Here is a 57,671-nt window from a genome sequence, read left to right on the forward strand (position 1 = left end):
TTTATGGGGTTTCGGGTCGCTAAATTTTTTTATCGGCCTGTATTTTGCGTTTTCGGGTCGCTAATTTTATTTATCGGCCTGTATTTTGCGTTTCTGGACCGATAATTTTTTTTATCGGTCCGTATTTCTCGTTTCTGGACCGGTAATTTTTTTTATAGATCCATATTTTGCGTTTCTGGACCGGTAATTTTTTTTATCGGTCCGTATTTCTCGTTTCTGGACCGGTAATTTTTTTTATCGGTCCAGAAAGTACATATCTTTCAATAAATGAAAAAAATCCAACTGCCTCTGCAGTTGGATTTTTCATATTATCTATTTATAGATCTTGATATTCTAGATACTGTATGTCGCTGACCTCTTATGGCTTTACTCAGTGCATATATATTTTCAACTGGTGCTAAGCCGCCATAACCTGCATCACCAATATGTTGTATATCCACACCAAGTGTTTTATTTTTAATTGCGATTTCTCTTATTGTAGCTTCATCTGACCCTTCTTGTGATGTTCCGATCGCGCTCATTACGAGGGCACCACTACGATGTGCTACTTGAACTGCCTCACGCACTTCGTCTTCACTTACACCCCAGACAGTTCCTACAGCAGGTACTAATATGATATCTGCACCAGCTTCTACAAATTGTTTAATTGCCTCTAAATTAACGACTGGCTCATCTACACCTGAACCATGCATTTTTCCTGCAATAATTAATCCATCAAAATGTGTTTTCCCAATTTTAACCGCTTCTAAAATATGTTCGTTTGTTACACCAGTTGCTGGATTACCAGTTAAACATACAAAATCAAAGCCTAATTTTTTAGCTTGTTCAAAAGTTTCTTTTGTCGCTTTTCTACCAGAAGAAATATCTAGTTTCACTTCGGCCATTTTTGCTTTATCGTCAACTGGTTCCAAGTTAACCCCGATTGGTCTACCTACAAGATGTTTCAAATCTTGAACAGCATTTCCAGTCCCTTTATATTCTTCATTATATAACCCTTGTATATCTGGTTCTATAACATCTAAAGCATTCAACAGTATCATATCTGCTCCGAAAGCAGATGCCATTTCCGCATTTGTAATATCTTGTACTAAAGCTGGCATATGTACAACAACATTTTCACTCAATACTGTTCTGCCTTCACTCGCTTTAATACTTTGCTTTAATTCTTCTGTAGAAAATCCCGAAATATCTGAAGCATTTGCACTAATTAATCGTTTAACCAAATTCTTCACCCCTTTTATTTATATACAAGGTAAAGATATAGATATATCAAATCAAAGTCAAATAAACGATAATTTTTTAATGTGCCAGCATTTCTTCTTTTATTTCATCTTTAGAAAGTTTTGAAGGGAAATATGTTGGCCAGTTGTCTAACTCTTTAAGTACTTTATCTTTGTCTTCTCCAGCAAATATATGGAAATGAGCCGCTTTTTTAGGATAAATATTATGATCGCTAAATTGTACATATTTTGGTAAATCCTCGCTTGATTCGCCTTTTAATTTAAAGCTATATCTCACGCCTCTATTACCTTTTTCATACTTAAGAATGTCATGTCCATCATATTCGTATTCTCCAGTTGTTGTGTGGCCATTTTTAGTGAAACTGATCTTGTTGTCTGCTATTTTTATGTTTTCTATATCTGTTTTATAACCTTTATCGTAGTATTCTTTAAATTCTTTTGCTGACATGTCACCATCTTCAGCTTTATGTTCAAATACTTCGTCAAGGGTGCCGTCTTTTAAATATGGATAAACGGATTGCCAGTCTCCTTCATAATCTGAAAGTTCACGGTCTTTAACTTGCTTGTCTTTAAAATATCCTTGTTCAATTGCTTTATCATGTGCTGAATCTTTTTTATCATCGTTAGTTTTAATTTTATCGTTTAATGATTTTTCGATGCTTTTAATATTTTCTTTCATCAGTTTCTGATAAGAAAGGTCTTTTTCATTTAATTGTTCTTTCGTTAATGATTCCATATTGCTAAATGAAAGTGGCTTAGCATCTGTTTCTTTTCTAATCGTGTCAGTTATTTTAGATGAAATATTGTTTTCATAAAGAATATATTTTGCATCTGTGTCTTTAATTTCTTTTACGATTTTAGTTAATTCTTTTTGAGAAGGATCTTCTGCATTCATACTTTGGACACCTTTTTGAACAAATCCATAACGATTCGCTAAATATCCAATAGACTCATGTGAAATAAATACTGTATGACCTTGGTGACCTTTCGTAATATCTTTCATTTCTTTATCAATATCAGTTAAATCTTTATTTAATTTCTTAAAGTTTTTCTCATAATATTTTTTATTATCAGGGTCTTTTTTAACTAATTCATCTTTAATACCTTTAATCATTTCTTGGTTAAGTTTAGGGTCTAACCAAACGTGTGGGTCATATCCACCGTGATGATGTCCTTCATGTTCGTGAACATGGTCATGTTCTTCTTCATCACCATGTTCATGTTGATCAGTTAATAATGCTGATTGATCGATACTATTTTGAAGAGATAGTTTTTTATCATCTTTTTTAATAGTTGATGCTATTTTCTTAGCTACAGCATCTAAATCGTCACCAGTATATACAAATAAATCCGCTTTACTAGCATTTAAAATATCTTTTTGAGTTGGTTCATAACTATGTAAATCTGTACCTGCTGGATAAATTGATTCAACTTCTACGTGTTTGCCACCAATCTGTTCTATGAAAGATTTTAGTGGGTAAACTGTCGTTTTAACCTTTAATTTATCTGAATCATTATCTTTGTTGCCAGTTTGGCTACACGCGGCCAATACCATTGTAAGAACAAAGACAATTGATAGTATTCCTGTCCATTTTTTCATCTTGTACACTCCTTTTATAAATAGTAACGGTTACGATTTAAAATTATATACTCTAATTTATTAAAAGACAAGACTTATTTTTAATTAGCCTATATTATTCTATAACGCGTTTATTTTGTTAACATGAAACCGCTTTAGTATAATAAATTAGAAGAACTTATTAAAAAAGGACGTGGTTGAATGGTACAAAATAGAAAAATCATCATGGATTGTGATCCAGGTCACGACGATGCGATTGCATTAATAATAGCTGGTGCCAAGTCAAGCTCATTAGATATATTAGCTGTTACAACAGTTGCAGGAAATCAATCAGTTGATAAAAATACAAGAAATGCATTAAATGTGTTAGATATTATGAATCGAGGGGATATACCTGTTTCAACAGGAGCTGATAGACCTTTAATCAAGGAAGCAGCATTTGCAGAAAGTATTCATGGAGAAAGTGGTTTAGATGGTCCTCAATTACCGAAAGTGCCAAATTTAAAAGAAACAAACGAACATGGCGTAAACGTTATAATTGATCAAGTATTGCAAAGTAATGAACCTATTACTTTAGTAGCAACAGGTCCACTAACAAATATTGCAATGGCACTGATTCAAGAACCTAAAATAGCAGACAATATACAAGAAATTGTTATTATGGGTGGTGGTACATTCGGAAATTGGACACCAACTGCAGAATTTAATATTTGGGTAGATGCAGAATCCGCTAAAAAAGTATTTAAAAGTGGCATTCCAGTTGTAGTCTTTGGTTTAGATGTAACGCACCAGTTATTAGCAGACGATGCTGTAATCAATCGCTTTAACAAAATAGATAATAAAGTATCAGATTTTGTCGTGGAATTATTGAAATTCTTCAAATCAACATATAAAGAACAATTCGATATGGATGGCGGTCCTATTCATGACGCTTGTACAATATTATATTTATTAAATCCAGAAATATTTACATTACAAAACACATATATCCAAATCGAAACAGATAGTGCGTTAACATATGGAACAATGTCAGTTGATTTGAATAATACGTATCAAAAAGAACCTAATGCAAAATTCGCTACAGAAGTAGATGTTGATTTAGCATGGGACATTATGGAACAAGCATTACGAAGCTATCAATAATCATATATATAAAAAGCAGTAGAAGATGCAAAGACAATAAACTTGTCCAACATTCTTCCACTGCTTTTATTATTGTTCTTTTAATTCTCCATCGACCATTTTAAAGACTTTATCACAATATGTTGTTAATCTTTGGTCATGTGTCACAATAATACATAATTTATTAAGTTCTTTAGTTTCTTTTTTTAATATTTCCATTACTTCTATTGCATTTTCCGTATCTAATGAAGCTGTTGGTTCATCTGCGAGTATAATTGAAGGATTGGTATATAACGCTTTTGCAATGGCTACTCTTTGTTTTTGTCCACCTGATATTTCATTTGGTAATTGCGTTAATATGTTATCTAGTCCAAGTTGTTTTAATAGCCTTGAATGCTCTTCTTTATTCATCACATCTTTTTTTACTTTTTTAAGTAACTCAAATTGTTGTTGTACAGTTAGAAAAGGGATTAAATTGCTAGTTTGTAATATAAAACCGATTTCTTTTAATCTCAGTTTAGAAAGTTGCTTTTCATTAAATTGATTAATTTCTTGTCCATTTAAAGATATCATACCTTCTGATGGTAATTGTAATGCGCCAGCCATCGTTAAAAGTGTACTCTTTCCAGAACCTGATGGACCAATAATAGCTACGAGCTCGCCTTTTTCTAAATTAAAATTTGTCGCTTTTACAGCTTCAATTGTTCTATTACCGTCTTTAAATGATTTACTTACATTTTCAAATGTTAACATGACAAGCTCCTCCTAACCTATTACCTTCAGTGGTTCTACTTTTCTAATACTTAATACCGAGAATAAACTTCCTAAAATTGCTACTAATATTAATACAATTCCGTATATAGACATCGTTAAATAATCAAATTTAATCGGCACTGCTTCAGGTAAAAAGGCACCCGTTAACACTGTTAAGCCAAAGCCTATCAATGTACCTATTAAAGCAATAATAATTGTTTGACTCATAACCGATCTTGCTAAAAAGCCATTCGTTAATCCTTGTGCTTTTAATACGCCAAATAAGTTTCTCTTTTGTAATGTAATTATGTACAAGAAAATACCTATAACCATTGCGGATATAGCAAATAGAAAGACAATCATAAATGTTAACGTTAAATTCTGAGCTTGATAACCAGGTAATTTAGTAACAAAATCTTCTATTTCAATCACTTCTAAATCTTTATTTAATTGAGCATCTTTCCAATTTTTATCTTTAACTACAAGTGCATTGATTTTATCCCCTTTAAGCATGGGATTTAATTTGCTAATTGTTTCATCATTCGTAAACAATACAGGTGATGCATTAAATTTAGAACTTTCTGAGAATCCTACTATTTTTAATTTCTCATCACTATTCGAAAGTGATAATTCATCTCTTATTTTGAAACCTTTTGTCTTCAAAGTATGATCTGCTACTACTTCATTATTTTTCTTGAAAAGTTTTCCATCTTCTAGCTTAGGCATAAGGAAACCTTTAGCATCAATTCCAAATACAGTAGCATTTTCTTTTAATTTCCCATCAGTTGCGATAACAGCTGTTTGTTTTAAACCTTCACTTTTATCAAATTTTCCATTGATATCGTCAGTATTAACAGAAGATTGCGCAACCGTTTGATTGGCATCTTTATTTAAGACAATTGCATCTGCCTTCCAAATATCAATCGCTTCCCTATTCATATTCATCAAGCCATTTGCCAGCCCAGATAATAAGAACAGCAGGTAGCTAATCATAATCAGAACGCCAATAATAAGCCCGAACTTTATCTTATTTCTTCTCATTTCATTCCAAGCTAAGAACATATATCCATTCCTTTCTATAAGACAATAACCAACTGATTTTAGTCTTGATAATTATAGCACTATAAAAAAATTAAATAAAACACCCTCAATCCGAAAAAATCCAGATTGAGGGTGCTAGTACGTATAATTAAGATATTGTAGTTTGCTGTTTTGCGACCCGAATCGCACGATATCTTTGGAGTCTTCGTGCGTTTTGACCCGATTTAACCTGAATCGCACGATATCTCTGAAGTCTTCGTGCGTTTTTGCCCGATTTCACCCGAATCGCACGATATCTCGAAAGTCTTCGTGCGTTTTTGCCCGATTTGTGCCGAATCGCACGATATCTTTGGAGTCTTCGTGCGTTTTTGCCGGATTTGCCTCGAATCGCACGATATCTCTGGAGTCTTCGTGCGTTTTTGACGAATTTGACCCGAATCGCACGATATCTCTGAAGTCTTCGTGCGTTTTAACCCGATTTCACCTGAATCGCACGATATCTCGAAAGTCTTCGTGCGTTTTGACCGGATTTGATTTGCCAATATGATCCTAGTTCAAACTATCTGACTAACCGCTTCATACAACATTATTCCTTTTGCTCATTTTTAGCATCTTCACATATCCAAACAATCCTATTCCCCATAATAAGAACAATGGGTCCCAGACGAATGCTTGTCCAAATGCTGTGTAATAGTTATGAATTTCTATTATTTTAAACATTTTTAGCCAACCTATTAATGTATTTAAACCGCCATACAATATAAGTACAACACTACCGACTAAAGATACGTAATATATTCTTTTATCGAAATGATTTGTTAAGGTCAATGGCATGATCGTTGCTAAAAATTTAACTACCGCAACGATTAATAAGGCTATATTTATCCAAATTCCGTAATTTGCACTTAATGTAAATACCCAAGTACCTACTGTTGTTAACCCTGCTTCTCCACCAAATCCCCAATATAACGAGAACAGTGAATGTACAATTCCTGCTATGACAAATAATGATATATACTTTTTCATCTTATCACCTATTTTAATCATTTATATTCTTTGAAGTATGTTTTTATATTTCAATAATTTGTATAGTATGCTTCATCTCTGTTTCCAAATCTTGTGTTCTCCACTCTCTTTGATATCCTAAACATGGACATATATACTGAACGCCACTTTCTTCTATTATACTTCGAAAATGAACGTGCCCCATAATACTAAACTTGATTGGATATGTTTCATAAAATTGGTCAAAATCAGAAGTGCCTATAAACGCATTAAAATAATCAAATATTCTGTGTGGCATTGGTACTGCAAATCTTTTGTGTGTAACGATATGCGTCATCAAAATAATATTTTTATCTTTTACTTGTTCTAAATCATTTTTAACAGAGGTTGCTGCTAACTTAGACATTTCTAGATCAGACTTTCCCCAATCTATATGTTCTTTATCTAACCACGTTGAGCCATAATATTTTCTTCGTTCTAATCTTTCTAGACTAAACTTTTCATGGTCTGCAAAGCTATAATCATACCAACCACTATGACCTACAATTGCCCAATCATCATTGATAATATATGGATTACCAATAATACTCTCAGGTTGCGACTTATAATGTTCAAAAATTTCATAAGAAGATTTATCATCTTTTTCGCTTTTCCAATAATCATGATTACCAGGGATAAACAAGACATCTATATTTGAATGGTGTTTTACATTTTGAACAAATTGAACCGTTTGTAAATAATGATTTGAAACATCTCCCGCAATGAGTAACATATCCAAATTCAGACGTTTAATTTCGTTCGTTAAAATGTATTCAAAATCTTGCGGATAATAATCTTTACTTCTATCTATATGCAAATCTGAAATAGCACCAATTCTCATATGCATTACCTAGCTTTCTATAATGTAACCGTATAATATCAATTTTATATTAACATATTCTATGCATATATCCCTTATAATAGAATTGACAAATTTAATGGAGGTACTACTTTGGATATTCAACAATTTGAAAATTATTTAAAAATAGATACTAATAAGTTTAATAAAATAAATCTCGAAAGTTTAAACCATTATATTAAAAGATTTATGTACACCGTTCCCTTTGAAAATATAAGCGTACAGAATGAAACACCTATTTCTGTAGATACTAATGATTTATTCAACAAAATTGTCCATCAACACCGTGGTGGCTTTTGTTATGAAATGAACACCCTATTTCAACATTATTTAACAGAAAAAGGCTTTGAATTAGATCGAATATCAGGTACAGTCCATACACCAGACAATAGTTGGAGTAGAGATGGTTCACATATGACTACACTCGTTCATTTAGATAAATCTTATATAGCCGATGTCGGGTTTGGAGATTTACCAACCGAAGCTATCCCTATTTCAAGTCAAGATGACGTGCATATTATTAATGACACTAATGGAAATTATTGTGCCATTTCAGATGATTCTGGCGTTATACATCTTCAAAAACAAATAGCTCAGAACCATTGGCGTACTTCATACAAGACAAATGATATACCTAGAGAATGGGACTTTTTCATTGAGCATTTAGACTTTAACGAACATAATCCAAATTCTATATTTGTTCAAAAGTTAATTATTACAATCCCTAAACAATATGGTAGAGTAAGTATGTCTAACGAACATTTAACAATCACAACCCAAAATGATAAACAAAAAGAAGCTGTTACACACGATAATTATAAAATTCTATTAAAAAAATATTTTGGAATAGATGAGAAGATCACTATATTAGAAAGTTGAGGAACAAATTTGATATCTAATAATGAATTACAAGACTTAGATTTATTTGATGTATTGAGTGAACGCCATGGCATAGTCCGTACACATATCGAAAAAATGTGGAATGACACACACGACATACACATCTCTAGTTCAGAATGGTACATTATGGCTAAAATATATAAACATAAACGAAACATAGCTTACATCACTCAACATGTAACAATATCAAGACAAGCCGTACACAAATTCGTAAAACAATTAAACCAAAAAGGACTCATCGATATTCAAGACGTAGACGGTAATAAAAAAGAAAAATCCATCCAACTAACAGCGCTCGGCGAATCATGCTTCTTAGAAAGTAAACAACACAAAAAAATAATAGAAGAGCAGCTCAACACAGCAATTGGCAAAGAAAATGTAGATAAATTAAGAGACATATTGAAGATGGATTGGGATATAGAGAATTCTTAAGCCTAGTATTTGCAGAAGCTAAAAAGACGGCAGCTTATATAAATGACTATATTATTGTTTCAAATGTCTACTTAGTTACCTAAAAGTGCCTACTTCTTAATATTTTTATTTGGTGCTACGATAATTATGAACTTACTAATTCACAAGGTGATTATTAAATTGGAGGGAATTAATTTATGAAAGCATGGTTAATAGAATCAGCCGGAGACATAGATAAAATGTTTTGGGGTGATATCCCAGATGTTCATGCTGAAAATGGACAAATCGTAATTAAAGTAATGAGTACAGCACTTAATCCTGTTGATTATCAGGTAATTGAGTCTTCTGGAAACAAAAATTGGTCTTACCCTCACTACGCTGGCGTTGACGTAGCTGGAGTAGTTACTGAAGTTGGCGATAACGTTACAAATTTTAAAATTGGTGATGCTATTGCTTGTCACATGGATTTAAATAAAAAAGGAAGCTTCACAGAATACACAGCTGTGGACGCTAATACTGCAGCTAAAATACCTGAAAATGTTTCTTTTGATCAAGCAGCTGCAATATTGTGTGCGGGTTTAACTGCATACCAAACTATTTATCAAAAATTAAATACTTTTCAAAAGAAAAATATATTGATTCATGGTGGAGCTGGCGGAGTTGGCAGTTTCGCTATTCAACTGGCGAAAGAATTAGGTTTAAAAGTCATAACTACTGCTTCACAGAATAATCATGCTTGGTTAAAAGAACTAGGTGCAGATGTAGTAATTGATTATAAAACTGAAAGTGTTACAGAACGCATTAAAGAAGAAACAGATGGAAATGGTGTAGATTTAATATTTAATACTATAAGTAAAGATGAAGCGACAAAAGATTTAGATAGATTAGCTTTTTCAGGACAACTAGCATATATCGCAGGTGCACCTGACTTAACTAATGTCAAACCATTTTCTCTTTCGCCTTCTATACATGAAGTTGCATTAGGAGCAGCTTATTCAGCAGGTACGTTAAAAGCTAAACAAAACTTATCTTTCATGACTAATGAAATGTTACAAAAAGTTGCACAAGGTTCTCTTGATCCAATGGTTAGTAAAATACTTTCAAAAGAAGATTTACCTGCTGGTTTAAAAGAATTAAAAAAACGTCATGTTAGAGGGAAAATAATCGTTAATATGCAATCATAAAAGTTTACTTTAATAAATAATTTTAACAGGCTGGGACAAATTAATTGTCTCAGCCTGTTATGATATTGGCAGTTAATGACTAGATTGGTAATGAACTTATATTAAACATTTTATTTTCGTAAACTTGGTTGACAATATACGCGTTATTCTGCTAAAGTAAGTAAGTTGTTATTTTTGAAAACAAGTGTTACAGAAATATATACAAATACTAATATCACTATGCTTTTGCTAGTTGCATATGCTCTCAGCAAAATATTAATACACAACAATTGTGTATTCACTAGTAAAAGGAGATTAAAGATTTTATTATGATAGCAGAAGTACAAGTCAAAAATCCAAAAACGATGGCCCTAATATTAATGTTAGGTGCTTTTATTGGTTTATTTGGAGAAACAGCTTTAAATATGGGTTTAACGAACGTAATGCAAGATTTTGATATAAATGCACCAACTGCTCAATGGTTAACGACTGGTTATTTATTAGTCCTTGCTATACTCGTACCAATCTCAGCCTACTTAACACGTTGGTTTACAACGAGACAACTTGTATTAGGTGGATTTATTATTTCATTTATTGGTACTTTATTTGCAGCATTTTCACCAGTATTTGCCGTATTAATGCTTGGTCGTGTGATACAAGCTGTAGGAACGGGTATTATCTTACCTGTTATGATGACAGTTATGCTTAACATTTTTCCAATAAACAAACGTGGTGTTGTTATGGGAATTATGGGATTAGTCATTACTTTAGCACCAGCTATTGGTCCAACTTTATCAGGCATAATTATTACAACATTAAGTTGGCATTTCATTTTTTGGTTTAGCGCAATATTTTATGTTATTTTAGCAATCATTGCATTCATTAACATAAGCAATGTATCTGAAATCACGAAACCAAAAATTGACTTTATCTCAATTGCTTTATCAACAATCAGTTTCGCAGGTTTAATATATGCTTTAAGTACAATGGCAGAAATATCTATCACTTCTCCAATTGTATGGTTACCATTACTTATAGCTATAATAGCTTTAATTCTGTTCAGTACACGACAAACGAAAATGAAAGAACCGATGATAAATTTAACAGTATTTAAACACCCGATGTTTACGTTAGGTATTATTATGATTTTCTTATTAATGCTCGTTATTTTATCAACAGCCATTTTATTACCTATTTATTTAAAAGGAAGTTTACTATTATCAGCAGCATTAGCAGGTCTAGTGTTATTACCAGGTAATGCTACAAACTTCGCATTATCACCAGTAATAGGATCACTATTCGATAAATACGGTGCAAAATACTTTGGTATAGCTGGATTTTTAGCAATACTAATTGCAAGTGTAGGATTTACAATCGTCATTTCAGCAACAACACCCGTTTGGATCATTCTATGTTTGTTCATCGTATTATTTATAGGCGTAACATTGGTTATGATGCCAGCACAAACAAACGGCTTAAATCAACTTCCACCTCAGTTATATGCAGATGGATCAGCAGCAATGAACACATTAATGCAAGTAGCAGGTTCAGCCGGTACAGCATTAGCAATTACACTATACACAATCGGCCAACAACAAGTCACTGGAGGATCTAGTGATTTAGGCGAACGAGAAATCATCGCACACGGAGTAAAATTTGTATTTTACTTTATAAGTGTCGTAGGTGCATTAGGACTTATCACATCATTATTTGTGAAAAAGCCAGATTTCAGTAAATAAATGTTAAGAGCTGGGACAAATAAATTGTCCCAGCTCTTTTTTGTATGGAGGAAGTGGGGCTGGTGGTTGGGTCCGGGTGCGGGCTTGGTTGCGGGGCTTGGGTGCGGGGTTTGGTAGGTCGTGTGCTAACTGGCAGAATTCTGGATTATGCTCCTTAGAAAGCTCTAACTAGCAGAATTCTGAATTGTGCTCCTTAGATTGCGCTAACTGGCAGAATTCTGAATTGTGCTCCTTAGAATGTTCTTACTGGCAAAATTCTGAATTGTGCTCCTTAGATACTAACTCTTACGGACATTTCTCAGAATTATGTCCCTTACACTACCTCTTACGGACATTTCTCGGAATTTTGTCCCTTACACTACCTCTTACGGACATTTCTCAGAATTATGTCCCTTAGCACCACTCTTACGGACATTTCTCGGAATTATGTCCCTTACAACACCTCTTACGGACATTTCTCAGAATTATGTCCCTAACACTCCTTCAAACTTAGCGCCACCACACACTAAAAAACACCAATCTGTTAATCGTAATTAACGGATTGGTGTTCTATTTCTAAGTATGACCTTCTATATCTTAGTCTACTTTTACTTTATTGTCTTGTAGTTCTTGCTCGTTCCACCATAATGCATCTTCTGGATTTTTCACGACTTTTTCAAATTCTTTTTCAGATGATACTGTCGGATATGATCCTTTTAATGCTTTTCCTGATGTTGTCTCAAATAGTACTAGTATTGTTATAAATCCTATAATACTTACAGCTGTTAAATAATATGCTGGTGCTAATGGATTTTGTGTTGCATGTACTAACCATGTTGAAACTAACGGTGTTGTACCACCAAATATTGAAACAGACACATTAAATGTAACGGCTAATGTACGGTAACGAACGTCTGTATAGAATATGCTTGGTAATAAACTTGGCATTGCGCCTTCATATGTTGATAAGAAGAATCCAAGTATGAATATACCTAATGATACGAACATTAATTGGTTAAGTCCCATTAAATAGAATGCTAATAATGAAAATGCTGTTAAACCAAATGTTCCTAGTAGTACAACTTTTTTGTTGCCTACTTTGTCACTTAAGCGTCCGAAGAAGAATGCTAGTGGTACCATTACGACCATTACACTTGTAATTAATACTGTACTTACTGTAGAAGAAATACCAATTACTTCATCTAAATATGATGGCATATATGACAGTAGCATATAATTTGTAATATTAAAGAATGCTACTGTGATAAAGCATACGAAAATGTCTTTTTTATGATTTTGAATAATTGAACCGAATGATTCTGGTTTTTCTTCATTATCTGATATTTCATTTTCAAAAATTGGTGTTTCGTCTAAGTTTCTTCTTAAGTATAAACCTACTAAACCAAGTGGTGCTCCTAAAATAAATGGAATTCTCCAACCCCATGCTTGCATTTGTGCATCTGATAATCCAATAAATAAACCACTAGCTAATAATGATGCGAGTATGTATCCTGCTAGAGTACCTATTTCTAAGCCACTACCTAAGACGCTTCTTCTGTTATCTGGAGAAGATTCAGCAATATATACCATTGCTCCAGCGTACTCTCCACCTGTTGAGAAGCCTTGAATAATTCTAGCGATTAATAATAGTACTGGCGCCCAAATACCAATTTGATCGTATGTTGGTAATAGACCAATTAATAAAGTTGAAGCTGCCATTAAAACAATCGTTGTGGTGAGGACTGTTTTTCTACCGAGTTTGTCCCCTATTCGACCAAATATAATACCACCGAGTGGTCTCATTAGAAATGCAATCGCAAATGTAGCGAAAGTAAATACTAATTTCAATTCATCATTTTCAACAGATGTGAAGAAATTTTTACTGATGATAATTGCTAAATAAGAATAAAGACCAAAGTCAAACCATTCCATAGCATTACCAATACCTGTTGCATAAACACTTTTCTTAGTTTGTTTCATATCTACAACATTGATTTTATTTTTGTTGAATTTCATGTTTTAGTAAACTCCCTTTCAATATAGTTATGTATATTAACAGATTGAAAAATTAAAACAACTGTAATAATACACATTTGTATAAGATCATCACTTGTGAAAAGTACCACAAACATACAAGCTTATTAGCCTCATAAGTGGTCAACCAATTTTGTAAAATTTCTCTTTTTTCTTGAATTTTTCGAAAAAATTCTTCTCAACACACAGTGCAAGAAAATAGTCAGACACTTAAAATTGGATTATAATGGTAATAACAATTTATCTATAAATGGAGGTTAAATTCATGAAACATTATGATACTTTAATCATTGGTTTTGGGAAAGCTGGTAAAACACTGGCTAAATTTTTAGCGGGACAAGGTCAACAAATTGCAGTTGTTGAACAAGATTCTAATATGTACGGAGGTACTTGTATTAACGTAGGTTGTATACCTAGTAAAACTTTATTACATGAAGGTACTGAGCATCATTCATTTTCAGAAGCGATGAATCGTAAAAAAGATGTTGTATCTGCTTTAAACAAGAAGAATTTCAATAATCTTGATTCAGATGGCAACATTGATGTATATACGTATAAAGCTCAATTCAAAGACAATGAAACAGTTATTCTTATAGATAAAAATGATAAAACTGTTGAAACTATTCAAGCGACTAATATTATAATTAATACTGGTAATCGTTCAAATATACCAGACATTAAAGGAATTAAATCTACTGAAAATATTTATGATTCTAAAGGCATAATGTCACTAGATAACTTACCAGAAGAACTTGTAATAGTTGGAGCTGGGTATATTGCCTTAGAGTTCGCGACTATTTTTACAAATCTAGGTAGTAAAGTAAAAGTGATTAATAACAATAAACACGTATTAGTTACTGAAGATAAAGATGTAGCATCTAAAATATATGAAGAGTTTATAAATAGTGGCATTGAATTTATAGACGAAGCTGAAGTTACAGAATTTTCAACTGAAGATAATCGTCCAGTTGTACACACATCCCAAGGTAAAGTTGTAGGAGATGCAGTATTACTTGCTACTGGTCGTGTTCCAAATACAGATCTTGCTTTAGAAAACACTGATATAGAGCTTGGAGATCATGGTGAAATTAAAGTAAATAAATACTTACAAACTACAGTAGACCATATATATGCAGTTGGTGATGTTAAAGGCGACGCACAGTTCACTTATATTTCTCTAGATGATTACCGAATTGTAAAAGATCATTTAACAGGTGACAAACAACGTACTACTGAAAATAGAGGACACGTTCCATACACAGTATTTTTAGACCCACCACTTTCACGTATTGGATATACAGCAAGTAAAGCTAAAAAAGAAGGCTATAATATTAAAGAAGGACAACTTGAAGTTAAAAACATTCCACGCCATAAAGTGAATAATGACGATAGAGGATTATTTAAAGTAGTAGTAGACGCAGATACTAATCTGATATTAGGTGCTAGTTTATATGGTAAAGAATCAGAAGAAATTATTAATTTGATTAAACTTGCGATGGACCAAGAAGTACCATATACAACATTAAGAGATAATATATACACACACCCTACAATGGTAGAATCATTTAACGATTTATTTAATATATAGAATATTGGAAAGAAGCTGAGACAATTAATTTGTCTCAGCTTCTTATTTGTTGGAAGTCTATTTTGCTAGTCGGGCGAGTGTTGCAATGTTCGGACGCTCTATGTTGCTAGTCGACCCCGTCTTGCAATATTCAGACGTTCTATGTTGCTAGTCTGACCTGTCTTTCAATGTTCAGTTGCTCTATGTTGCTAGTCGACCCTGTCTTGCAATGTTCAGACGCTCTATGTTGCTAGTCGACCCTGTCTTGCAATGTTCAGACGCCCTATGTTGCTTGTCGACCCTGTCTTGCAATGTTCAGCCTCTCTATTTATCATGTTGGCCCAGTCTTGATAAATTCACGGGCCCTATTTATCATGTCTGCCCCGTCTTGCAATATTCACCCATCCTATTTATCATGTTGTGCCAATCTTGATAAATTCGGACACTCTATTTCTCCCTTTTTTCATCTACTAATCGTTTCATTATGGATAATGGTCCGGTTGAAGCAATTGTTGAAATATATTGTACAAATTCATCTATCGAGACTTGTTCATGGTCTGAGACCCAATATTTTATCATCGACATCATAGACCCGATTACATAACTTAAATAATAATTGACTGGTATACCAAAGACATCTTCTTTATTTCCTATTAAATGCATTAGGTTACTTCTCACTATGTCCGCTATTTGTTCTTCAATCTTACTTTTTCTCTCTAAATTAAATATAATTTGATAAAATTCTAGATATTCACTTATATGCCTAACGACATTTTTTATAATTTTTTCTGAAAAGTCTTCGATAAAGGTTTCAGCATTTTGATTATTTATATCTAATTTTCTAAAATCTGCAAAGCTTTTTATTTTTTCAATTTGTTCGTCTTCCATTTCTTCAAGCAGCGCATATTTATCTTCATAATTTAAGTAAAATGTCCCTCTATTTACATCAGCTAAATCTGAAATTTGTTGTATTGTAATATTTTCGATATTTTTTTCTTTTAATAACTGTATAAAAGCATTTTTAATAGCTTTTTTACTTTTTCTAACTCGACGATCTTCTGCCATAATTTTAAAATCTCCTTTTTTAATGAACATATATTAAAGTTTTGTTCATTAATAGACGTATTGTTCTTAATTGACCATTGTGTATATGTTGAATTCCATTATAATAAACAATGTTATTAATAATCAACACCATGTTCATTAAAAGGAGATAAATTATGAATATTTTTAAAAAGAAATTATTTTGGCTAACACCTATTATTGCAATCACGATTCTTTTACTTTTAGCAATCGCATTTATTCCAGCATACAATCCAGAACCTAAATCCGTACCAATTGCGATTGTAAATCAAGATAAAGGTACAACCATGCAAGATAAGAAATTGAATATCGGAGAATCTTTTTCTGAAAAAATTAAAGACAATAAAGATCTTTCTGAAAAAGTGGAATGGATAGCAGTCGATAATAAAAAAGATTTAGAACAAGGTTTTAAAGACAATAAATATTACGGCGCATTAATTTTAGATAAGAATTTTTCAAAAGATTCAATGAGTAAAGTACAAAAAACTGTTCAAGATGCAAAAATGAAAGAAATGACAGACAAAATTAAAAGTGGTGAAATCCCACCAGAACAAGCTAAAAAAATGCAAAATCAAAGCAAAGTTGAGCCTGTAAAAGTTAAGCAAGGGCAAGTTGAAATCATTGTGAACGAAGGTGCAAGTATGCAAGGATCACAATTAGCTACAACTATGCTTACAACAATTGGTGACCAACTTAACACACAAATCTCTGAACAAAGCATACAAACTTTAGAAAAAATGAAAGTAGACGTTGCACCTTCTGACATTCAAGGGATAACAAATCCTGTAAAAGTTGATAAAAATAATATAAACAAAGTAAAATCACATCAAGGAAATGGAAATATGCCATTCCTCATGTTCACACCAGTTTGGCTAGCATCATTAGTTGGATCTGTGTTACTATTCTTCTCATTTAGAACGAGTAATAGTATTACAGTGAAAAATCGCATAATTGCTTCATTAGGACAATTAGGCGTTGCCATTGCCACAGCATTAGTTGGTGGATTCGGATATATTTATTTCTTAAACGGTATACTAGACGTAACGATTGATCATCCTAATCGAATCGCACTATATATATCCATAGCAATATTGTCATTCATTAGTTTAATACTTGGATTTATGACATGGCTAGGTATAAAAGTAGTACCATTATTTATGGTGTTGTTATTCTTTAGTATGCAACTCATAATGCTACCTAAACAAATGTTACCTCAATTCTATCAAGATTATATGATAGGTTGGAATCCATTTAGACATTACGCAGACACTTTAAGAGAACTATTGTATTTAAATCATAGTATAGAACTTAATAGCACAATGTGGATGTACATCGGATTTATTATCTTCGGAGGCATATCCACAATCTCAGCAGCAATCATAAGAAAGCACAATCCAAAAAGAACGGAAGTACCATCTTAATAAAAATAAAAAGACCACTCCCAATCCGATAAACTTACTTTCGGATGAGAGGGTCTTTTTTTATTTTGTATAGTTTATTAAAGGGGGGAGGTCTTAGGGTTAGTCTTACAATTTCCTAACTATAATATTTCGCGTGCTGCTAATACCGCTTCTTGAGTGAGTTCATGGCTATTTACCCACGTTTCACTTACTGTTGCGTTACGTTCTTTAAATATTTGTATTACGCGTTCGCTTTGTTCTTTTGTTACGATTGGGTCTCTTTCACCCATTGATAAAAAGACATTAAAGTCTGACAGGTCTTTATTGTTATTTTGTAAATCTACTGGATATAATGGTGCGAATAGTAATGCTTTTTTGAAAGGTGTTTCTTCTCTTAAAATAATGTTGATTGCGATATTTGATCCGTTTGAAAAGCCTACTGGTATAACGTCTTCTAAGTTAAATTCATATTCTTTTGCAGATTCTTCTATAAATTGATATAGTTCTTTCCCTCTATATTCTAAATCTTCTACGTCATATTCACCTTCAGCTAATCTTCTAAAATATCTTGCCATACCGTTTTCAGATACTTCACCTTTAACACTTAATACACTATAAGTAGGGTCTAACATTTCTGCTAATGGTAATAAATCTCTTTCGTCTCCGCCTGTACCGTGCAATAACAAGAATACTGGCTTACCTTGGTCACCTTGTTTAAATATATGATTCATTCTTTTCATCTCCATCCTTATTGTGGTCTTTCGATTGTAAATGTTTTACCGATTTCAGCATAATCATTGCCTGCAAGTCTGCTTACTGCGCCTAATTCATCTTTAATAATATAACCATTATCATAAATCGCTTCATCGAAATGATAATATTTTATTTCTAAAAGTAGTAAGTCTGATACAGGTTGATCACCATTTTTAATGACGACATCTTCTTTTAATACAGCTTCAAATCGTACTTTACTTTGTTTTAAACCTGGAACTGAAACTTCAACAGAATTTACAGTTTCAAATTCAGTGCGATCCATTTCACTTTCATCCGGACCTAATAACGCTGCAGTTTGGTTCGCATCTTCTACATTATCTGTATCAACGATATGCACAACCGCTTCTTTATTCTGTAAAATATTACGTGCTGTATCTTTCGGTTCACCGTTCACTCTTTGTACTGCTATAGACAATATTGGAGGGTTCGAAGATACAATGTTGAAAAAGCTAAATGGTGCTATATTCAACAATCCACTGTCAGATTGTGTTGTAACAAGTGCTATCGGTCGTGGAATGACAGAACCAATTAATAATTTATAATTTTCTTTTTGTGTGAGTTCTTCAGGTCGTAACTTCTTCATTAGAACCTCTCCTTTTAATGTCATTATTATTTTCTGCTAGTATCAAATGGTTTAACTTCAGATTCAATGAAGTCACGTTTTGCTTCTAAGAATGGTGGTAATGCTAGACTTTCACCTAATGTTTCATAAGGTTCGTCTCCCATAAATCCTGGTCCATCTGTAGAAACTTCTATTAATATATGTCCAATTCTTGCATATAAAGCTTCAAAATAGAAACGATCAACATTACCTGAGTTACCAATACGCAATTCATTATATTTTTCTTCCCATGCTTTAATTGCATCATGGTCTTTCAATCTGAATGATACGTGGTGAACTTCTCCGTAACCTTGTCTTGCTTCTGTACTTTGGTCATCTTTTCTTAAAATAACTTGACCACCGTTACCGCCTTCTCCAACTTCAAGAAGTGTTACATCATCTTCTTCAATAATTGGTGTCATACCGAAGACTTGTTTCATTACAGATTTAAAGTCATCATAATAACTTACTGTAATTTCAATTGGGCCTAAACCATAGATTGCTTTATCTTCAGGTACTGGACCATTTTTCCAAGGAATACCTGGTTTAACACCTTTATTTAATTCGTCAGAAATTAATTGGTATCTTTGTCCATCTTCTTCTTCAAAAGGTAATACTTTTTTACCGAATAAATCTTGTATACCGTCATGTTTTACGCCAAATTCTTCAAAACGATTCAAGTAATATTCTAGCGCTGCATCATTAGGTACTCTGAATGCTGCACGGCTAATTGAGTTTGTACCTCTGCTACCTTGAGGGTTATTTGGAAAATCAAAGAATGTCATGTCTGTTCCTGGTGAACCTTGATCATCTGCGAAAAATGTATGATACGTATAGATATCATCTTGGTTTACTGTTTTCTTAACTAAACGCATACCTAAAATTTCTGTGAAAAATTTATAGTTTCTTTCTGCATCATTTGTCATTGCTGTTACGTGGTGGATTCCTAAAAGTTCATTGTTATTCATTATAAATTCCTTCTCTCTTTTATTTTTATATTTGATTTTATTTCGATTTCGAAATAATTTGATGTAAAAAATTATGCGCTACTCCTACTCTGTAGAAAATGCGCTTATCTTTTTAAGTGCTCTGCGAAATATAGCAAGTTCTTCGTTATCTAATATAGAGAATGCTTTCTCTATCGTTTCAGCATGTTGTGGAAAAATCTGTTCCATGAGCGCATGCCCTTTTTCAGTAAGTACAGCATACGTAATACGTTTATCTTCAGTATCTTGACGACGCGTTACATAAGCTTTCTTAACTAATTGATCAATAACATAAGTTGTACTACTACTTGCTATTAGAATACGTTGTTTAACCTTTTGAATAGGCTGATCACCTTTATGATACAAAAGTTCCATCACAGCAAATTCAGTAATATTCAAACCATAGTTCTTCATATCTTGCTTCACAATACGGTCTAACGTGTCATTCGTACGCTTTATACCTACTAAAGCTTTTAATGATTCCTCTGTTCGGTCCATGTCATCACCTACCTGTATATTATTTCGATTTCGAGATAATTATATCGCGGCTAAAAATAAAAGTCAACAGTTTTTAGTATAAAAATTATACTTATTTGAAAATATGGTGATATCGGGATATTTTGGGGGCTCTATTTAGCTTGTTGTGCGAGTCTTGATAAATTCACGGGCTCTATTTATCATGTTGGACCTGTCTTGATAAATTCACGGACTCTATTTATCATGTTGGACCTGTCTTGATAAATTCACGGGCTCTATTTATCATGTTGTGCCAGTCTTGATAAATTCACGGACTCTATTTATCATGTTGTGCGAGTCTTGATAAATTCATGGGCTCTATTTATCATGTTGGACCTGTCTTGATAAATTCAAGGGCTCTATTTATCATGTTGTGCCAGTCTTGATAAATTCAAGGGCTCTATTTATCATGTTGGACCTGTCTTGATAAATTCTCGGACTCTATTTATCATGTTGGACCTGTCTTGATAAATTCTCGGACTCTATTTATCATGTTGGACCTGTCTTGCAATATTCAACCGCTCTATGTTGCTAGTCTGACCTGTCTTGCAATGTTCAGCCGCTCTATGTTGCTAGTCGGGCCAGTCTTGCAATGTTCAGACGTTCTATGTTGCTAGTCGGCCCTGTCTTGCAATGTTCAGACGCTCTATGTTGCTAGTCGTGCATGTCTTGCAATGTTCAGACGTTCTATGTTGCTAGTCGACCCTGTCTTGCAATGTTCAGACGCTCTATTTTTTCAATATTCTAATAAATTTAATTTATTTGCTTTTTAAAAACTAATCACATATAATCCTTATTGAAATACTATGCTTTATAATAATTAATATTGGGGTAATGGGATGAAGGCTTTTGATTTAATTGGAAATACACCGCTCGTACTATTAGAGCATTATAGTACTGACAAAGTAAAAATATATGCCAAACTAGAAAGTTATAACATAGGCGGAAGCATCAAAGATAGATTGGCTAAGCATTTAATTGAACAAGCAATTGCTCAAGGTGAACTTAAATCTGGGGATACAATAGTAGAAGCTACTGCAGGTAATACTGGTATTGGACTTTCTATTGTAGCTAATCATTACAATATCAACTGTGTTATCTACGCACCTGAAGGATTTTCTGAAGAAAAAATGAGTATAATGAAAGCTTTAGGTGCTGATGTTAGAAGAACACCTCGTTCTGAAGGCATGATTGGTGCTCAACAATATGCTAAGAAATTCGCTCAAGATCATAATGCTTATTACATTAATCAATTTGGAAACAAAGAAAATCCACAAGCTTATGTAAATACATTAGCATCAGAAATACTTGAACAATGTCCTGACATCAATTACTTTGTTGCTGGTGCTGGTTCAGGAGGTACTTTTGCAGGAACCGCTTCAGTAATGAAACAACATGATGTCCATAATATCATTGTAGAACCTGAAGGCAGCATTCTAGCTGGTGGAGATGAACATTCTCATGATACTGAAGGCATTGGTGTTGAAAAGTGGCCGATTTTTCTAGATCGTTCATTAATTCATGACATTAAAGTCATTAGTGACCTAGATGCATTTAACAATGTGTCTGGACTTGCATTAAATGAAGGTATTCTTGCTGGTAGCTCATCCGGCGCAGCACTGGAAGCCGCAATACAAGTTTCCAAAGAAATAGAACAAGGACATATCGTTGTTGTCTTCCCAGATAGTAGCGATCGTTATATGTCTAAAAATATATTTAACTACGGAGGAAAATAAAATGAATAAAAAAACTTTACTTATACATGGTGGAAAAACAACTGACGCATATACTGGAGCTGTAACAACACCAATATATCAAACGAGTACATACGAACAAGATGCTATTGGTGAATTAAGACAAGGATATGAATATTCTAGAACTGCTAACCCTACTCGTACAGCATTAGAAACTTTAATTGCTGATTTAGAACATGGTACGAATGGTTATGCATTTGGCTCAGGAATGGCAGCTATATCTGCTGTTATTATGTTATTAGATAAAGGTGACCACATTTTAATAAACTCAGATGTTTACGGTGGTACTTACCGTGCCTTAACTAAAGTGTTCACACGCTTTGGCATTTCTTTTGATTTTATCAATACAACTAACATCGAAAATATCGAATCTTCTATTAAAGAAGAAACTAAAATGTTATTCGTAGAAACACCTTCAAATCCTTTATTACAAGTTACGGATATTAAAGCAGCAAGCAAAGTTGCTAAAAAGCATAACATCTTAACTGTTGTTGATAATACATTTATGACACCTTATTATCAAAATCCTTTAGATTTAGGAGCAGATATCGTACTTCATTCTGCAACAAAATATTTAGGCGGTCATAGTGATGTTGTTTCAGGACTCGTTGTTACTGCAAATGAAAGTCTTGGAGAAAGAATTGGATTCATCCAGAACTCTACTGGAGGTATACTTGGACCACAAGATAGCTACTTATTAACACGAGGAATTAAAACACTAGGTTTAAGACTAGAACAAATTAACCGTAACGTTAAAGAAGTTGTTGAATTATTGAAAAATCACGACAATGTTGTTAAAACTATCCACCCATTAAACGAAGACCATGTTAACCGTGATGTACATTTTGAACAAGCATCAGGGTATCCAGGTATCATTTCTTTTGAAGTAGCAGACGTAGAAAAAGCAAAAGAAGTTATAAAACATACAAAACTATTCACTTTAGCAGAAAGTTTAGGTGCAGTAGAAAGCTTGATTTCAGTACCAAGTTTAATGACGCATGCATCCATACCAGCTGAAATTAGACATAAAGAAGGCATCGCAGACGGTATGATCAGACTATCTATAGGAATAGAAGATACAGAAGACTTAGTAGCAGACTTAAATAACTCATTAAATCAAATATAGAATGTAGAACCCTAGGACGCGTATTGATAAGATACGCGCCCTAGGGTTTTTTTTAGGAATTATAATGGAATAGTGGGTATCAATTGGCGTGCTATTTATCATGTTGGACCAGTCTTGATAAATTCACGGGCTCTATTTATCATGTTTGTCTCGACTAGCAACATTCGGCCGCCCTATTTATCATGTTTGCCCTGTCTTGCAATATTCGGCCTCCCTATTTATCATGTTGGAGCAGTCTTGCAACATTCAGCCGTCCTATTTATCATGTTGTGCCTGTCTTGATAAATTCACGGGCTCTATTTATCATGTTTGTCTCGACTAGCAACATTCAACCGCTCTATTTATCATGTTGGCTCCGTCTTGCAATATTCAGACGTTCTATGTTGCTAGTCGGACCTGTCTTGATAAATTCGAGTTACTTTATACCCTTTTCCAACCAAAAGAGCTGAGACAATTTATTTGTCTCAGCTCTTATTTTTAAAACTTCAATTTATCTGGTCTATAAAATACAATAATTACTGATGCTACTAGGAAGAATGCCATTGCTATATACAATGGAAAATCTATACTCATATCAAATGCTGCACCGGCTACTAAAGGTCCGATTAAGTTACCGACACTTGTTGCTGCCGAGTTTAATCCACCTGCTGTACCTTGATTATTACCGGCTAATTTTGAAAAGTAGTTCGTCATGGATGGTCTGATTAAATCAAATCCAATAAATATAATGAAACTTACTAGCATTACCGTTATATATTTTGAAGCCATTAAGAATGCTCCTAAAACTAATATCGAATATATTAATGAGAATAATGTTAACTTAATTTCACCTATTTTTCCTACTAGCTTTTCAAATAAGAACAGCTGGAATATAACCCCAACTATTGCTCCACCTGTAATGGCGATAGAAATATCTTTCGGTTCGAAACCTACTTTTTCTGCTGTATATAATGAGAACATGGTTTCTGTTGATGCTAAACCATATGAAAGTATGAGCATTATAATAACAGGTACTACAAACAATTTATATGGAAATGGTTCTTTAACTTTTTTCTTACGTGTCTCATGTGTTTCATCTTCGTCACTTGCTTCTTTTAATAAGAATATCGAGAATAATAAAGCTATAATGCCTAGTCCACCTGCAAAATAAAAAGGCATTCTATGCGAAATTTCTGCTAAGAATCCTCCTACACCTGGTCCAACTATAAACCCTGTATTTATTACTGCTGACATATAACTAAAGTTCTTCGCTCTAGTCTCATGTGTTGATAAATCACCGATCATACCATTTACACCTGGCATGACAAACGCTGCACTAATCCCACCTAATACTCTTGATAATAAAAGTATTGAAAATGTATTACCTACCGCAAATATAAATTCTGAAATGGAGAATAATAGGAGGCCAATAATGATAATGATTTTTTTACCAAATTTATCTGCAAATCGTCCTCCAAATGGTGAAGCAATCATTTGGAATAATGCGAACACTGCTACAAGTACACCCAAATCTGTACCATTCAAATCTAAATCCTTTAAAAACGTTGGTAAAACTGGAATTACGATACTAATTCCTAAAAACATTAAAAATATATTAAAATATAAAACATTTAACTTACTCTTCATTTTAGACCTCCTTATTCAATACTTTCACAAATTTTATCTGATTTTCACTATATTCTAATCCATTTAGTTGGATTTTCATAACGTTATGCAATCTTTAATATATACAATTTATAGTGTATAGTAACTATACAGTCAATAGAAGGAGAACAATTTATGCAAAAAATTAATCAAATACCTATAAGTGAGTTTGCTAGCTTAACAAATGTTAGTCGTCAAACGCTTATTTACTACGATAAAATCAATCTTTTCAAACCTGATTATAAAAATGAAATTGGCTATCGCTACTATTCTATAAAACAAATTGAACTGATTAGTGTGATCACATTACTAAAAGAATTAGGCATGCCACTAAAAGAAATCAAAGAATATACACAAAACAAATCACCAGAACACTTTTTAAATTTAATGTATCAACAGAAAAAGACGATTCAAGAACAGAAGAAACATTTAGAATATAATGAAATGATCATCAACGATAAAATTCAGCTCATAAAAGAAGCTATACAAACACCATTTGATGACATTACATTACAAGAAATCGAAGAAACTACATTTTATATAAGTGATAATATCGCAAATGCTTCAGAACTTGATTTTTTAATATCTATTAATCAATTTATTGAAGAACTTAAATCACATGGCCTATTTTCTAGCCAACCGATTGGCATTATATCCAATATGAAAGATATTTTAAATGGAGAATACAATAATTATAGTTACCTATATGTTAAAATTCCTAACTCTAAAAATCATTACACGAATACCATTACGTTAAAAGGTCAGTACTTAATTGGTTACCACCTAGGATTAGATAAAAATATAGAAGTAACGTACTCAAAAATGATACAAAAAATAGAAGAAATGAATTTAAAAATCGGTAAATATGTCTATGAAGAATTTGTATTCGATTCAGTTATTAAAAATAATGAAAATGAATATATAACGAAAATAATGATTGAAGTGGAATAAAATATTCCCTCAGGCGTCAGCACTTCACAAAATCGTTCTCAATATCTATTTTCACAAAAAAATAAAGCACTTTCGTATAATTTAATTAATAAAAATCAAATTAACGAGGTGCTTTATATATAAGTTATATCATTCTTAAATAACACTACCACTAGTAACATGCATGTTTACCTGTACTCGATTGTATTATTAAAATTTTAATTTAACATTTATGAGTATTGGATAAATTAATAATGCTAAAAGAATTCCGATAGCACCTAATATATGAAACATTTCATATATATGATGATATATCCATTTGAACAATGGTGTGAAATCTCCAAGTACATACCATACAAAGACTATTACGCCTATTAAAAATAGTCCTATTAAAGTTGGAATGATACCGAAACGATACATAATTGCACCGATGAAGAAACAAACACCAGCAATAAAAATAACTGATAATAAATCTATCCACATATTATCGAATCTATTGTTATGTTGTAGGAAATCTCCAACTCTCATTAATGTAACGTTACTATTTGCTATATTTGCAATAAGTTCTAATAAGTAGCTAACGATTTCATGTACTACTAACATACATACAATAAATATAAAGTAGCTTAACCACAAACTGAAAATATATTGTTTTCTAGTAGAACCAAGTTGAACGGCTGATTTAAAAGGATCACCATACAAGAAAAATGGTAAGAATCCTAATATACCGTATATTGGTCCAGATAATAAAGGTTTGAAAGACTCAGATGGTTCAATATAGAAGCCAATGATAAAATAAATTATAGCTAATGCTAGAAGTACGATACTAAATGTATAAAATTGTAATTTCAATTCTTTACCTATTATAGAAAGCGAGCCTCTTAAATCACCCATTATTAGCCTCCTTTGACATCGTTATATTGACTAAGTAATCTTGAATACTTGCTTTATCCACTTTAATATTCAACGCTTTACATTGTTTAATCAATTCTTCATTAAACGGTATATCTGCCATAATTTTATACTGATTCATAATTGTAGATTGTTCAATTACTTCATTATTAGAAACAACTTGCTGAATATCTTCTAACTTACCAACCAATATTGCTCCTCTAGATTGAAAATATTCAATAGGTTCGTTTAATTTCACATGATGTTCAGAAATGACAACGAGTTTTTCACATATTTTTTCAATTTCTTTAATATGATGAGAAGCAATCAAGATATATCTTGGATCTGCTTCAAATGATTCTCTAAGTGCTTTAGTAAATACCTTTCTCATATAAGCATCTAAACCGTTTGTTGGCTCATCTAACATCGTAACTGGTGCATGACTTGCTAATCCAATTACAGACTGAACCATAGATTGCATACCTTTGGAAAAAGTCTTAATTTTTTTCTTTCTTGGTAACTCGAATAAATCAATTAAATAATCTGCTTCTTGCTGATTCCACTTATCGTTAAACATTGAAGCAAATTTCATAGCATCATTTATATTCCATGTCTTACCAAAGAAATGGTTTTCCCTTAAATATGTGATTTGCTTAGAAGCTGCTACATTATTATAAGGATTAAAATCTAAAATGGACACTTGTCCTGAATTCTGTTTTTCTTGACCTGACATGAGTTTCATTAACGTCGTCTTACCTGAACCATTACGTCCCCATAATCCTATAATCATAGGCTCGTCTTCTTGTAAATTTAAATCTTCCAGTACATATTCATCCTTGTACTTAAACGACATATTTCTAATATCAATGATTGTCATAGTCTTGAGCCACCCTTCTTATTAATTCTTCTTTGTTTATATTGAGTCTCTTCGCTTCTTTAACCATGTTTTGGATATAAGTGTTTGAGAAATCTTGCATTCGTGTATTTACAAGCTTGTCGCGCGCATCTTCAGCTATAAACACACCAATTCCTCTTCGCTTCGTCACGATGCCTTCATCCATCAACAAAGTAATACCCTTTTGAGCCGTCGCTCTATTGATATTATAAAAATTTGAAAGTTCTGTTGTGGAAGGTATTTGTTCACCTTCAGACAAAAGTCCTTCAACTAAATCATCTTTAATCATATCTGCAATTTGCAAAAATATAGGTGTATCATCATTTAATGTAGGTTTCATATTCATTCTCCTTATCCTATAACATGATTGGTTGATTAGTTGTGTAATCAACTATAATATCATTCATGTTATTTGTCAAACTTCTTCGGGTTAATCATCCTATTCATAACGTCATAGCACCTATTATATCAGTATTTCAAGCGTATTAAATTTTTATAAAATAAAAATATATAGTTATCATTTGCATAACCACAGCATTTGTAGCAATCTAAAGTTAATCATAAAAAAAGGTGGCTACATTATGAAAAGAGCATTAGTCTTACTTACAGAACAATACGCAGATTGGGAATTAAGCTATGTTGCAGCAGAACTGTCTATGTCACATTCGTTTAAAATAGATACTGTATCGTTAGAAGAACCAACAGTCACATCCATCGGTCAACTAAAGACCATCGTTGACTATACAATTGAACAAATTTCAGAACCATATGACGCTTTAATCGTTATAGGCGGAAACAATTGGCCATCAATAGAAAGTGAGCAGCTTGTACAGCTCATTAAGTCATCATTAGACAAAGGCATCGTTGTCGGTGCAATATGTGGCGCAGTAGACTTCTTAGCAAGAAACAGCCTACTCTCAGGATTCAAGCATACAGGAAATGACTTAAACACATGGACAACAGACGATAACTTTAAACAATACACAAACTCAATAGACTTCGTAAATGAAGACAGCGTAATAGATAAGAATCTCGTTACAGCAAACGGATCAAGCGCAGTAGACTTTGCATTTAATGTCATTCAAGCATTAGGATTATTGGATGAGAGAGAAGCGGAAAAAAATAAATACTTCTATAAATCAGGATATGTAGCGTATAAATTGAAATACGGAGAAATTGGGTAAATTTGTGGAGTGAGTAAGGAGAAATAAGAAAAAAACAAAGCCTATCGTTTGAATGATAGGCTTTGTTTGCAGTGTAAATTATTTAAACACTACTTGATTCTACTGAATTTAGTGTTTCATTTGTTGTTTTATATGGTTTTTCATATTTATTCAACTTATTGTGAGTTAAAGTATTAACATTTCCTACGAAATACTTTCCATATTTACTTAGATTGAATAAGTAAGATATACATATTGATAAACATACTGCTACTATAAACTTATATAAGATATCTAAATAAACAACTTCACTAAACATTGTCATTTTATTTAAGAATATTAAATGCATTAAGTAAATACTAAATGAGAAATTGCTAATAAATAATATAAATTTAGGTACATACGTAAACCAACTACTCATTAGGAAAAATGCTAATATAACTGAAGTTGTATAAATTGGTGTATCAACTCTTTTAGATCCAATTGCGCTATTATATCCACTTGTATGTGTATAATAAACAAAGATCACACTGATTACTAACAATCCTATTATTGGTACAGTATATTTTTGTATGGCATTTTTGAAAGCTGTATAGTTTTTTCCTATATAGTAACCTAATAAGAAATATGTTAACCAACCGAAAAAGATCGTTTGTCCTTCTTTTCCCCAGATAATTTGACCAAATATATTATCAGGTGCTTGCATTCTTAATCGCATTGCCCAATAAATTGAAGTAATAATGATTGATCCTATTATCATAGGTATTGGTTTGATGTTCTTTAAGTATTTTGCAAACACATAATGCAATACATAGAACTGGAATATAATAACGATGAAGTATGTTACTGAATATCCTCGAATTGACACATATAAAAAATTATTTATAAATTCTATAAAAGTCGCGCTATCATATTTACTGAAAGTCCAAAATATATTAAGTAATACGTATGGTATTCCTAATATCATTAATCTTTTCTTGAAAAATCCTTCTTTCAACGAGTCTCCATATTTATGTGCAGTCAAGAATTCCGTAATGAATACAAACATTGGCGTTGCGAACATTAAATATACTTGTAAATATGTTGGCCATTCATTTTTAACGAGATTCGGATTATTAGATAATGTTATAGAAATTGAATGAATCATGACTATTCCTAAACAAGATATTGCTCTCATCCAGAATACTACTGGTATAAACTTATTCATAAACTACTCCTTTTGCATTGTATATCTTATTGTCGCTCTAAATTTTCGACAATGCTGTTGTAAATTCTTTCGTTATTATTTTTATCAATATATTTGAAAATACTATCTTTCTCTACTTCTACTTTTTTAAATGAATCATTAACGACATAGTCATAGATTTGATCTACTAATTTCTTTTCATCGTACATAATTTCACCTAGGAACGTTTCATGGATAGGTCTTAAAATACCTTTTCTAAAGAATCTTTCTACATCAAAATGATAAAAGATCACTGGTTTATTCATATAAGTAAAGTCGAAGCTTACACTACTATAATCCGTAATTAACAAGTCATGTTCTATCAATAATGATTGAACGGACTTCTCCCCTAACTCAACGTATTGTACTTTTATATCATTATTCATTAAGAACAACTTAAAGTAACTTTGAGCTCTATAATGTGGATAAAAATTAATTTCAACATTATTTCTTTCTATTAATTGATTTAGCTTTTTATTTTTAATCAAGCTTAAGTATTTCTCTAAATACTCACTGTTCTCAAATGTAAAATCACTATTTAGCCAGTCTCTCCAAGTTGGCATAATCAATATTTTTTTAATATTATTGTTATCATTTTCTATCGGTAAATTATCAAATCGAGATAATCCTGAAATATATACTTGCTCTTTATCGTATCCCATTTCATTTACAACTACATCGTACTTTTCACTCATACTACTCACATTGAAAATATCAAAAGGCTGTTCATAATAATCCTTATGATACTCAACACTTTTTCTTCCTAATACACCATGTTGCAAGAATACTTTTAATGTATCTTCATAACCAAAGAATCCTTTTGCTGGTTTATATGGAAGTATGTTTTCAAAATCATGTGTACTTACAAGTACTTTAGCTTTACTAGCTATTTTAAAATGCTCAATAGAACCAAATTTAAGCACTTTTTTATTATGTTTAAGGTTTTGGTAATCTAAAGCATTTTCATCTATAACATAATAAGCATCTATCGAAGTATTGGCTCTTAACCAATTAAAGAAGACTATACCGTTGTCTTGAGCTGTATCAAATCTTTCACCAATCAACCAAATATTAGGGTCTTTAGCCTTGTTGTTCATTAACTTTAATTGATTGTTTGTAATAGAGAATCTCTCTAATTTAATATTTTTAAATGGCGTAATTGTGCTTAAATAATTTATTTCTTGATTATTATCTTTTATAATTTTTTTTGAAAAATATGTATCCTTTTTATATTTAGCTGTTCTATATCTAATTTTTTCTTTTCTCACAATATGATCTTGTTCTCTAACCGTTATAAATAGATCGACAATCGTTTTAGGCTTAGATATAATCTTTTCAATTTCGTCATATTTAATATCTAATAGAGTCTCACCTGGTTCAATATAATACTCAATTGTTTCTTTGCTATAGCGTTCTTCGAAGGTTAAAGTAAACGTACAATGACTATATATATCATCAGCTTTTACAAAGAAGTTAATTTTATTCTCATTTATATAATTAACACCATTCTTAAAAAACGGCTTTCTATACTTAACATAAATACCATTATTTGAAATAAATCTCATGTGATAATATTGATTATTGATGCTAACAGCAGTCTCAGAAATAATACGTTCTTTAACATTTTCAGAAATACTGTATATAACATTGCGACTTGTACCTTCTTCAACTGCCTCAATATACATATTTTTTTTAGCTCTATTATCAATAAAAATATCATAAGGAATTTTAGAAGTAATCATATCTTCGTAAGTTTTGACAGGATATTTTGCAATAATTTCATTTTCATAGTTCATTAAGACAACATTCAAATATTCTTTAATATGTTTATTACCCTTGCTCTTCATATTAATAATAAAACCATACTTATCAGGTGTTTCCTTTAAAATAATATTTTCAGCTTTAAAAATTTTATGATAAACAAAGAAATTGTTCCTATTAATCTCAATATAATAATGATACAAATTAAAACTATATTTATTATCAAACTTCGCTCTATATGCATTATCTTCATTTACCAAGTACATAGCTTTATACTCTTCCATAGCTAACATTTCGATCTTTTCAATTGGAATTGTATAATTCGACTTACCACTAGCTTTTAACTGAATTTCAGATTTATTGGAACCATTAATTAGTAAAATTTTAGAGAACTGATAGTTACTGCTCGTTTCAAAAGTAAAATTAGACTCATTAATAAAAGGTTTCAATTTAACCTTCTCATTAACAAAAGTATAATCCTCATTTAAACTCTTAATGTACATATTCTTAGTACATTCAACTTCGCAAAGCTTACCGTCAATTGTTAAATAAAGAGAACCTCTAGTATTATCTCTCACCCATAATTTTTTACCATTATAAAAACAGTTAACCTTAATAAATGTTTCCTTTGATTCAAACTTCAATAAATCTTTATCAATTTCAACCTTCAAATGGTTAGTACCCGACTTTTTAATAGCTACAGGAACAGTCTTATTTTGAATTCTAACTTCAAATTGGTCCTTATTAAACACTAAATAATTCTTATATTTATATTCAATAACAATCTTATCCGCCTTATCCTCTACAGAAACACAGTCAAACCTTCTTACAAGTATATTCTTCAATTTATATAAAGTACTCATACATTTACCTCTTTTATTATTGAATTTTTACACTAAATTATCTGCATAAAAATTAGTTTTTAAAAACATTATTATGATCATGTATATTACTTCTGAAAACAAATAATTATTAAATCAGTTAAAATCTGACTTGATATTTAATTTATTTTCTATAACTTTTAATTCAATATTAATAATATTAACAAAAACTTCACAAATGTCTACATGTTTTTAAAAATACATACCATTTTAGTAAGGTAAAAAACTAGTAGTTACCCTGTTTTTAAAGAAAATAAAAAAAGTAGTTATAAGAATTTTCATCTTATAACTACTTCTCTTTATTTTCATTCTTCTTTAGATCAACTGACTCTTTATATGCACTTTCTGCATCTTGATAATGTTTACTTTTCGGTAAAATATCTTTATCGATAGCTTGATTATAAGCATTCATTTTAGTCTGTTCATCTTTATCACTATTTATGACCTTCTCTAAATCTTCTTGAGTCTTAATATTTATAGACTTATCATTAGATGACTTTTTAGTTTGTTCAGTTTTTTCTTGTTTTTTGTCTTTTTTATCATCTGGTTCAGAGTCTGATGTAATCATGAAATAAGCAGAAAATATAGTTAAACAAAAAATAAATACTACAAGAATGATGTTTTTCATTTAGTTACCTCTCTTCTATGTATCAATCGTTATTTCAATTAAACTATAGTTATAGTTTTTTGTAAAATAGATTAACGGTAGTAGAGCGTTGTATTGTTCAAAGAAAAAATAAAAACCCTCTATATTATAGAGAGTTTAATGGGGTCCTTGCTATTTTATGAATCTCACACTTTTATAATTTACTGGTACTTCATAAAATTTAAATTACTTATTTAATGTTCGAACATAAGTTTCCGCTTCACTAATAAATTTATCAGCATAGTTTATTTCATCTATATCCTTTGAATATGCTAAGTTTCCATATAATTTATTGAAGATTGATATTTTACCAAATAATTTTAATAAACTGTTTGGTAATTTAATACTCATACTTTTCTTATTTTGCAGTTCTCTCATTTTAAAAATTGCATGATTCGTATTTAAGTAATCATTATTTTGAGGGTGTAATATGCCTGAACTTTCATTCTCAATAAGTTCATTAATATAAATCTCAAGATTTTCAATATATATACTACTTCTTTGATTATCAATTCGAGGATATAGAGGTAAAATATTAGATAGTTTAATTAACTTACTAAAATTACCTGGTGCTGATTCTCCATAAATCATTGGTGGTCTTAAAACAGCTACCTTAAATGCATTTGATTGAATTTCATGTAACATTTCTTCTGCACGTAGTTTTGATATGCCATATGAAGTTGTTGGTTTAGTTAAAGTGTTTTTATTTATAATAACTTCTTTCCCTACTTCGCCATCAAGTCCAAATACTGACATTGTACTAAAGAATATAAACTGATTTACACCTTCGGTTTTAGCTTTTTCAGCTAGCTCTTTAGTTAAATGGTAATTTACATTCATATAATCTACCATAGTAGCATTTGGGTTATTATTATGTACAATTGCGGCTAAATGTATAACGACGTTATATTTACTAAAATCTAATGCTTTCCACTGATTTCCTCTAACATTAATTTGATCAACAACATGACCTTGTGCTTTTAAATAATCATTTAAACGATTCCCTACATATCCATTCTTACCAGTGATTAAAATTGTTTTTCCCATTAATGTTTCACACCTTCAGATGTTATCGTGTTTCTAATCGTTTTGTATATAATAAACATATCTAAAATGAAAGTTTGATTTTCAACGTAATATTTATCATATTGAACTTTTTGATCATCTGTAATATCATCTCTACCCATAACTTGTGCTAAGCCTGTTAGTCCTGGTTTTACTGTATGTACATTTTCATTCGTTCTTTTAGCAATCAAATCATATTGATTATATAAAGCTGGTCTTGGACCAACTACAGACATATCGCCTTTAATAATATTAAATAATTGAGGCAATTCATCAATTGAAGTTCTTCTAATAAAACGTCCTGATTTAGTAATGTACATATTTGCATCAATTTTATCAGTTGCTACATCTGGCGTTTCAACTTTCATAGATCTAAATTTATAAATATTAAAGATTTCATTATTTATACCAGGTCGTTTTTGTTTAAAAACGATTGGACCTTTAGATTCTAGTTTAATAGCTATAGATGTAACGATTAATATTGGTGAAAAAATAAACACTGCAAATAAAGAACTGCATATATCAAATAACTTTTTCATAATTCTCCACCTTTATTTCAGTAAATTATAATACTTTTCTGTACTTAATTCTCTTGTATAATTTTCTTTGTAAATTTTATATGCATTACTGCCCATTTGCTCAAAGTCTTTAGGACTATTATTTTCCACAAAGTTTATAATTGATTGAGAATCTTGATTATTAACATGAAGACCTGCATTATATGATTTTATTTGTTTAACAATATCTGTTTCTTTATCCATAATTGCGATAAGTGGCTTTCCAGCAGCTAAGTATCCATAATTTTTACTTGGTACTCCTAGACCAATACCCTCGGGTACGAGTGAAGCTATGCAACAATCTGCAATATTAAGCACATCAGAATAATCTGTTCCAGTAAGAAAATCATAAACAAAAGCATTCTCTATATTATTATTTTTAATAAAATCATCTACTATTTCTTTCTTCTTACCATGTCCACATAAAACAGTAGCTACTTCTTTGTTGTCCTTAACACCTTTAAGAAATTGCATTATCGTTTCCATATCTTGAAGTTGTCCCATATTTCCACTATATAAAAGTATTTTATTATACTTACTTTTAATATCTTTAAAAGCATCATTATATACTTTGTCTTTACTTAATGATTTTTCATCATACCAATTAGGTATAACATGAATATTATTTTTATTATTAGAAATTTTATTCTCTAATATATAATTTTTCATTTCAGTACCTAAGACAATAACATGCTCTGCATTTTTATAAACATGTTTATTAATATACTTCATTACCTTATCAATCATACTACCTGGTTTAGTAGCCCCTGTTTTAATTGCATTATCTGGTGCTATATCATACGCAACAAACGAATATTTCTTCTTAAATATTCTGTGTATCAAATCAGGTATAAAAGGTAGAATTGGAGGATTAGAATAAACTAAAATATGATCGTATTTCAACATTCTTGGCATATTAATTAAGAACATTGCAAATAATGAGAAGAAGTTTATTAGTCTACCAATTTTTGACTTATTATTAAATTGAGCATATTTCAACCTTCTAATATTTATTCCATTATACTTTTCTTTTTTTAATGTTTTATGTGATTGAGAGTATTCATATGGCCAACCACACATAACATCTATTTTTATACCTTTATCTACTAAATCTTCAGCCATTTGTGTTGGTAACGTTGCTGATGAAACATATTCAGGATAAAAATACTGACAAAGGATTAATATCTTCTTGGTTTTCATATTTTAAACCTCTTTTGTACTATAAATGTTATTGAAATTGTAATATTTAATTTCTTCTGTATTTCCAACAATATTTTTAGTATCAAACACAATATTTTGTTTCATTGTTCCATTCACATAGTTAGCTAACTCTTTATACTCATTATGATCAGTTAGAACTAATGCTAAATCACTATTTTCAAGTGCTTTTTTGATATCATTTTCAACCCAGTCAAGTTGTACATGGCTATCTTGTGCAACAACTTCATATTCAGATTTTAATTTTAATTCATGATAAATATCTAATGCTGGAGATTCTCTTATATCATCAATATTCCCTTTATAAGTTAAACCAAGAACTGTTAATTTTTTACCTTGAATTGATTCCATAATACTATTCACTTTTTCAATTACATATTTAGGCATACTATTATTAATTCTACGTGCATTTGCAATTATTTCTGAATTCTCAGGGTCACTTGCAACAATGAAATATGGATCAACAGCTAAACAATGACCTCCAACACCTGGGCCTGGTAAATGAATATTTACACGAGGGTGTTCATTTGCTAATTTAATGACATCTAATGCATTAATATTTAAATTATCACTAATTTTAACTAATTCATTCGCTAAAGCGATATTCACATCTCTGTAAGTGTTTTCCATTAACTTAGACATCTCTGCAGTACTCGCTTTTGTTTCAAGTAATTTCCCTTGAACTAATTGCTTGTATAACTCTATAGTTTTTTGAGTACATGCTTCAGTAATACCACCAATAATTCTATTATTATGAATCATTTCATGAATAATTTTTCCAGGTAAAACTCTTTCAGGACAATGAGCAAGATAAATATCTTCGCCAACTGTAAAACCAAATGATTCGATCATAGGTTGTACAATATCTTCCATTGTTCTAGGACCAATAGTTGACTCAACAATTATCGTATCACCTTTTTTAATAACATTTTTAAGTTTCATAACTGCATCTTTTAAATATGAAACATCACAACTATTATCCTCTAAATGAGGTGTCGGAACAGCAACAATATAATAATCAGAATGTTCTACTTCAGTTGCAGCTTTGAAATTTTTAGAATCAATTGTTTGTACTAATAATTCTTGTAGACCATTTTCTTCAATATGTAATTCTTTGTTATTCAATTTTTCTACTACAGATTTATTTACATCAATACCCGTAACATCTAAACCTTTTGATGCGAATAATAACGCTGTAGGTAAACCAATATAACCCAAGCCTATAACTGATAATTTCATTTGATTACTCCTTAAATTTTAATTTTATATTTTGAAAAATGTAATATTAACAATAATGGTAAAAATAAATATAACGCCTCTTGAATATTAGTAGCCGTGTCTCCTCTAATTGAACCCATAATTATTTGTATCATTACTATAACTATCATTATTAAATTAATACTATTTCGTCCATCTGGATGATTAATTAAATGTTGACTGTAATTATCTGCAATACCACATATAACTCCAAAAATAACACTAACAAGAATAACTCCAACTATACCAAAATAAACATATGACTCACCCACTAGTCCTGGCGGAATAGACATTCCTTTATCAAAAGGTAAATTCATTTTATGAACTAATGCTTCAGAAAGCGCCTCAGGTTTATCTGGCCAAATACTTCTTGGTATAAATATAAAGACAGGTTTAAATAAAGTTAAAAAAGTTACTCTAATATCATCTGTAAGAATAATTGCTGCTAATGAATAAGAATAAGTCACATCTGTTCCTATCGCTAAATAATTCAAATATTGATTATAATCACCCTTTATAATTCCAATAAAATTGATTATTCCTTCTTTTATTCCCAATGTTCTGATACTCATTAGTAAAGGTAATCCAATGAAAATAGATATTATACTTAAAATACTAATTTTTGTTATACTTGGTTGAATTCTTTTTCTATAAATATATAGAATAATTGCTGCAATAGTGGGATAAATCAGTATTCTTCTTCCAAATATAAAGAGTAATACAAAAATTATTGAGCAGACTATTAATACTAAATTTCTAATTTTTTGTTGCTTATTATTTGAATATAGAAAACTTAAATAGGATGTAAAAAGTAGTCCCAATAATATAGAAGATTGCATCATTTTAGTCCATGAACTTAATTCTAAAGTTGCGATAGTACCTGTAGTTACTACTTCAACACCCAGTACAATAGCTAATAGAAAAGATAAAATACAATATACCAAATTCGCTTTTTTTATAGTAACGTACTCGATTTTTTTAATCTTGGCATTATTAAATCTCATTTTTCTTAGTTGAAATGGAAGGTTACTTATAATAAAAGCTATTAAACATATTAAATATATTAAATTAAGTTTATTATAAGCACTATCACTTATAATAAAGCCATATGAAAAATAATTACCTATGAAAATGGGAAGTAATAAGCTAATAGAAAATATTACTATCCAAAACAAACTTATGAATCTAAAATTATATTTAAACAAAAAACAAATATATGATACTGATATTAAAATAAATAGTAAAATAGTCATTTATTCATCTCCTAACTTTTCATTAATTGATATATAAATTAAGAAATGCTTTATTAATGATGACAAAACAAGTGCAATTGAGAATCCCATTATTCCAAAATAGTTCATTAGTAACACACTTGATATTGTTAATATAATCAAACTCACTATATTAATAGTAAGATTCAATTTAAACTTACTGTTAGCAATGATTTTCATTTGTAAAATTGCAGTTGTCGATAATAGTATGACCCCTAGGTTTGATAGATATAATATTCCTTTAACATCCTCAAGATAATCAGGATATAAAATTTTTATGATTATATATGATACAAATGTAATGATAATTGATAATATTATGGATAATATTATTATTAAAGAAAAAACTTTGAAAATATTTTTCTTTGGATGAGAAGATTTATTATCTACTTCATAACTTAATAACACTGTAACCATAGGGTTTATGATTAAATTCGATAATTTTCCCACAATTGTAGAGATGAAAAATAATGGTACATATTTTGCTCCTAAAACTATTCCAATCAATATTCTATCTGAATAATTTAATAAATTTAAAATAATATTAGATCCAAGTAGTGAACTAAGGTCTCTAATTTTTTTTATATGTAGAAATTGAATTTTAAATTCCTTAAAATATTTTAAACTATATAAAATCATAGAAATAATTATTATTGCTTCAGATACAAATAATACTAGATATATATTTACTAGATTATAAGAAAGTAATAAAGAACCTATACCTAAGATTACTGCACTTATTATATTTATATATAATATTTCTAAATATTTAAATTCTAATCTCAGATATACAAAAATATAACTTCTTACTAGTAAACAAGTTCCCCATAAATTTATAAGAATAATTTCACTTTTATCTATTTTCCATAACAAAAGAAACATCGTTGTGATAATAATATTTATTATTATTAATATAATTAAAGTACTGAAATATTTATACTCTTTAATATTTTTTTCATCTTTATTAATTAATCTGATATTATTTAGAGTATTTCCAAGAATTATTGATGATATATTTATTAAAGTCAAAATTAATAAGAATTTACCAAAATCTTCACTTGTGTTATTTCTTGAATATATTGGGATAAGTATTAATTGCATTATTATAATTGGAATAACTGTAGCTAAAATATTAACTGTGATATCTTTTATTTTTTTCATAATCTCCACTTTTCTTTAATACTTATTAATAAATTAAGATTTATATGCTTCAATTAATTTTTTTTCCTCATTCTGCCAAGTAAGTGTTTCTGATGCTTTTATAGCATTTTGTTTTAATTCTTTGTATAATTCTTTATTATTTTTTAATTCTATTATAGCTTTTGAAATTTTTTCAGGTTCTACCTCATCTAGTACAATTCCCAAATTATATTTATCATTTAAAAAGATATGTTCTTTCACAGGTGATAAAATGACTGGTAATCCCGCATGTATACATTCAAAAATTTTGTTTGAAACTGTATATTCAAAATTAATAGAAGTTCCTTTAGTTAAAATAACACCAACATCACTATAACTTAATTTGGAAACCAAAGTGTCTATCTCTACTGGTGGATCAAATCTCACATTTTTTATATTTTTAGCTTCTTTAAATTCTCTTAAAGATTTTTCTAGCTCCCCAAATCCTCTGATTACAAGCTGTATACTATCATCTGTTATAAGTGAACCAGATTCTAGGAATTCTTCATAACCTCTATTTGAAACAATTTGTCCCTGATATACAACTTCAAATATGTCTTTAGCTAACTTTTCTTTTTTATCTATTTTATATTTAATCGGGGCATTAGTAACCACTATTGCTTCTTTAGGATAATTTGAGTTCCTATAGTAATCTCTAGCTGCGTGACTAACAGTTATAAAAGTATCAATATTTTTGATTATTCTTTTTTCAATAATCTGTACGATTGCTGATAAAATTTTATATTTATTAATAAAAGCATTTTTCGAATATATCTCATGTGCATCATATACAATTTTTGCATTTTTATACCTACTAAGAAATACAATAAACAAAACATCAAAGTCATTAGCATGTATAACCTCTGGTTTATATTCTTTAATAAATCTAATGACATTTTTACCAAATTTCACTCTGTTTATTAATTTTTTAAATATCGTATTTTCGCTCTTATTTAAACCAAACAGTTTATAATTAAAATCTATTTTCTTTAGTCTCTCATCTGTAACATTGGCATTATTTTTCCCTAAAACTATATAATCATCTGTTAATTTTTTTATAGTCTCCATCTGTTTTAGAATTCTTGGATCCTGAACAATATTACTAGATACAATATTTAAAATTCTCATTAAAACCCATTCCTTTTTATTTAAAGACTTTTACAAATGAAATTGAGAACTAATTAACTCTTTGGCATCTTTTTCCCACCATTTGCTATCTTTTAAATTTTTGATTGTTTCTTCATCAAATCTCTTTTTTATTACTTTGGCAGGAACTCCACCAACAATTTCATATTCTTCAATATTTTTTGTAACCACGCTACCTGCAGCAATTATCGATCCATTTCCAATTCTAATTCCATCCATAATAATTACATTTGCGCCAATCCAAACATCATTACCAATAATTGTTAATTCTGGGTTGTCATCATATTCGGTTTCATTGATTTCTAAGTTAAAAGGATTATTTTTTGAATAAAAAATTGGTGAAGTACTAAAAAGATGTATTGGATGTTTACCTAATCCTATTTTTACATCAGAAGAAATAGAACAATAATTACCTATTTGAACATTATTTAAATCTGAGTTATATCCAATATAACTATATTTTCCAAATGATGTATTACGAATTCTGCATAATCTATCAACATAGTTATTGCCACTAAATTTAGAATTCTTTACATATGCAAGTGGATTTATTTTCACATTTGAGCCTTTTGTATTTTTGTTACTATTAATTACTTTTAAAAATAATTTTTTTAACATTATTTCCCCCAAGTATTTCTATTAATAATCTCCGTATAACTTTGTATGATTTTCACTACTTTTTGAGAAACATTTGTATCTTTATAATCAATTGCGTCTATCATTGGCTCATTATTATTTTGCATTGCTCTTGCGAGTTCCACGGATTGAACTAAGTTATCATATTTAATTCCACCAACAATTACTGAACCTTTATCTAATACTTCTGGTCGTTCTGTAGATGTTCTAATTAGAACTCCTGGGAACTTAAGCATTGATGATTCTTCTGATAATGTTCCGCTATCTGAAAGGACAACGAATGCATTCTTTTGTAATGCATTGTAATCAAAGAAACCAAATGGTTTCAGTTGTTTTACTAAAGGATGAAACTCAAATGACCTTTCTTCGATTTTTTTCCAGCTTCTAGGGTGTGTTGAATAAATTACTGGCAATTGATATTTTTCTGCTATTTCATTAATTGCATTCATTAATGAATTAAAGTTGTCTTCTATATCAATATTTTCTTCTCTGTGTGCTGAAACTAAGATGTATTTGTTTGGTTCAAGATTTAGTGTTGTTAGTGCATCACTTGTATTAATTTTATCTTCATATTGTTCTAAAACTTCTCGCATCGGTGAACCTGTTACGAAGATGTTCTCTTTTTTGAATCCTTCATCTAATAGGTATCTTCTACTATGTTCTGTATATGGTAGATTTACGTCACTAACGTGATCGACTATTTTTCTATTAATTTCTTCAGGTACGTTTTGATCGAAACAACGGTTACCTGCTTCCATATGAAATACAGGAATTTTTAATCTTTTCGCCGATACTGCTGCCAAACAACTATTAGTATCTCCTAATATAAGAAGTGCATCAGGTTGTTCTTTAGCTAATACTTCATATGATTTAGCAATAATATTACCCATTGTTTCGCCCAAATCTTTGCCTACGGCTTCTAAAAAGTGATTAGGTTCTCTTAATTCTAATTCTTCGAAAAACACTTGATTAAGAGTGTAGTCATAGTTCTGTCCTGTATGTACTAATATTTGGTTGAAATATTTATCACAAGCCTTGATAGTAGCTGATAATCTAATAATTTCTGGTCTTGTACCTACTATTGTCATTAATTTTAATTTATTCATTTTTAAACCTCCAAGAAATATGTGTCTGGATTTTCTGGATCAAACATCTCATTAACCCACATTATAGTTACCATATTTTCAGTACCTAAGTTTTCAATATTATGTGTATATCCTACTGGAATATCAACTACTTCCAAGTTGTCACCTGAAACATGATATTCAATAACTTCTTCTGAATCCGGTAATCTAAATCTAATAACGCCCTCCCCAGAAACTACTAGGAATTTTTCGTTTTTAGTATGATGCCAATGATTACCTTTAACTATGCCTGGTTTTGAAACATTGACCGATACTTGTCCTCTGTCTGGTGTTTTTAAGAATTCAGTAAAAGAACCTCTTTCATCAACATTCATTTTAAGAGGATAACTAAATTCATTTTTAGGTAAATAACTTAAATAAGTACTATATAAAGCTTTTTCAAATGGATCATCTAATTTAGGTAAGAATCTCTTTTCTCTAGAATCTTTGAATGAAATAATTAAGTCACTTATTTCTCCTAAACTCTTTTTATAAACATTAGGTACTTCAACTTTGTTATCAACAATTGTAGGTTTATCTTCAATTGCTCTTTTTATTTCCGCGATAACATCATCAATGTAATTTAGCGATAACATGATTTCTCTATCATTCACTTTTATTTCTTTACCACAAGCAATATTATTACAGAATGTAGCAATAACAGAATTGTAATTAGGTTTACACCATTTACCAAATAAATTTGGGAATTGATAAATATAAACTTTGTTACCGTATGTTTTTGAGAAATTATTTAGTAAACTTTCAGCTTCATTTTTACTTTTACCATATAAATTATCTGCATTTGCCTGAATAGAAGATGACAAAATAATAGAAGGTTTATTACGATTATTTTTAACTATATCCAACATTTCTTGTAACAGTGATACGTTACCTTCATAAAATTCACTTTCATGTTCTGGTCTATTTACACCTGCTAAATGTACAATACAGTCTGCTTTAGTTAAATATTCATTTCTATCTTCAATAGAAGTATCTCTTGATATTTCAAGAATTTGATAATCAGTCGTTTGCTTTAAATCAAATTTTAAATTTTTTCCTACAAAGCCATTTGAACCGGTAATTACGATTGATTTCATATAAACCTCCTATTTAAGCTTTATTTTTATAACTATTTAGTTCATTTTTTACAAATTCTAATGACAATAATTTTTCTTTAATTTCTTCTACTGTTAGTTGGTATGTGTTATCTGAGTTATATTCATACGCTTCAGTTATTTCTTTACTACCATCTTCCACATAATTACTATAATTTAAGTCTCTAGAATCCGCTGGAACTCTATAATAGTCACCCATATCTTCTGCTTGTGCATATTCTTCTCTTGTAAGAAGCGTCTCAGCTTGTTTTTCACCGTGTCTAGTACCTATAATTTTAATTTCATTTTTTGCTTCAAAAAGTTCTAATAATGCTTGAGCTAAGTCACCCACTGTAGAAGCAGGCGATTTTTGAACCATAATATCTCCAGTTTCTGCATGTTTAAATGCATGTATAACTAATTCAACTGCTTCTTCTAAGCTCATTAAATATCTCGTCATATTTGGATCTGTAACTGTTAATGGCTCATTATTTTTAATTTTTTCGATAAACAATGGAATAACAGAGCCCCTTGAAGCCATAACGTTCCCATATCTTGTTCCACAAATTAATGTTTGATCTTTATCAACATTTCTTGATTTGGCAACAAATACTTTTTCCATCATAGCTTTAGAAATACCCATAGCATTTATTGGATATGCAGCTTTATCAGTAGAAAGGCATATTACTTTCTTTACATTTGCTCTTATCGCAGATTGTACAACATTTTCGGTGCCCAATATATTTGTTTTAACAGCTTCTATAGGGAAAAACTCACATGAAGGAACTTGTTTTAATGCAGCTGCATGAAAGACAAAGTCAACACCTCTCATAGCATTTTCTACACTCAATACATCACGTACATCACCTATATAAAACTTTAATTTATCATTATTATATTTTTTTCTTAAATCATCTTGTTTTTTCTCATCTCTTGAAAATACTCTTATTTCCTTAATGTCAGTGTGTAAGAATCTTTTCATCACTGCATTACCAAACGAACCTGTGCCACCTGTAATTAATATTGTTTTCCCTTTAAACATATCCTCACCCATTACTTTTGTATTTTTTTATCATGATTACTTTCGATATTATTATTGGTATAATTTATAATTTTTTCTTTAGTGAAACCGTTAAGTAAATCTGAAATAATTGATTCAACTTCTTCTTTATCAATATCTTTAACTTTTCCTCGATAAATCTTTTCGTATACTTGCTCTGGATGTATTTCATCTTTATTCAGCAATTCTTCAAATAATTTTTCACCTGGTCTAATTCCACTAAATTCAATACCTATATCTTCTTCTTTATAACCACTTAGTCTGATAAGGTTTTTAGCTAAATCAACAATCTTAACAGGTTTGCCCATATCTAATACGAATACTTCTCCACCTGTTGCTAAAGCACCTGCTTGAAGAACTAGTCTTGATGCTTCTGGTATTGTCATGAAATATCTTGTCATTTCTGGATGAGTAACTGTTACAGGTCCACCAGCCTCGATTTGTTTTTTGAAGAGTGGTATTACTGAACCTCTTGAACCAAGTACGTTTCCAAATCTGACTGCTACAAAATCAGTCTTACTTGTTTCGTTGTTCATACTTTGTATTACCATTTCTGCTATTCGTTTAGAAGCCCCCATAACGTTAGGAGGATTTACTGCTTTATCCGTAGAAACCATTACAAATTTACTCACTTCTGCTAATTTCGCAGCTTCAGCAGTATTTCTTGTCCCTAAAATATTATTCTTGATTGCTTCTTGTGGATTATATTCCATTAACGGTACGTGTTTATGTGCTGCTGCATGATAAACAACATATGGTTTATAATCTTGCATTATTTTTTTCATACGCTCTTTATCTTGCACGTCTGCAATAATGGGTACTACTTCGATTTGTTCTTTATATATTCTAGTAAGTTCTTGATGTATGTGATATATGCTATTCTCGCCGTGTCCGAGTAGTATGATTTTCTCTGGTGTGAACTTACAAACTTGTCTGCATATTTCAGAACCGATTGATCCACCTGCTCCAGTTACAAGTATTGTTTTTTGTGTTAATTCACTTGAGATAGATGCCATATCGAGCTCTACTGGGTCTCTTCCTAGTAAGTCTTCGACTTCTACTTTTTTCAATTGATTTACTTCAATTTCACCTGACATAACATTTTCTATGTTAGGCATTTTAAATACTTCAACTCTTGCGCCTTCACATAACTCATTAATTTCTCTTAATCTGTTTTGTGAAAGTGTTGGAATGGCAATAATAATTTTTTTAATATTAAATTTTTTAACTAAATCAGGTATATCTGAAATATAACCTTGTACCTTTACACCTGATGTTATAGACATCTTTTGTTTATTTGGATCATCATCTACGACAAGCACTGGTTCCATTCCCATATATGGTGTATTTAACATTTGGCGAATTAGTAAAGAGCCACCTCGACCTCCACCCACTATAAGTGTTGGTTTTCTCTTACCTTCAGTACTTATGAATGCTTTTCTAAATATTCTCCATGATAACCTTGAACCACCTATTAGTAATAAGTGCATCATCCAAGTTATAAAATATAATCTTAAAAATGGTGGTTGTTGTGTAACTATTGGAACAATTATCCCAGTAGCTATGATTGATCCCGTAACTGCTTTAACAATTAAGATTAATTCACTTACACTCGCATATTCCCATGCTCTATGATATAAATCGAAGATTTGAGCGAATACATGATGAGATATAAGCAATATAAGTGATGATAAAATTAACGTTTTAATTGAGTAGCTCTCAAAATATGGCTCTAAGATGTAATAACCTAAAAATACTGAAAAAGTAACAATTAGTGAGTCTATAACTAATAGCATCATGAGTCTTTGCTTAGTTGATATATATTCCAATTCTCATTCCCCTATTTCCTATTTAAAATAGACCAAAAAATTTGCTTTTCTTAAATTCAATTGGTCTTTCTTTTATTACATCTTTATTCTGTATCATTGCTTCATTGTTATTTAATAACCCTTTTATAGTAGGTTCCATATTTTTCAATTTTGGTGTGTTGAACAATTCCCCCAGACCGAACGGTCTATTCTCTGGGTGATGTGCATCTGAAGCAACAAAATGTATTAAGTTATGTTCTATCATTTGAATAGATAATTTCTGTAAGTTCTTACCTAGTTCCCCGGTTAAAGATGAAGCTGTTATTTGGCTTAATGCCCCATTATTTATTAATTCATAAAGCAAATTAATATCTTGAGCAATTGCTTTATTACGTTCAGGATGTGCTATAACAGGTATAAAACCTTTAGTTTGAATTTCATAAAGAAGATTCTTAGTGTAGTGTGGTACAGCATTAGAAGGTAACTCTATTAGAAGATATTTAGAATGATTAATTCCCTGAATTTGATGTTGATCTATATCCTCTAATACTTTGTCAGTTATTCTTATTTCTTGACCAGGATATAACTGAATATTAAAATCTTTAATTTGTTGATTACTTGTTAGGTCTTTAATTGCATTATTGACATCACTAAATATGTTGTTATACCTCGGATGTAAATGGTGAGGTGTAACAACAATACCTGTGATACCTTGTTCTTTAGCTTGTGTTAATAAAGCAATTGTGTCTTCTAATGTTTGCGGGCCATCATCCATACCAACTAATAAATGATTATGAATATCTATCATTATTCATCTTCCCCATAATAATAGTAAGAACTTGATGATTTATCTAATGGAGCTTTATTTAAAACAGCACCAAGAATTTTTGTTCCTGATTTTTCTAATAATTCTTTACCTTTTTTGACTGATTCTTTATTATTACTTTCAACATCTATTATGAAGATTGCATTTTTAGTTAATTCGCCAAATAATTGAGCATCTGTCACTGTATTAACAGGAGGCGTATCTACAAGAATAAAATCATACTGTTGTTTAAGTTCTTCAAATATATCCAACATATTTGTAGAACCAATTAATTCAGATGGGTTTGGTGGAATCGGACCTGAAGTTAAAACATCTAAATTTGTAATTTCAGTAGAATGAACTGCCTCTTCAAAAGTACTCTTATTTATTATTACATTAGACAATCCAGTAATATTATTTTTATTAAATATATAATGTTGAGTCGGCTTTCTCATATCTCCATCAATTACTAATGTTTTAAACCCTGCTTGTGCATATGTAATTGCGACATTTGCTGATACAGTTGATTTACCTGAAGCTGGTTTATCTGATGTCACTAACAATGTTTGAACTTCATCATCAGCTGTTGAAAATAAAATGTTCGATCTAATTCCTCTAAATTTCTCACTTACAACTGCTTTAGGTTTGCTATGAGTTATTAACGTCGTTACTTCTTTATCTAATTTCTTTTTCTTAGCCATACTATTAAACCTCCTTTATTGATTAAATCTTTGAATAGTTCCTAATACTGGTATATTCAATTGCTCTTCAACATCTTCTTCTGTTTTAATTCTCTTATCTAATATTTCTTTCAAGAAAATTATGATTAATGCAATAATTAAACCTAAAAATACACCGACCACTGCATTGATAAGTGGTTTAGGTGACACTTTACTTCCATTATTATCTGCTTCAGAAAGAATAGAAACATTATCTACTTTCATGATTTTACTAGCTTCTTTACTAAAAACATTCGCTATTTCATTTGCTACTTTACCTGCATTTTCACGACTTTCATTCTCAACAGTTATGTTTAAAATTTGTGATTCTGCTTGATTAGTAACTGTTAGCATTCCAGCAATTTCACCACTTGAATATTTGCCTTTTAAATTTTTAGATACTTTGTCTAATATTCTTGGACTTTTAATAATTTCTGAGTATGTATTTACGAGTTGTAAATCTGATTGCACTTGTTGAGCTATCATTTGGCTATCCGTTTCTTTCTGATTAACAAGCACTTGTGTAGAAGTTGAGTATTTCGGTGTCATAAATACGAATGTAATCACCATACTCAAAATTAGAAAAACGATTGGTAAAATAATTATATATTTTATGTTTTTCTTTAAAATTCCAAATAGTTTACTTAAGTCAATTGTCTCTTCCATAAAATCCTCCACTCTTATATTTAATGCAATTTAATTATACAACAATTATTTGTATTTACAATTGTGTTTATAAATATTCTAGAAATATTTTTTATACTGACACACTATTAAACTGAGCTTTATTTATATTTATTATATTAAATTTCAACCTTCTTTTAAATAAAATTATTCTAATATTCATTTAAATATGGTTATAAGTTTAATAATTCATCATTAAGTTACTTTGTACATTAAAAATTACATTAATTTACATCAAACACATATAAAAAAGCCTTATTGAGTAGAACACTCAATAAGGCTTTTGCTAAATTTCTTTTTTAAGTTGATTTATTATTAAGAAAAACTCTTTTTATTTCTTATATTTAAAAAATATAAATTGAATTTAAACATTAGATAATCAAAATTCTCGACTCATTTATCAAGTTTAATGATACCGAAGCGTATCATCACCCTATAAAAAAATAAGCTAACTGTATATAAATCCCTAAATACAGTTAGCTTATTTCATTTGTTTTAAATTTTATTTAAACGCTATCCTCTTCTACCCCAACTCATACTTCTTTTTAAACTCATCTATTACTTCTCCTAAGTCATCTACATCTAATGAAAAATACAGCTTCATTTTAGGTTCTGTTCCTGATGGTCTTACTGCTATAAATCCTTCTTTAAAGATAAATTTAATAAGATCTGTTTGTGGTAAGTGGATAGTTTCTTTATTACCGCTTCTTACACTATATGATTCTTGTGTTACATAGTTCTCTATAATCAATGGTGTCAAGTTTGATAGTTCTATTGTATTTAATTGTTTGAAGTTGCTCATGATTTGATTGATCTTTGTTCTTCCTGCTGCGCCTTCAAATGTTGGTGATAGTGTCTTGTCTTTATATTGTCCGTGTTCTTGATATATATTTTCTAATATATCTTTAAATGTATTACCTTCTTGTGCGAGTTGTTCTTTATACTTTATGAGTAATGCTGCTACTTGTATTGCATCTTTATCTCTTGAGATATCATCTACAATATATCCGTGGCTTTCTTCATATGCTAGGACAAGTTGTGAGGGATTATTTTCTAAGTTCATCAACTGTTCTGATATGTATTTAAAGCCTGTTAGGACGTTTATAACGCCTATGTCTAATGATTTCGCTAACTTCTCACTTAATGCACTTGTTACGACTGATTTGATGATGTATTTCTGTTTATCATCTGATAATTCTTCGTTTCTTAATTTCATAAGCAACAAGCCTATTTCATTTCCATTGAAATATTTCGTTGTGCCATCTTCGTATCTTTCTACAATCCCTATTCTATCTGCATCTGGATCTGTTGCGATTATCAACTGAGCGTCTTCACGTTCTGCTAATGCTTTTCCTAATTCAAATGTATCTTCCGCTTCTGGGTTCGCGATTTTCACTGTTGGGAAGTCTCCGCTTGGCGCTGATTGTGCTTGTTCTACGATATAATTAGTGTATGATAAATCATTTAATATTTCGGATAATAAAGGTAAACTTGTACCGTGCAAGCTTGTTAGAACAGTCTTTGTTGATGTTGTTGAAAAGTCACCGACTAATTCTTTAATCGCTGCTTTATATGCTATTGTTGTTGCTTCATTTAATGGCATCACGACTTGTTCTTCTTGTAATGCTTTTAAGTCTGTTGTCTTAATATTTAAAGGATCTTTTACTTTATCTATATAATGACTCAGTTCTTGCGATGGTTCTGTTAATAATTGTCCACCATCTGATCCATAAACTTTGATGCCATTATAATTTTTAGGATTATGACTTGCTGTAATCATAATGCCTGCTGTTGTGTTTAAATATCTGACTGCAAATGATAATTCTGGTGTTGATTTATATGTTTCTGGCAATATAACATGAACGCCATTTGTGCCTAATACTTTTGCTATTTCAATCGCAAATTCTTTAGATAAATGTCTCGTATCAAAGTGAATGACTACTTTAGGTTGTTCTGTTTTGATTTTTAAATATTTGGCTAATCCTAATGCAACCTTTTGTATAGTAAATTTATTTAAACGACCGGGTCCAATGCCAAACTTGCTTCTTATGCCTGCAGTTCCAAAGGATAATACATCTGAAAAACCTTCTTCAATTTCTTCATCTGATTGAAGTTTATAAAAGTGTTCCACTAAGCTTTCGGAAATTTTCTCTTCCCATTGTGCTTTCAAAGTTCTATCCCCTTTACCTAAATGTCTAATGATTGAATATATCGTTTAATTTCATTACTCATTTCTTCATCTTTTAAAGCAAATTCTATCGTTGTCTTCACAAATCCTATTTTTTCACCAACATCATAGCGCTGACCTTCAAAGTCATACGCATAAACTTTATCGTCTTTGTTTAAACGTTCTATAGCATCTGTTAATTGAATTTCTCCACCATTGCCTTCAGTTTGTGTTTCTAAATAATCGAAGATTTTAGGTGAAAGTACATATCTACCCATTATTGCAAGGTTAGATGGTGCTGTTCCTTGCTCAGGCTTTTCTACAAACCTTTCTACTTCATATAAGCGTTCATCTTGAGATTTCGGTTCGATTATACCGTAACGATGTGTTTCTGATTCAGGTACAGTTTGAACACCAATAACTGATTTGCCTGTTTCTTCGTATTGATCCATTAATTGTTTAATCGCAGGATTATCAGACTCTACAATATCATCACCTAGTAGCACGGCAAATGGTTCATTACCGATAAATTGTTTAGCTGTATGAATTGCATGACCTAATCCCTTTTGTTCCTTTTGTCTCACATAGAAAATATTCGCTAAATCGGTAGAGTATTGTACTCTATCAAGTAACTCTAATTTACCTTTTTCAAATAAAGTTGTTTCTAGTTCTTTTTGAATATCAAAGTGATCTTCAATCGCACGTTTATGTTTACCCGTTACGATGATAATATCTTCAATTCCAGCACGTGCCGCTTCTTCTACAATATATTGAATTGTAGGTTTATCTAATATTGGTAACATCTCTTTAGGCATCGCTTTCGTAGCAGGTAAAAATCTCGTCCCTAAACCCGCTGCTGGTATAATTGCTTTTTTTATTTTAAAGTTACTTTTATTGTTAAACATTTTAAAATTCCTTTCTAAACAAGCTCATTATCTATCTATATCAATTTATATTATAAAATACATTACAGGAATTCGCACATTTCATATGTAGACGTAATCATTCACTACTTATTATCTCTATAATTTCCAGTTAATACAATATTCATTTACTGATTTTCTTGAATCATTTTATTATGTGTAACGCGATGATCAAAGTTCTTGGCAATATTGATCTTGTAGTTTGTATGTTGTTCATAATCCTGTCCATATACACATGCGTAAAGTATATCCATTAGAAATCCTATTGAATCTCTTGTTGAGAAGTTGCTGATTTTTGAATAAAGCTTTTCTCGTGTTGATATGCGCAAAGTACTGTCTGCATATTTACTTACTGTGTTCTCTCCTATACTTGTTAATCCGATTATTGGAACTTTTTTCTTCTTTAACATTGGCAATAGTTTTAATATGCTTTGATTCTCTCCACTATAAGAGATAAATATTGCGCATGTGTCTTTTGTAGATTTTTCTATTTCAAAATGTGGTTCTAATGTGCATAGTTTAACAGTTTTGCCTATTTGATTCATCTTCATTTCGAACTCTTCACAAATCATTAAATTATGGTAGAGTCCAAATATTTTGATTGTATCTGCTTTTACTAAATAATCTACTGCTAAATCTAATGCTTGATTATTAATTAAATGTAGTGTGTCATTAATCGTCGTTTGGTTTAACAATGCTAATTTATGACTGATGGACATATTATTATCAGCTGCATCAAACGGGAAATTCGCATCGATTGATTCGTAATGCCGATTTAAATATTCTACTTCTTCTAAGAAATGTTCTTTTAATTCTAACCATCCATCATAACCTAATTTCTTCGCTATTCTAATCACTGTGGAAGGATGTGTATACGTTACTTTAGATATATGTTCTAATGTTTTAGTTTTTACTTTTTCTCGTTCTTCAAACAAATAATTAATGATGCTTTGTTCTGCTTCGGAAAAGATATCTTCTTTCATTCTTTCGGTTAATAACATGTTTAGAACTCCCCTTTGTAAAAATTAATTACAAACATTTATCTTTTTAGAAGGAAATTTGTAAATTTCATTTGATAATAGCACATTCGCCTCTTTAATCGTTACTTCTATTCTATACTTAACGTGTATAAGAAAGAAATCAATAGGGGGTATTTTAAATGGAAAAAGGTATTAAAATTGTAACAATCGGTGGCGGTAGTAGTTATACACCTGAATTGATGGAAGGTTTTATTAAACGTTACGAGTCTTTACCATTAAGTGAAATTTGGTTAGTTGATATTCCTGAAGGTCGAGAAAAATTAGAAACTGTCGGTAAGATGGCACAAAGAATGTGGGACGCTTCTCCTTACGATGTAACGATACATTTATCTTTGGATAGAAGAGAAGCATTAAAAGATGCAGATTTTGTAACGACACAATTTAGAGTAGGATTATTAGATGCTCGAATTAAAGATGAACGTATTCCGTTATCTCACGGATTCTTAGGTCAAGAAACAAATGGACCGGGTGGTATTTTTAAAGCGCTAAGAACGATTCCTGTCTTATTAAATATCGTTGAGGATATGAAAGAACTATGTCCAAACGCTTGGTTAATCAATTTTACAAACCCTAGTGGTATGGTGACAGATGCAATTGTACGATATGGGAAATGGGACAAAGTACTCGGCTTATGTAACGTACCGGTTAATAGTTTAATTAATGAACCTGAAATGATGAATGTTAAAGAAGGAGAACTTACGCATCACTTCGCAGGTTTAAATCATTTTCATTGGCATCGGGTAAAAGACGCTCAAGGTAACGATGTAACAGAACAATTGAATAAAAAGCTCGTAGAAGATGCATCGTCATTACCTTCTAATATTTTTGATGTATCATTTTTTGAAGAACAATTGCAACAAATGAATTTAATTCCATGTGGCTATCATAGATATTATTACCGAGCAGAAGAAATGTTAGAACATGCGCTTAAAGAATATCATGATCCACAAATCGGTACACGTGCAGAACAAGTTAGACAAACTGAGAAAGAATTATTTGAACTGTATAAAGATGAACATCTAGACCATAAACCAGAACAATTAAGCAAACGAGGCGGGACACACTATTCAGACGTAGCTTGTGAGACGATTGCTTCAATCGCATCAAATAAAAATACACACGTCGTTGTCTCTACAGTTAATAATGGCGCAGTACCAGACTTAGCACCAGAAGATGTAGTTGAAGTATCAGCATATATCAATGCAACAGGCGCACAACCAATCGCATTCGGCTCATTACACCCAGCAGAACGAGGATGGTTACAAGTCATGAAAAATATGGAACTATGTGTAGAAGAAGCAGCAGTAACCGGAGACTATGGCTTATTATTACAAGCCTTTATCATAAATCCATTAATACAAAGTGGTGAAACAGCCAAACAAGTAATGAACGAATTACTCATCGCACATAAAGCATATTTACCACAATTTTCCGAAACAATCGCACAACTAGAAGCACAAGGCATAGAAATAAAAGATGCCAAAGCAAGAGAACTAAGTGAGCATGTAGAATTGAGAAACGTATAGAATAGGACGGTTGGGATTGAAATGTGCTTATTTAGTACATTTCATTCCCGTCATCCACTACTAATATAATGATTTGAGGCTGGGACAAATTAATTTGTCCCAGCCTTTCATTGTGTAGTGTTGATCTTGAGAATGTCTTAGATTAACTGCCGAATTAATCTACAACTTAGCCAATCTCTTCGATTAACTTATGAGTTAATCTACAACTTAGCCGGACTCTTAGATTAACTACCGAATTAATCTACAACTTGGTCGATCTCTTAGATTAACTACCGAATTAATCTACAACTTAGTCGATCTCTTAGATTAACTTCAGACTTAATCTACAACTCAGTCAATCTCTTCGATTAACTTCCGGCTTAATCTACAACTTAGCCAATCTCTTAGATTAACTGCCGAATTAATCTACAACTTAGCCGATCTCTTTGATTAACTGCCTCAATCCCAACATATTTCAACAAAAAGACTACATCGTCCGAGATACGATGTAGTCTTTTCTAACGTTGTCAGTTGGTTATTCTGACGTTCGTGTTTTTATATAGGGTATGTGTTAATTGTATTTCTATGCTCTATTGTTAGACAAACATTTATGAATGATTGATTCTACAGTGTCTTGCATAACTTTTTTACTTGGATTCAAAATTTGTTGGGGGTTAAAAATATTTTGATCTTCTGTTAGTGTTTGTCTAAGTTGATTACTCCATGCGATATTGATTTCGGTATTAAAGTTTATTTTTGCGTGTCCTAATTTAATTGCTTTTACTAGGTCTTCGTCTGATATTCCTGATGCGCCATGTAATACTAAAGGGATATCGATGGCTTCTTGTATTTCTTCCATTTCTTTAAATCCTAAGTTTGGTTCGCCTTGGTATTTACCATGTACGGATCCTAATGCCGGTGCGAGTGTGTCTAGATTGGCTTCTTTCGCAAGTCTTATACAGTCTTCTAATCGTGCATATTGAACATTACCGATTACGCCATCTTCATTACCTCCGATTGCACCGACTTCACCTTCAACTATGACGTTATGTTTATGCGCATAGTCTACTATTTCTTTAGTCTTTGCTATATTTTCTTCGATTGGTAATTTAGAACCGTCAAACATAACCGAGTCGTAACCAGCATCTACTGCTTGTTTACAACCTTCTATACTCAATCCATGATCAAGATGTATAATAACCGGTACTGTTATATCCATTGACTCTATTTTGTTGTTAATTGTCTTACATATAAAATCATATCCACCAAGAAACTCAATAACTTTATCTGTCGTTCCTAAAATAATTGGGGAACGTGTTTTCTCTGCAGCTTTTAAAATACATTCTATCCATATTAACCCATTAACATTAATTTGAGGAATGGCATAATGTGATTCTTTAGCTTTTCGTATAAATGTATTCATTATTTAACGTTCCACCTTCCTTATGATTATAATGTTTTTGATTGACCGGTTAATAATGATTGAGGTGCATTTGCTAATAATGATTCTTTACATTTCATTGCGATTTCTTGTGCTTTATAACCATCTTCTATTGAACATAATACATCTGTATCATTTAAGATAGCTTCTATAAATCCATCGATTTCTATTTTGTAAGCTTCACTATATCTTTCTAAGAAGAAGTACGGTGGGTTATTTTTAGATATACCATCTGCACGGTGATAATTTAAAGTTGTAGTTTGCTCATTGCCTATATCTATTGCACCGTTATCACCTAATACTTCTACACGTTGATCGTATCCATATACACTTCTTCTACAGTTTTCAATTACAGCCATTGAACCATTTTCAAATTTAAGTGTAACGAGCGCTGTATCGATATCGTCATATCTAGCTATTTCCGGATTGACGAGTGCTCCACCTGTCGCATAAACTTCAGTTATTTCAGACTGCATTAAATATCTCGCCATATCAAAGTCATGAATCATCATATCCATAAATAATCCGCCAGAACGTTTAATATATTCTATCGGTGGTGGCTCAGGGTCTCTCGAAGTAATACGTAACGTTTGGATATTTCCAAGCTCACCTTTATTTAAAATTGTTTGAAGTTCTTTGAAGTTTTTATCAAATCTTCTATTGAAACCCATTTGTAATTTAACATTAGATTGTTGAACCGCTTCTAGTGCTTCTTTAGCTTCATCTATAGATAAACTAATTGGTTTCTCACAGAATATGTGTTTGCCTTTAGCACATGCTGCTTTAATAATATCTACATGTGTATCTGTTGGAGAACATATGACAATAACATCTACTTCTGGATCATTAATAATATCCATATGGTTTTTCGTTTTATTTTCTATACCTGCTTTTTTAATCCAATCCACCATTTTGTCGCAATATATATCTGAAATCCATTTAATTCTAACGTCTTTATGCGTTCTTAAATAATTGATATGTAATTGGCCAATACGTCCTGCACCAATTACGCCAAATGTAAGTGTCATAAACTTTTCCTCCTATGCTAATCCAAGTGGTGAGAATAAAATGTAAGTGCCTATCACTACAAATATGATAATACCGCCTACTAGATATCTATATTTCCAAGGCGTTATATCTACTTTTGCGTAATTAACACTGAAATCAAACTCATCAGATGGTTTCCATTTATTGAATAACATGACTACTAGTAAATCGATGAAGAATAATACACTTAATACATATAAATAATGAATTTCTGTTA

Annotated in this window: 52 protein-coding genes (1 of these 52 running past the window's edge); 12 read left to right on the top strand and 40 right to left on the bottom strand. The window is 30.9% G+C overall.

Annotated elements, in window-relative coordinates; translation table 11 throughout:
- Positions 1–308: 308 nt before the first annotated feature.
- Both LQ608_RS09875 and adcA read right to left on the bottom strand, forming a co-directional pair.
- The gene (locus LQ608_RS09875) at positions 309–1,223 is read right to left on the bottom strand and encodes a DUF7916 family protein (protein WP_239751661.1); all 915 of its coding nucleotides are present in this window, start codon (positions 1,221–1,223) and stop codon (positions 309–311) included.
- 76 nt (positions 1,224–1,299) lie between these two features.
- On the bottom strand, positions 1,300–2,841 hold the full coding sequence (gene adcA / locus LQ608_RS09880; RefSeq protein ID WP_239751662.1) for a zinc ABC transporter substrate-binding lipoprotein AdcA: 1,542 nt from the start codon (positions 2,839–2,841) through the stop codon (positions 1,300–1,302).
- Between the two features lie 180 nt (positions 2,842–3,021).
- Between adcA and LQ608_RS09885 the strand changes: the two genes are divergently transcribed.
- A complete protein-coding gene (locus LQ608_RS09885; protein ID WP_078358427.1) occupies positions 3,022–3,963 on the top strand; it encodes a nucleoside hydrolase in 942 nt (313 codons plus the stop codon).
- A gap of 69 nt (positions 3,964–4,032) precedes the next feature.
- Here LQ608_RS09885 and LQ608_RS09890 read toward each other — a convergent pair whose 3' ends face one another.
- From LQ608_RS09890 to LQ608_RS09905, 4 genes are all read right to left on the bottom strand, one after another.
- A complete protein-coding gene (locus tag LQ608_RS09890; protein WP_078358426.1) occupies positions 4,033–4,695 on the bottom strand; it encodes an ABC transporter ATP-binding protein in 663 nt (220 codons plus the stop codon).
- Between the two features lie 12 nt (positions 4,696–4,707).
- Positions 4,708–5,757: an ABC transporter permease gene (locus tag LQ608_RS09895; protein ID WP_239751664.1), complete on the bottom strand. Its 1,050-nt coding sequence runs from the start codon at positions 5,755–5,757 to the stop codon at positions 4,708–4,710.
- 555 nt (positions 5,758–6,312) lie between these two features.
- The gene (locus LQ608_RS09900; protein WP_239751667.1) at positions 6,313–6,783 is read right to left on the bottom strand and encodes a DUF3995 domain-containing protein; all 471 of its coding nucleotides are present in this window, start codon (positions 6,781–6,783) and stop codon (positions 6,313–6,315) included.
- A gap of 22 nt (positions 6,784–6,805) precedes the next feature.
- Complete coding sequence (locus tag LQ608_RS09905) at positions 6,806–7,621, bottom strand: metallophosphoesterase (protein ID WP_239751790.1); 816 nt, start codon at positions 7,619–7,621, stop codon at positions 6,806–6,808.
- Between the two features lie 111 nt (positions 7,622–7,732).
- Here LQ608_RS09905 and LQ608_RS09910 point away from each other — a divergent pair, with 111 nt between their 5' ends.
- The 4 genes from LQ608_RS09910 to LQ608_RS09925 all read left to right on the top strand — a co-directional run bounded on the left by LQ608_RS09910 (position 7,733) and on the right by LQ608_RS09925 (position 11,852).
- The gene (locus LQ608_RS09910; protein WP_239751670.1) at positions 7,733–8,518 is read left to right on the top strand and encodes an arylamine N-acetyltransferase family protein; all 786 of its coding nucleotides are present in this window, start codon (positions 7,733–7,735) and stop codon (positions 8,516–8,518) included.
- A gap of 9 nt (positions 8,519–8,527) precedes the next feature.
- Positions 8,528–8,971 (top strand): MarR family winged helix-turn-helix transcriptional regulator, encoded by a 444-nt coding sequence (locus tag LQ608_RS09915; RefSeq protein ID WP_078358422.1) that lies wholly within the window; start codon positions 8,528–8,530, stop codon positions 8,969–8,971.
- Between the two features lie 176 nt (positions 8,972–9,147).
- On the top strand, positions 9,148–10,134 hold the full coding sequence (locus LQ608_RS09920; protein ID WP_239751674.1) for a zinc-binding dehydrogenase: 987 nt from the start codon (positions 9,148–9,150) through the stop codon (positions 10,132–10,134).
- A gap of 308 nt (positions 10,135–10,442) precedes the next feature.
- Positions 10,443–11,852, top strand: coding sequence for a DHA2 family efflux MFS transporter permease subunit (locus LQ608_RS09925; RefSeq protein ID WP_239751677.1), 1,410 nt, complete (start codon positions 10,443–10,445; stop codon positions 11,850–11,852).
- A gap of 576 nt (positions 11,853–12,428) precedes the next feature.
- On the opposite strand, the gene LQ608_RS09930 is transcribed toward LQ608_RS09925, so the two are convergent.
- Positions 12,429–13,847, bottom strand: a complete 1,419-nt coding sequence (locus LQ608_RS09930) for an MFS transporter (RefSeq protein ID WP_239751680.1) — start codon at positions 13,845–13,847, stop codon at positions 12,429–12,431.
- 283 nt (positions 13,848–14,130) lie between these two features.
- Between LQ608_RS09930 and merA the strand changes: the two genes are divergently transcribed.
- On the top strand, positions 14,131–15,453 hold the full coding sequence (gene merA / locus LQ608_RS09935; RefSeq protein WP_239751683.1) for a hypothiocyanous acid reductase MerA: 1,323 nt from the start codon (positions 14,131–14,133) through the stop codon (positions 15,451–15,453).
- Between the two features lie 426 nt (positions 15,454–15,879).
- Here merA and LQ608_RS09940 read toward each other — a convergent pair whose 3' ends face one another.
- A complete protein-coding gene (locus tag LQ608_RS09940) occupies positions 15,880–16,497 on the bottom strand; it encodes a TetR/AcrR family transcriptional regulator (RefSeq protein ID WP_239751685.1) in 618 nt (205 codons plus the stop codon).
- Positions 16,498–16,652: 155 nt separating this feature from the next.
- Here LQ608_RS09940 and LQ608_RS09945 point away from each other — a divergent pair, with 155 nt between their 5' ends.
- Entirely contained in the window at positions 16,653–17,936 is a 1,284-nt protein-coding gene (locus LQ608_RS09945; RefSeq protein ID WP_239751687.1) for a YhgE/Pip domain-containing protein, read from the top strand.
- A gap of 119 nt (positions 17,937–18,055) precedes the next feature.
- On the opposite strand, the gene mhqD is transcribed toward LQ608_RS09945, so the two are convergent.
- The 4 genes from mhqD to LQ608_RS09965 all read right to left on the bottom strand — a co-directional run bounded on the left by mhqD (position 18,056) and on the right by LQ608_RS09965 (position 20,774).
- Positions 18,056–18,646 (bottom strand): methylhydroquinone degradation carboxylesterase MhqD, encoded by a 591-nt coding sequence (gene mhqD / locus LQ608_RS09950; RefSeq protein WP_078358530.1) that lies wholly within the window; start codon positions 18,644–18,646, stop codon positions 18,056–18,058.
- Between the two features lie 17 nt (positions 18,647–18,663).
- A complete protein-coding gene (locus tag LQ608_RS09955; RefSeq protein ID WP_218703022.1) occupies positions 18,664–19,272 on the bottom strand; it encodes a flavin reductase family protein in 609 nt (202 codons plus the stop codon).
- A 26-nt stretch (positions 19,273–19,298) separates the two neighbouring features.
- Positions 19,299–20,258 carry a ring-cleaving dioxygenase MhqE gene (mhqE, locus tag LQ608_RS09960; protein WP_239751689.1) on the bottom strand — a complete coding sequence of 320 codons (960 nt, stop codon included), beginning with the start codon at positions 20,256–20,258 and terminating at the stop codon, positions 19,299–19,301.
- 84 nt (positions 20,259–20,342) lie between these two features.
- Positions 20,343–20,774: a MarR family winged helix-turn-helix transcriptional regulator gene (locus LQ608_RS09965; protein ID WP_239751692.1), complete on the bottom strand. Its 432-nt coding sequence runs from the start codon at positions 20,772–20,774 to the stop codon at positions 20,343–20,345.
- A gap of 857 nt (positions 20,775–21,631) precedes the next feature.
- Between LQ608_RS09965 and LQ608_RS09970 the strand changes: the two genes are divergently transcribed.
- The gene (locus LQ608_RS09970) at positions 21,632–22,528 is read left to right on the top strand and encodes a PLP-dependent cysteine synthase family protein (RefSeq protein ID WP_239751693.1); all 897 of its coding nucleotides are present in this window, start codon (positions 21,632–21,634) and stop codon (positions 22,526–22,528) included.
- A 1-nt stretch (position 22,529) separates the two neighbouring features.
- Positions 22,530–23,672, top strand: a complete 1,143-nt coding sequence (locus LQ608_RS09975; protein ID WP_239751695.1) for an aminotransferase class I/II-fold pyridoxal phosphate-dependent enzyme — start codon at positions 22,530–22,532, stop codon at positions 23,670–23,672.
- Positions 23,673–24,149: 477 nt separating this feature from the next.
- Here LQ608_RS09975 and norA read toward each other — a convergent pair whose 3' ends face one another.
- Positions 24,150–25,298: a multidrug efflux MFS transporter NorA gene (gene norA, locus LQ608_RS09980; protein ID WP_239751697.1), complete on the bottom strand. Its 1,149-nt coding sequence runs from the start codon at positions 25,296–25,298 to the stop codon at positions 24,150–24,152.
- Between the two features lie 153 nt (positions 25,299–25,451).
- Between norA and LQ608_RS09985 the strand changes: the two genes are divergently transcribed.
- Entirely contained in the window at positions 25,452–26,267 is an 816-nt protein-coding gene (locus LQ608_RS09985; RefSeq protein WP_239751701.1) for a MerR family transcriptional regulator, read from the top strand.
- 189 nt (positions 26,268–26,456) lie between these two features.
- Here LQ608_RS09985 and LQ608_RS09990 read toward each other — a convergent pair whose 3' ends face one another.
- The 3 genes from LQ608_RS09990 to LQ608_RS10000 are packed head-to-tail and all read right to left on the bottom strand — an operon-like array spanning position 26,457 to position 28,372.
- Positions 26,457–27,140 (bottom strand): hypothetical protein, encoded by a 684-nt coding sequence (locus LQ608_RS09990; RefSeq protein ID WP_239751703.1) that lies wholly within the window; start codon positions 27,138–27,140, stop codon positions 26,457–26,459.
- Positions 27,133–28,014: an ATP-binding cassette domain-containing protein gene (locus tag LQ608_RS09995; protein WP_239751704.1), complete on the bottom strand. Its 882-nt coding sequence runs from the start codon at positions 28,012–28,014 to the stop codon at positions 27,133–27,135. Before LQ608_RS09995 ends, LQ608_RS09990 begins: the two co-directional genes overlap by 8 nt.
- Positions 28,001–28,372 (bottom strand): GntR family transcriptional regulator, encoded by a 372-nt coding sequence (locus LQ608_RS10000; protein WP_107509751.1) that lies wholly within the window; start codon positions 28,370–28,372, stop codon positions 28,001–28,003. The genes LQ608_RS09995 and LQ608_RS10000 overlap by 14 nt, the downstream gene beginning before the upstream one ends.
- 241 nt (positions 28,373–28,613) lie before the next feature.
- On the opposite strand from LQ608_RS10000, the gene LQ608_RS10005 reads away from it, so the two are divergent.
- Positions 28,614–29,216: a DJ-1/PfpI family protein gene (locus LQ608_RS10005; protein ID WP_239751705.1), complete on the top strand. Its 603-nt coding sequence runs from the start codon at positions 28,614–28,616 to the stop codon at positions 29,214–29,216.
- A gap of 82 nt (positions 29,217–29,298) precedes the next feature.
- On the opposite strand, the gene LQ608_RS10010 is transcribed toward LQ608_RS10005, so the two are convergent.
- The 21 genes from LQ608_RS10010 to LQ608_RS10110 all read right to left on the bottom strand — a co-directional run bounded on the left by LQ608_RS10010 (position 29,299) and on the right by LQ608_RS10110 (position 53,422).
- Positions 29,299–30,402, bottom strand: a complete 1,104-nt coding sequence (locus tag LQ608_RS10010) for an acyltransferase family protein (protein ID WP_239751706.1) — start codon at positions 30,400–30,402, stop codon at positions 29,299–29,301.
- Between the two features lie 26 nt (positions 30,403–30,428).
- On the bottom strand, positions 30,429–33,044 hold the full coding sequence (locus LQ608_RS10015) for a CDP-glycerol glycerophosphotransferase family protein (RefSeq protein ID WP_239751707.1): 2,616 nt from the start codon (positions 33,042–33,044) through the stop codon (positions 30,429–30,431).
- A gap of 307 nt (positions 33,045–33,351) precedes the next feature.
- A complete protein-coding gene (locus LQ608_RS10020) occupies positions 33,352–33,690 on the bottom strand; it encodes a hypothetical protein (protein WP_239749827.1) in 339 nt (112 codons plus the stop codon).
- A gap of 204 nt (positions 33,691–33,894) precedes the next feature.
- A complete protein-coding gene (locus tag LQ608_RS10025) occupies positions 33,895–34,755 on the bottom strand; it encodes an NAD-dependent epimerase/dehydratase family protein (RefSeq protein ID WP_239751708.1) in 861 nt (286 codons plus the stop codon).
- Positions 34,755–35,312, bottom strand: a complete 558-nt coding sequence (locus LQ608_RS10030; protein ID WP_239732592.1) for a sugar transferase — start codon at positions 35,310–35,312, stop codon at positions 34,755–34,757. Before LQ608_RS10030 ends, LQ608_RS10025 begins: the two co-directional genes overlap by 1 nt.
- Before the next feature lie 12 nt (positions 35,313–35,324).
- Positions 35,325–36,530 (bottom strand): glycosyltransferase family 4 protein, encoded by a 1,206-nt coding sequence (locus LQ608_RS10035; protein ID WP_239751709.1) that lies wholly within the window; start codon positions 36,528–36,530, stop codon positions 35,325–35,327.
- Positions 36,531–36,533: 3 nt separating this feature from the next.
- The gene (locus LQ608_RS10040) at positions 36,534–37,787 is read right to left on the bottom strand and encodes a nucleotide sugar dehydrogenase (RefSeq protein WP_239751710.1); all 1,254 of its coding nucleotides are present in this window, start codon (positions 37,785–37,787) and stop codon (positions 36,534–36,536) included.
- 11 nt (positions 37,788–37,798) lie between these two features.
- Entirely contained in the window at positions 37,799–39,058 is a 1,260-nt protein-coding gene (locus LQ608_RS10045; protein WP_239751712.1) for an O-antigen polymerase, read from the bottom strand.
- Positions 39,059–40,237: a lipopolysaccharide biosynthesis protein gene (locus LQ608_RS10050; RefSeq protein ID WP_239751714.1), complete on the bottom strand. Its 1,179-nt coding sequence runs from the start codon at positions 40,235–40,237 to the stop codon at positions 39,059–39,061. It abuts the gene before it with no gap.
- A gap of 33 nt (positions 40,238–40,270) precedes the next feature.
- The gene (locus tag LQ608_RS10055) at positions 40,271–41,383 is read right to left on the bottom strand and encodes a glycosyltransferase (protein ID WP_239751715.1); all 1,113 of its coding nucleotides are present in this window, start codon (positions 41,381–41,383) and stop codon (positions 40,271–40,273) included.
- A gap of 30 nt (positions 41,384–41,413) precedes the next feature.
- A complete protein-coding gene (locus LQ608_RS10060; protein ID WP_107537198.1) occupies positions 41,414–42,019 on the bottom strand; it encodes a CatB-related O-acetyltransferase in 606 nt (201 codons plus the stop codon).
- Positions 42,019–43,143 (bottom strand): non-hydrolyzing UDP-N-acetylglucosamine 2-epimerase, encoded by a 1,125-nt coding sequence (gene wecB, locus LQ608_RS10065; protein WP_208144137.1) that lies wholly within the window; start codon positions 43,141–43,143, stop codon positions 42,019–42,021. The genes LQ608_RS10060 and wecB overlap by 1 nt, the downstream gene beginning before the upstream one ends.
- Before the next feature lie 2 nt (positions 43,144–43,145).
- A complete protein-coding gene (locus tag LQ608_RS10070) occupies positions 43,146–44,258 on the bottom strand; it encodes a polysaccharide biosynthesis C-terminal domain-containing protein (protein ID WP_239751716.1) in 1,113 nt (370 codons plus the stop codon).
- Between the two features lie 13 nt (positions 44,259–44,271).
- Positions 44,272–45,297, bottom strand: a complete 1,026-nt coding sequence (locus LQ608_RS10075) for a nucleoside-diphosphate sugar epimerase/dehydratase (protein ID WP_239751717.1) — start codon at positions 45,295–45,297, stop codon at positions 44,272–44,274.
- Between the two features lie 11 nt (positions 45,298–45,308).
- The gene (locus LQ608_RS10080) at positions 45,309–47,114 is read right to left on the bottom strand and encodes a polysaccharide biosynthesis protein (RefSeq protein ID WP_481817137.1); all 1,806 of its coding nucleotides are present in this window, start codon (positions 47,112–47,114) and stop codon (positions 45,309–45,311) included.
- 52 nt (positions 47,115–47,166) lie between these two features.
- On the bottom strand, positions 47,167–47,931 hold the full coding sequence (locus LQ608_RS10085) for a tyrosine-protein phosphatase (RefSeq protein ID WP_239751719.1): 765 nt from the start codon (positions 47,929–47,931) through the stop codon (positions 47,167–47,169).
- Positions 47,931–48,629 carry a polysaccharide biosynthesis tyrosine autokinase gene (locus LQ608_RS10090; RefSeq protein WP_239751720.1) on the bottom strand — a complete coding sequence of 233 codons (699 nt, stop codon included), beginning with the start codon at positions 48,627–48,629 and terminating at the stop codon, positions 47,931–47,933. Before LQ608_RS10090 ends, LQ608_RS10085 begins: the two co-directional genes overlap by 1 nt.
- Positions 48,630–48,644: 15 nt before the next feature.
- On the bottom strand, positions 48,645–49,313 hold the full coding sequence (locus LQ608_RS10095; protein WP_239751721.1) for a Wzz/FepE/Etk N-terminal domain-containing protein: 669 nt from the start codon (positions 49,311–49,313) through the stop codon (positions 48,645–48,647).
- Between the two features lie 541 nt (positions 49,314–49,854).
- The gene (locus LQ608_RS10100) at positions 49,855–51,501 is read right to left on the bottom strand and encodes a phospho-sugar mutase (protein ID WP_239751722.1); all 1,647 of its coding nucleotides are present in this window, start codon (positions 51,499–51,501) and stop codon (positions 49,855–49,857) included.
- Between the two features lie 17 nt (positions 51,502–51,518).
- Positions 51,519–52,403, bottom strand: a complete 885-nt coding sequence (gene galU, locus LQ608_RS10105) for a UTP--glucose-1-phosphate uridylyltransferase GalU (protein WP_107509225.1) — start codon at positions 52,401–52,403, stop codon at positions 51,519–51,521.
- A 146-nt stretch (positions 52,404–52,549) separates the two neighbouring features.
- Positions 52,550–53,422, bottom strand: a complete 873-nt coding sequence (locus LQ608_RS10110; RefSeq protein ID WP_239751723.1) for a MurR/RpiR family transcriptional regulator — start codon at positions 53,420–53,422, stop codon at positions 52,550–52,552.
- Between the two features lie 158 nt (positions 53,423–53,580).
- Between LQ608_RS10110 and LQ608_RS10115 the strand changes: the two genes are divergently transcribed.
- Positions 53,581–54,987, top strand: coding sequence for a 6-phospho-beta-glucosidase (locus tag LQ608_RS10115; protein WP_239751725.1), 1,407 nt, complete (start codon positions 53,581–53,583; stop codon positions 54,985–54,987).
- A gap of 562 nt (positions 54,988–55,549) precedes the next feature.
- Here the strand turns inward: LQ608_RS10115 and fba are convergent.
- The 3 genes in view from fba to LQ608_RS10130 are tightly spaced (at most 26 nt apart) and all read right to left on the bottom strand, a layout consistent with a single transcriptional unit that may run on beyond the window.
- Positions 55,550–56,389, bottom strand: a complete 840-nt coding sequence (fba, locus tag LQ608_RS10120) for a class II fructose-1,6-bisphosphate aldolase (protein ID WP_239751726.1) — start codon at positions 56,387–56,389, stop codon at positions 55,550–55,552.
- A 26-nt stretch (positions 56,390–56,415) separates the two neighbouring features.
- Positions 56,416–57,435 carry an inositol 2-dehydrogenase gene (gene iolG / locus LQ608_RS10125; protein ID WP_239751727.1) on the bottom strand — a complete coding sequence of 340 codons (1,020 nt, stop codon included), beginning with the start codon at positions 57,433–57,435 and terminating at the stop codon, positions 56,416–56,418.
- Between the two features lie 12 nt (positions 57,436–57,447).
- Positions 57,448–57,671: the end of a solute:sodium symporter family transporter gene (locus LQ608_RS10130; protein ID WP_239751728.1), read on the bottom strand. 1,366 nt of this gene lie beyond the right edge of the window; 224 of the gene's 1,590 nt are visible here — the last part of the coding sequence; its start codon lies off the right edge, out of view; it ends in the stop codon at positions 57,448–57,450.

Source organism: Mammaliicoccus sp. H-M34 (assembly GCF_022386495.1).
Taxonomy (GTDB): domain Bacteria; phylum Bacillota; class Bacilli; order Staphylococcales; family Staphylococcaceae; genus Mammaliicoccus; species Mammaliicoccus fleurettii.

Bases quoted from the DNA above. Each gene is read 5' to 3' on its own strand.
- adcA (WP_239751662.1), bottom strand. From the start codon at position 2,841: ATGAAAAAATGGACAGGAATACTATCAATTGTCTTTGTTCTTACAATG.
- LQ608_RS09885 (WP_078358427.1), top strand. From the start codon at position 3,022: ATGGTACAAAATAGAAAAATCATCATGGATTGTGATCCAGGTCACGAC.
- LQ608_RS09890 (WP_078358426.1), bottom strand. From the start codon at position 4,695: ATGTTAACATTTGAAAATGTAAGTAAATCATTTAAAGACGGTAATAGA.
- LQ608_RS09895 (WP_239751664.1), bottom strand. From the start codon at position 5,757: ATGTTCTTAGCTTGGAATGAAATGAGAAGAAATAAGATAAAGTTCGGG.
- LQ608_RS09900 (WP_239751667.1), bottom strand. From the start codon at position 6,783: ATGATTAAAATAGGTGATAAGATGAAAAAGTATATATCATTATTTGTC.
- LQ608_RS09905 (WP_239751790.1), bottom strand. From the start codon at position 7,621: ATGAGAATTGGTGCTATTTCAGATTTGCATATAGATAGAAGTAAAGAT.
- LQ608_RS09920 (WP_239751674.1), top strand. From the start codon at position 9,148: ATGAAAGCATGGTTAATAGAATCAGCCGGAGACATAGATAAAATGTTT.
- LQ608_RS09925 (WP_239751677.1), top strand. From the start codon at position 10,443: ATGATAGCAGAAGTACAAGTCAAAAATCCAAAAACGATGGCCCTAATA.
- LQ608_RS09930 (WP_239751680.1), bottom strand. From the start codon at position 13,847: ATGAAATTCAACAAAAATAAAATCAATGTTGTAGATATGAAACAAACT.
- merA (WP_239751683.1), top strand. From the start codon at position 14,131: ATGAAACATTATGATACTTTAATCATTGGTTTTGGGAAAGCTGGTAAA.
- LQ608_RS09940 (WP_239751685.1), bottom strand. From the start codon at position 16,497: ATGGCAGAAGATCGTCGAGTTAGAAAAAGTAAAAAAGCTATTAAAAAT.
- LQ608_RS09945 (WP_239751687.1), top strand. From the start codon at position 16,653: ATGAATATTTTTAAAAAGAAATTATTTTGGCTAACACCTATTATTGCA.
- mhqD (WP_078358530.1), bottom strand. From the start codon at position 18,646: ATGAATCATATATTTAAACAAGGTGACCAAGGTAAGCCAGTATTCTTG.
- LQ608_RS09955 (WP_218703022.1), bottom strand. From the start codon at position 19,272: ATGAAGAAGTTACGACCTGAAGAACTCACACAAAAAGAAAATTATAAA.
- mhqE (WP_239751689.1), bottom strand. From the start codon at position 20,258: ATGAATAACAATGAACTTTTAGGAATCCACCACGTAACAGCAATGACA.
- LQ608_RS09965 (WP_239751692.1), bottom strand. From the start codon at position 20,774: ATGGACCGAACAGAGGAATCATTAAAAGCTTTAGTAGGTATAAAGCGT.
- LQ608_RS09970 (WP_239751693.1), top strand. From the start codon at position 21,632: ATGAAGGCTTTTGATTTAATTGGAAATACACCGCTCGTACTATTAGAG.
- LQ608_RS09975 (WP_239751695.1), top strand. From the start codon at position 22,530: ATGAATAAAAAAACTTTACTTATACATGGTGGAAAAACAACTGACGCA.
- norA (WP_239751697.1), bottom strand. From the start codon at position 25,298: ATGAAGAGTAAGTTAAATGTTTTATATTTTAATATATTTTTAATGTTT.
- LQ608_RS09985 (WP_239751701.1), top strand. From the start codon at position 25,452: ATGCAAAAAATTAATCAAATACCTATAAGTGAGTTTGCTAGCTTAACA.
- LQ608_RS09990 (WP_239751703.1), bottom strand. From the start codon at position 27,140: ATGGGTGATTTAAGAGGCTCGCTTTCTATAATAGGTAAAGAATTGAAA.
- LQ608_RS09995 (WP_239751704.1), bottom strand. From the start codon at position 28,014: ATGACAATCATTGATATTAGAAATATGTCGTTTAAGTACAAGGATGAA.
- LQ608_RS10000 (WP_107509751.1), bottom strand. From the start codon at position 28,372: ATGAAACCTACATTAAATGATGATACACCTATATTTTTGCAAATTGCA.
- LQ608_RS10005 (WP_239751705.1), top strand. From the start codon at position 28,614: ATGAAAAGAGCATTAGTCTTACTTACAGAACAATACGCAGATTGGGAA.
- LQ608_RS10010 (WP_239751706.1), bottom strand. From the start codon at position 30,402: ATGAATAAGTTTATACCAGTAGTATTCTGGATGAGAGCAATATCTTGT.
- LQ608_RS10015 (WP_239751707.1), bottom strand. From the start codon at position 33,044: ATGAGTACTTTATATAAATTGAAGAATATACTTGTAAGAAGGTTTGAC.
- LQ608_RS10020 (WP_239749827.1), bottom strand. From the start codon at position 33,690: ATGAAAAACATCATTCTTGTAGTATTTATTTTTTGTTTAACTATATTT.
- LQ608_RS10025 (WP_239751708.1), bottom strand. From the start codon at position 34,755: ATGGGAAAAACAATTTTAATCACTGGTAAGAATGGATATGTAGGGAAT.
- LQ608_RS10030 (WP_239732592.1), bottom strand. From the start codon at position 35,312: ATGAAAAAGTTATTTGATATATGCAGTTCTTTATTTGCAGTGTTTATT.
- LQ608_RS10035 (WP_239751709.1), bottom strand. From the start codon at position 36,530: ATGAAAACCAAGAAGATATTAATCCTTTGTCAGTATTTTTATCCTGAA.
- LQ608_RS10040 (WP_239751710.1), bottom strand. From the start codon at position 37,787: ATGAAATTATCAGTTATAGGCTTGGGTTATATTGGTTTACCTACAGCG.
- LQ608_RS10045 (WP_239751712.1), bottom strand. From the start codon at position 39,058: ATGACTATTTTACTATTTATTTTAATATCAGTATCATATATTTGTTTT.
- LQ608_RS10050 (WP_239751714.1), bottom strand. From the start codon at position 40,237: ATGAAAAAAATAAAAGATATCACAGTTAATATTTTAGCTACAGTTATT.
- LQ608_RS10055 (WP_239751715.1), bottom strand. From the start codon at position 41,383: ATGAGAATTTTAAATATTGTATCTAGTAATATTGTTCAGGATCCAAGA.
- LQ608_RS10060 (WP_107537198.1), bottom strand. From the start codon at position 42,019: ATGTTAAAAAAATTATTTTTAAAAGTAATTAATAGTAACAAAAATACA.
- wecB (WP_208144137.1), bottom strand. From the start codon at position 43,143: ATGAATAAATTAAAATTAATGACAATAGTAGGTACAAGACCAGAAATT.
- LQ608_RS10070 (WP_239751716.1), bottom strand. From the start codon at position 44,258: ATGAAATCAATCGTAATTACCGGTTCAAATGGCTTTGTAGGAAAAAAT.
- LQ608_RS10075 (WP_239751717.1), bottom strand. From the start codon at position 45,297: ATGTTTAAAGGGAAAACAATATTAATTACAGGTGGCACAGGTTCGTTT.
- LQ608_RS10080 (WP_481817137.1), bottom strand. From the start codon at position 47,114: ATGATGCTATTAGTTATAGACTCACTAATTGTTACTTTTTCAGTATTT.
- LQ608_RS10085 (WP_239751719.1), bottom strand. From the start codon at position 47,931: ATGATAGATATTCATAATCATTTATTAGTTGGTATGGATGATGGCCCG.
- LQ608_RS10090 (WP_239751720.1), bottom strand. From the start codon at position 48,629: ATGGCTAAGAAAAAGAAATTAGATAAAGAAGTAACGACGTTAATAACT.
- LQ608_RS10095 (WP_239751721.1), bottom strand. From the start codon at position 49,313: ATGGAAGAGACAATTGACTTAAGTAAACTATTTGGAATTTTAAAGAAA.
- galU (WP_107509225.1), bottom strand. From the start codon at position 52,403: ATGTTTAACAATAAAAGTAACTTTAAAATAAAAAAAGCAATTATACCA.
- LQ608_RS10110 (WP_239751723.1), bottom strand. From the start codon at position 53,422: ATGTTATTAACCGAAAGAATGAAAGAAGATATCTTTTCCGAAGCAGAA.
- LQ608_RS10115 (WP_239751725.1), top strand. From the start codon at position 53,581: ATGGAAAAAGGTATTAAAATTGTAACAATCGGTGGCGGTAGTAGTTAT.
- fba (WP_239751726.1), bottom strand. From the start codon at position 56,389: ATGAATACATTTATACGAAAAGCTAAAGAATCACATTATGCCATTCCT.
- iolG (WP_239751727.1), bottom strand. From the start codon at position 57,435: ATGACACTTACATTTGGCGTAATTGGTGCAGGACGTATTGGCCAATTA.